At 59.1% G+C, this 52,281-nt stretch carries 53 protein-coding genes and 6 pseudogenes; 32 read left to right on the top strand and 27 right to left on the bottom strand.

Annotated elements, in window-relative coordinates; translation table 11 throughout:
- Nucleotides 1-509: 509 nt before the first annotated feature.
- On the bottom strand, nucleotides 510-707 hold the full coding sequence (locus HJB83_RS34830; protein WP_405049134.1) for a DUF4440 domain-containing protein: 198 nt from the start codon (nucleotides 705-707) through the stop codon (nucleotides 510-512).
- An 81-nt stretch (nucleotides 708-788) separates the two neighbouring features.
- Nucleotides 789-1,805 (bottom strand): sensor histidine kinase, encoded by a 1,017-nt coding sequence (locus HJB83_RS32085; protein ID WP_207586100.1) that lies wholly within the window; start codon nucleotides 1,803-1,805, stop codon nucleotides 789-791.
- Between the two features lie 194 nt (nucleotides 1,806-1,999).
- Between HJB83_RS32085 and HJB83_RS32080 the strand changes: the two genes are divergently transcribed.
- Complete coding sequence (locus HJB83_RS32080; RefSeq protein WP_207586101.1) at nucleotides 2,000-3,037, top strand: PAS domain-containing protein; 1,038 nt, start codon at nucleotides 2,000-2,002, stop codon at nucleotides 3,035-3,037.
- A gap of 131 nt (nucleotides 3,038-3,168) precedes the next feature.
- Here HJB83_RS32080 and HJB83_RS32075 read toward each other — a convergent pair whose 3' ends face one another.
- Both HJB83_RS32075 and HJB83_RS32070 read right to left on the bottom strand, forming a co-directional pair.
- The gene (locus tag HJB83_RS32075; RefSeq protein WP_207586102.1) at nucleotides 3,169-3,405 is read right to left on the bottom strand and encodes a hypothetical protein; all 237 of its coding nucleotides are present in this window, start codon (nucleotides 3,403-3,405) and stop codon (nucleotides 3,169-3,171) included.
- An 85-nt stretch (nucleotides 3,406-3,490) separates the two neighbouring features.
- Nucleotides 3,491-3,673, bottom strand: coding sequence for a DUF3606 domain-containing protein (locus HJB83_RS32070; protein ID WP_207586103.1), 183 nt, complete (start codon nucleotides 3,671-3,673; stop codon nucleotides 3,491-3,493).
- Between the two features lie 211 nt (nucleotides 3,674-3,884).
- On the opposite strand from HJB83_RS32070, the gene HJB83_RS32065 reads away from it, so the two are divergent.
- The 5 genes from HJB83_RS32065 (at nucleotide 3,885) to HJB83_RS32045 (ending at nucleotide 8,141) form a co-directional block, all read left to right on the top strand.
- Nucleotides 3,885-4,040 carry a hypothetical protein gene (locus HJB83_RS32065; RefSeq protein WP_207586104.1) on the top strand — a complete coding sequence of 52 codons (156 nt, stop codon included), beginning with the start codon at nucleotides 3,885-3,887 and terminating at the stop codon, nucleotides 4,038-4,040.
- A 128-nt stretch (nucleotides 4,041-4,168) separates the two neighbouring features.
- Nucleotides 4,169-5,077, top strand: a complete 909-nt coding sequence (locus HJB83_RS32060) for a Ku protein (RefSeq protein WP_221159802.1) — start codon at nucleotides 4,169-4,171, stop codon at nucleotides 5,075-5,077.
- A 12-nt stretch (nucleotides 5,078-5,089) separates the two neighbouring features.
- The gene (locus HJB83_RS32055) at nucleotides 5,090-5,899 is read left to right on the top strand and encodes a Ku protein (protein WP_221159801.1); all 810 of its coding nucleotides are present in this window, start codon (nucleotides 5,090-5,092) and stop codon (nucleotides 5,897-5,899) included.
- A 3-nt stretch (nucleotides 5,900-5,902) separates the two neighbouring features.
- The gene (locus tag HJB83_RS32050) at nucleotides 5,903-6,166 is read left to right on the top strand and encodes a hypothetical protein (protein WP_207586107.1); all 264 of its coding nucleotides are present in this window, start codon (nucleotides 5,903-5,905) and stop codon (nucleotides 6,164-6,166) included.
- Nucleotides 6,167-6,653: 487 nt separating this feature from the next.
- A complete protein-coding gene (locus HJB83_RS32045; protein WP_207586108.1) occupies nucleotides 6,654-8,141 on the top strand; it encodes a phospholipase D-like domain-containing protein in 1,488 nt (495 codons plus the stop codon).
- 155 nt (nucleotides 8,142-8,296) lie between these two features.
- Here HJB83_RS32045 and HJB83_RS32040 read toward each other — a convergent pair whose 3' ends face one another.
- Together HJB83_RS32040 and HJB83_RS32035 are read right to left on the bottom strand one after the other, a co-directional pair.
- Nucleotides 8,297-8,770 carry a hypothetical protein gene (locus tag HJB83_RS32040; RefSeq protein WP_409079484.1) on the bottom strand — a complete coding sequence of 158 codons (474 nt, stop codon included), beginning with the start codon at nucleotides 8,768-8,770 and terminating at the stop codon, nucleotides 8,297-8,299.
- A gap of 141 nt (nucleotides 8,771-8,911) precedes the next feature.
- Nucleotides 8,912-9,790, bottom strand: coding sequence for an NAD(P)H-binding protein (locus HJB83_RS32035; RefSeq protein ID WP_207586110.1), 879 nt, complete (start codon nucleotides 9,788-9,790; stop codon nucleotides 8,912-8,914).
- A 266-nt stretch (nucleotides 9,791-10,056) separates the two neighbouring features.
- Here HJB83_RS32035 and HJB83_RS34445 point away from each other — a divergent pair.
- From HJB83_RS34445 to HJB83_RS32020, 4 genes and pseudogenes are all read left to right on the top strand, one after another.
- Nucleotides 10,057-10,226, top strand: a pseudogene (locus HJB83_RS34445) (ATP-dependent DNA ligase); the annotation flags it as partial.
- A 172-nt stretch (nucleotides 10,227-10,398) separates the two neighbouring features.
- Nucleotides 10,399-10,875 carry an Hsp20 family protein gene (locus HJB83_RS32030; protein WP_221159800.1) on the top strand — a complete coding sequence of 159 codons (477 nt, stop codon included), beginning with the start codon at nucleotides 10,399-10,401 and terminating at the stop codon, nucleotides 10,873-10,875.
- Nucleotides 10,876-10,946: 71 nt separating this feature from the next.
- Nucleotides 10,947-11,246, top strand: a complete 300-nt coding sequence (locus HJB83_RS32025; RefSeq protein WP_207586112.1) for a DUF982 domain-containing protein — start codon at nucleotides 10,947-10,949, stop codon at nucleotides 11,244-11,246.
- A 9-nt stretch (nucleotides 11,247-11,255) separates the two neighbouring features.
- Nucleotides 11,256-11,534 carry a hypothetical protein gene (locus HJB83_RS32020; RefSeq protein WP_207586113.1) on the top strand — a complete coding sequence of 93 codons (279 nt, stop codon included), beginning with the start codon at nucleotides 11,256-11,258 and terminating at the stop codon, nucleotides 11,532-11,534.
- A gap of 124 nt (nucleotides 11,535-11,658) precedes the next feature.
- Here HJB83_RS32020 and HJB83_RS32015 read toward each other — a convergent pair.
- Nucleotides 11,659-12,431, bottom strand: a pseudogene (locus HJB83_RS32015) (SOS response-associated peptidase family protein).
- 300 nt (nucleotides 12,432-12,731) lie between these two features.
- Between HJB83_RS32015 and HJB83_RS32010 the strand changes: the two are divergent.
- The 3 genes from HJB83_RS32010 to HJB83_RS32000 are packed head-to-tail and all read left to right on the top strand — an operon-like array spanning nucleotide 12,732 to nucleotide 18,224.
- The gene (locus HJB83_RS32010) at nucleotides 12,732-13,490 is read left to right on the top strand and encodes an ImuA family protein (RefSeq protein ID WP_221117865.1); all 759 of its coding nucleotides are present in this window, start codon (nucleotides 12,732-12,734) and stop codon (nucleotides 13,488-13,490) included.
- A complete protein-coding gene (locus tag HJB83_RS32005; RefSeq protein ID WP_221117866.1) occupies nucleotides 13,405-14,922 on the top strand; it encodes a DNA polymerase Y family protein in 1,518 nt (505 codons plus the stop codon). The genes HJB83_RS32010 and HJB83_RS32005 overlap by 86 nt, the downstream gene beginning before the upstream one ends.
- Nucleotides 14,919-18,224: an error-prone DNA polymerase gene (locus HJB83_RS32000; protein ID WP_221159799.1), complete on the top strand. Its 3,306-nt coding sequence runs from the start codon at nucleotides 14,919-14,921 to the stop codon at nucleotides 18,222-18,224. The genes HJB83_RS32005 and HJB83_RS32000 overlap by 4 nt, the downstream gene beginning before the upstream one ends.
- A gap of 269 nt (nucleotides 18,225-18,493) precedes the next feature.
- On the opposite strand, the gene HJB83_RS31995 is transcribed toward HJB83_RS32000, so the two are convergent.
- The gene (locus HJB83_RS31995) at nucleotides 18,494-18,919 is read right to left on the bottom strand and encodes a pyridoxamine 5'-phosphate oxidase family protein (RefSeq protein WP_207586155.1); all 426 of its coding nucleotides are present in this window, start codon (nucleotides 18,917-18,919) and stop codon (nucleotides 18,494-18,496) included.
- Between the two features lie 309 nt (nucleotides 18,920-19,228).
- Here HJB83_RS31995 and HJB83_RS31990 point away from each other — a divergent pair, with 309 nt between their 5' ends.
- Nucleotides 19,229-19,900: a tyrosine-type recombinase/integrase gene (locus tag HJB83_RS31990; RefSeq protein ID WP_259671466.1), complete on the top strand. Its 672-nt coding sequence runs from the start codon at nucleotides 19,229-19,231 to the stop codon at nucleotides 19,898-19,900.
- Nucleotides 19,901-20,044: 144 nt separating this feature from the next.
- Here HJB83_RS31990 and HJB83_RS31985 read toward each other — a convergent pair whose 3' ends face one another.
- Entirely contained in the window at nucleotides 20,045-20,851 is an 807-nt protein-coding gene (locus HJB83_RS31985; protein ID WP_207586118.1) for a sulfite exporter TauE/SafE family protein, read from the bottom strand.
- A gap of 49 nt (nucleotides 20,852-20,900) precedes the next feature.
- Here HJB83_RS31985 and HJB83_RS31980 point away from each other — a divergent pair, with 49 nt between their 5' ends.
- Nucleotides 20,901-21,119, top strand: a complete 219-nt coding sequence (locus tag HJB83_RS31980; protein WP_221159798.1) for an HIT family protein — start codon at nucleotides 20,901-20,903, stop codon at nucleotides 21,117-21,119.
- A 254-nt stretch (nucleotides 21,120-21,373) separates the two neighbouring features.
- Here the strand turns inward: HJB83_RS31980 and HJB83_RS31975 are convergent, their stop codons facing one another.
- The 3 genes from HJB83_RS31975 to HJB83_RS31965 all read right to left on the bottom strand — a co-directional run bounded on the left by HJB83_RS31975 (nucleotide 21,374) and on the right by HJB83_RS31965 (nucleotide 24,431).
- Nucleotides 21,374-21,577: a cold-shock protein gene (locus HJB83_RS31975; RefSeq protein WP_207586120.1), complete on the bottom strand. Its 204-nt coding sequence runs from the start codon at nucleotides 21,575-21,577 to the stop codon at nucleotides 21,374-21,376.
- Between the two features lie 487 nt (nucleotides 21,578-22,064).
- Nucleotides 22,065-22,427 carry a hypothetical protein gene (locus tag HJB83_RS31970; RefSeq protein WP_221159807.1) on the bottom strand — a complete coding sequence of 121 codons (363 nt, stop codon included), beginning with the start codon at nucleotides 22,425-22,427 and terminating at the stop codon, nucleotides 22,065-22,067.
- Nucleotides 22,428-22,547: 120 nt separating this feature from the next.
- A complete protein-coding gene (locus HJB83_RS31965; RefSeq protein WP_221159797.1) occupies nucleotides 22,548-24,431 on the bottom strand; it encodes a HAMP domain-containing methyl-accepting chemotaxis protein in 1,884 nt (627 codons plus the stop codon).
- A gap of 210 nt (nucleotides 24,432-24,641) precedes the next feature.
- On the opposite strand from HJB83_RS31965, the gene HJB83_RS31960 reads away from it, so the two are divergent.
- The 4 genes from HJB83_RS31960 (at nucleotide 24,642) to HJB83_RS31945 (ending at nucleotide 29,856) form a co-directional block, all read left to right on the top strand.
- Complete coding sequence (locus tag HJB83_RS31960) at nucleotides 24,642-24,995, top strand: hypothetical protein (protein WP_311043808.1); 354 nt, start codon at nucleotides 24,642-24,644, stop codon at nucleotides 24,993-24,995.
- Between the two features lie 662 nt (nucleotides 24,996-25,657).
- Entirely contained in the window at nucleotides 25,658-26,623 is a 966-nt protein-coding gene (locus tag HJB83_RS31955; protein WP_221159796.1) for a FecR domain-containing protein, read from the top strand.
- Nucleotides 26,620-29,388 (top strand): EAL domain-containing protein, encoded by a 2,769-nt coding sequence (locus HJB83_RS31950; RefSeq protein WP_221159795.1) that lies wholly within the window; start codon nucleotides 26,620-26,622, stop codon nucleotides 29,386-29,388. Before HJB83_RS31955 ends, HJB83_RS31950 begins: the two co-directional genes overlap by 4 nt.
- A gap of 252 nt (nucleotides 29,389-29,640) precedes the next feature.
- Nucleotides 29,641-29,856, top strand: a complete 216-nt coding sequence (locus HJB83_RS31945) for a hypothetical protein (RefSeq protein WP_221159794.1) — start codon at nucleotides 29,641-29,643, stop codon at nucleotides 29,854-29,856.
- A 46-nt stretch (nucleotides 29,857-29,902) separates the two neighbouring features.
- Here the strand turns inward: HJB83_RS31945 and HJB83_RS31940 are convergent, their stop codons facing one another.
- Nucleotides 29,903-31,060 carry a glycosyltransferase family A protein gene (locus HJB83_RS31940; RefSeq protein ID WP_221159793.1) on the bottom strand — a complete coding sequence of 386 codons (1,158 nt, stop codon included), beginning with the start codon at nucleotides 31,058-31,060 and terminating at the stop codon, nucleotides 29,903-29,905.
- 753 nt (nucleotides 31,061-31,813) lie between these two features.
- Between HJB83_RS31940 and HJB83_RS31935 the strand changes: the two genes are divergently transcribed.
- The 4 genes from HJB83_RS31935 (at nucleotide 31,814) to HJB83_RS31920 (ending at nucleotide 33,714) form a co-directional block, all read left to right on the top strand.
- Nucleotides 31,814-32,083 (top strand): BON domain-containing protein, encoded by a 270-nt coding sequence (locus HJB83_RS31935; protein ID WP_221159792.1) that lies wholly within the window; start codon nucleotides 31,814-31,816, stop codon nucleotides 32,081-32,083.
- Nucleotides 32,084-32,226: 143 nt separating this feature from the next.
- The gene (locus tag HJB83_RS31930; protein WP_221117873.1) at nucleotides 32,227-32,622 is read left to right on the top strand and encodes a DUF1236 domain-containing protein; all 396 of its coding nucleotides are present in this window, start codon (nucleotides 32,227-32,229) and stop codon (nucleotides 32,620-32,622) included.
- A gap of 85 nt (nucleotides 32,623-32,707) precedes the next feature.
- Nucleotides 32,708-33,508, top strand: coding sequence for a DUF1236 domain-containing protein (locus tag HJB83_RS31925; protein WP_221159791.1), 801 nt, complete (start codon nucleotides 32,708-32,710; stop codon nucleotides 33,506-33,508).
- A 53-nt stretch (nucleotides 33,509-33,561) separates the two neighbouring features.
- The gene (locus HJB83_RS31920) at nucleotides 33,562-33,714 is read left to right on the top strand and encodes a hypothetical protein (protein WP_207586128.1); all 153 of its coding nucleotides are present in this window, start codon (nucleotides 33,562-33,564) and stop codon (nucleotides 33,712-33,714) included.
- Nucleotides 33,715-33,793: 79 nt separating this feature from the next.
- On the opposite strand, the pseudogene HJB83_RS34430 reads toward HJB83_RS31920, so the two are convergent.
- Nucleotides 33,794-33,997 (bottom strand): annotated as a pseudogene (locus tag HJB83_RS34430) (cold-shock protein).
- Nucleotides 33,998-34,279: 282 nt separating this feature from the next.
- Between HJB83_RS34430 and HJB83_RS31910 the strand changes: the two are divergent.
- On the top strand, nucleotides 34,280-35,356 hold the full coding sequence (locus HJB83_RS31910) for an acyltransferase (protein WP_221159790.1): 1,077 nt from the start codon (nucleotides 34,280-34,282) through the stop codon (nucleotides 35,354-35,356).
- 1,015 nt (nucleotides 35,357-36,371) lie between these two features.
- On the opposite strand, the gene HJB83_RS31905 is transcribed toward HJB83_RS31910, so the two are convergent.
- Together HJB83_RS31905 and HJB83_RS31900 are read right to left on the bottom strand one after the other, a co-directional pair.
- Nucleotides 36,372-36,509, bottom strand: coding sequence for a hypothetical protein (locus tag HJB83_RS31905; protein ID WP_221159789.1), 138 nt, complete (start codon nucleotides 36,507-36,509; stop codon nucleotides 36,372-36,374).
- Nucleotides 36,510-36,681: 172 nt separating this feature from the next.
- A pseudogene (locus tag HJB83_RS31900) lies at nucleotides 36,682-36,959 on the bottom strand (SDR family NAD(P)-dependent oxidoreductase); the annotation flags it as partial.
- A 495-nt stretch (nucleotides 36,960-37,454) separates the two neighbouring features.
- Here HJB83_RS31900 and HJB83_RS31895 point away from each other — a divergent pair.
- Nucleotides 37,455-37,649 (top strand): hypothetical protein, encoded by a 195-nt coding sequence (locus HJB83_RS31895; protein ID WP_003577126.1) that lies wholly within the window; start codon nucleotides 37,455-37,457, stop codon nucleotides 37,647-37,649.
- Between the two features lie 275 nt (nucleotides 37,650-37,924).
- On the opposite strand, the gene HJB83_RS31890 is transcribed toward HJB83_RS31895, so the two are convergent.
- Both HJB83_RS31890 and HJB83_RS31885 read right to left on the bottom strand, forming a co-directional pair.
- A complete protein-coding gene (locus tag HJB83_RS31890) occupies nucleotides 37,925-38,191 on the bottom strand; it encodes a DUF982 domain-containing protein (protein WP_221159788.1) in 267 nt (88 codons plus the stop codon).
- Nucleotides 38,192-38,828: 637 nt separating this feature from the next.
- A complete protein-coding gene (locus HJB83_RS31885) occupies nucleotides 38,829-39,095 on the bottom strand; it encodes a hypothetical protein (protein WP_221159787.1) in 267 nt (88 codons plus the stop codon).
- A gap of 159 nt (nucleotides 39,096-39,254) precedes the next feature.
- Here HJB83_RS31885 and HJB83_RS31880 point away from each other — a divergent pair, with 159 nt between their 5' ends.
- Nucleotides 39,255-40,001 carry a LysR family transcriptional regulator gene (locus HJB83_RS31880; protein ID WP_259671467.1) on the top strand — a complete coding sequence of 249 codons (747 nt, stop codon included), beginning with the start codon at nucleotides 39,255-39,257 and terminating at the stop codon, nucleotides 39,999-40,001.
- Between the two features lie 32 nt (nucleotides 40,002-40,033).
- Here the strand turns inward: HJB83_RS31880 and HJB83_RS31875 are convergent, their stop codons facing one another.
- The 5 genes and pseudogenes from HJB83_RS31875 to HJB83_RS31860 form a co-directional block, all read right to left on the bottom strand.
- Nucleotides 40,034-40,435 (bottom strand): nuclear transport factor 2 family protein, encoded by a 402-nt coding sequence (locus tag HJB83_RS31875; protein ID WP_221159785.1) that lies wholly within the window; start codon nucleotides 40,433-40,435, stop codon nucleotides 40,034-40,036.
- A 150-nt stretch (nucleotides 40,436-40,585) separates the two neighbouring features.
- Nucleotides 40,586-41,233 carry an NAD(P)-binding domain-containing protein gene (locus tag HJB83_RS31870; protein ID WP_311044503.1) on the bottom strand — a complete coding sequence of 216 codons (648 nt, stop codon included), beginning with the start codon at nucleotides 41,231-41,233 and terminating at the stop codon, nucleotides 40,586-40,588.
- Nucleotides 41,234-41,244: 11 nt separating this feature from the next.
- Nucleotides 41,245-42,045, bottom strand: coding sequence for an NAD-dependent epimerase/dehydratase family protein (locus tag HJB83_RS31865; RefSeq protein WP_221159783.1), 801 nt, complete (start codon nucleotides 42,043-42,045; stop codon nucleotides 41,245-41,247).
- A 40-nt stretch (nucleotides 42,046-42,085) separates the two neighbouring features.
- Nucleotides 42,086-42,193, bottom strand: a pseudogene (locus tag HJB83_RS34825) (NAD-dependent epimerase/dehydratase family protein); the annotation flags it as partial.
- A gap of 53 nt (nucleotides 42,194-42,246) precedes the next feature.
- Entirely contained in the window at nucleotides 42,247-42,813 is a 567-nt protein-coding gene (locus HJB83_RS31860) for an NAD(P)-binding domain-containing protein (RefSeq protein WP_221159782.1), read from the bottom strand.
- A gap of 252 nt (nucleotides 42,814-43,065) precedes the next feature.
- On the opposite strand from HJB83_RS31860, the gene HJB83_RS31855 reads away from it, so the two are divergent.
- The gene (locus HJB83_RS31855) at nucleotides 43,066-43,650 is read left to right on the top strand and encodes a TetR/AcrR family transcriptional regulator (RefSeq protein WP_221159781.1); all 585 of its coding nucleotides are present in this window, start codon (nucleotides 43,066-43,068) and stop codon (nucleotides 43,648-43,650) included.
- A gap of 23 nt (nucleotides 43,651-43,673) precedes the next feature.
- Nucleotides 43,674-44,825, top strand: coding sequence for an epoxide hydrolase family protein (locus tag HJB83_RS31850; protein ID WP_221159780.1), 1,152 nt, complete (start codon nucleotides 43,674-43,676; stop codon nucleotides 44,823-44,825).
- Nucleotides 44,826-44,909: 84 nt separating this feature from the next.
- Here HJB83_RS31850 and HJB83_RS31845 read toward each other — a convergent pair whose 3' ends face one another.
- Nucleotides 44,910-45,887 carry a LysR family transcriptional regulator gene (locus HJB83_RS31845; RefSeq protein ID WP_221159779.1) on the bottom strand — a complete coding sequence of 326 codons (978 nt, stop codon included), beginning with the start codon at nucleotides 45,885-45,887 and terminating at the stop codon, nucleotides 44,910-44,912.
- A 144-nt stretch (nucleotides 45,888-46,031) separates the two neighbouring features.
- Between HJB83_RS31845 and HJB83_RS31840 the strand changes: the two genes are divergently transcribed.
- From HJB83_RS31840 to HJB83_RS31825, 4 genes are all read left to right on the top strand, one after another.
- On the top strand, nucleotides 46,032-46,634 hold the full coding sequence (locus HJB83_RS31840; protein ID WP_221159778.1) for an NADPH-dependent F420 reductase: 603 nt from the start codon (nucleotides 46,032-46,034) through the stop codon (nucleotides 46,632-46,634).
- 3 nt (nucleotides 46,635-46,637) lie between these two features.
- Nucleotides 46,638-47,129, top strand: a complete 492-nt coding sequence (locus tag HJB83_RS31835) for an SRPBCC family protein (RefSeq protein ID WP_221159777.1) — start codon at nucleotides 46,638-46,640, stop codon at nucleotides 47,127-47,129.
- Nucleotides 47,130-47,201: 72 nt separating this feature from the next.
- On the top strand, nucleotides 47,202-47,996 hold the full coding sequence (locus tag HJB83_RS31830; protein ID WP_221159776.1) for an SDR family NAD(P)-dependent oxidoreductase: 795 nt from the start codon (nucleotides 47,202-47,204) through the stop codon (nucleotides 47,994-47,996).
- A gap of 78 nt (nucleotides 47,997-48,074) precedes the next feature.
- Entirely contained in the window at nucleotides 48,075-48,581 is a 507-nt protein-coding gene (locus tag HJB83_RS31825; protein ID WP_221159775.1) for an SRPBCC domain-containing protein, read from the top strand.
- A 1,091-nt stretch (nucleotides 48,582-49,672) separates the two neighbouring features.
- Here HJB83_RS31825 and HJB83_RS31820 read toward each other — a convergent pair.
- The 3 genes and pseudogenes from HJB83_RS31820 to HJB83_RS34820 all read right to left on the bottom strand — a co-directional run.
- Nucleotides 49,673-50,881, bottom strand: coding sequence for an MFS transporter (locus tag HJB83_RS31820; protein ID WP_221159774.1), 1,209 nt, complete (start codon nucleotides 50,879-50,881; stop codon nucleotides 49,673-49,675).
- 57 nt (nucleotides 50,882-50,938) lie between these two features.
- Entirely contained in the window at nucleotides 50,939-51,874 is a 936-nt protein-coding gene (locus HJB83_RS31815; protein ID WP_409079489.1) for a cupin domain-containing protein, read from the bottom strand.
- Nucleotides 51,875-51,886: 12 nt separating this feature from the next.
- Nucleotides 51,887-52,249 (bottom strand): annotated as a pseudogene (locus HJB83_RS34820) (KUP/HAK/KT family potassium transporter); the annotation flags it as partial.
- Between the last annotated feature and the right edge of the window lie 32 nt (nucleotides 52,250-52,281).

Below are 52,281 nucleotides of genomic sequence, written 5' to 3'. Positions count from 1 at the left end.
ATCGATTGGCTTCCAGCCACGGGAATAAATGGCGCAGCACACTGCGCGTATTATCGGCCGAGATGCGAATCCCCGCGCCGCGATCCCAGGAAGCCTTAGAGATGCTCTCGGAGGCCGTACACGAACGGTTCAGCTTCTACGACGTCGGGCCAGACTAGCAGGCCTCGCACAAACTGCCGGCCGCCGCACTCGAATTTTTCCCGCATTATGGAGCAAGCGGCACCGAAGAAACGCAGGCCCGATGGTTGCATGGAGCTGCACCGTTGGTAAATTCAGTTGGTATACCTATGAGGTGCCAGCATTGACCAGCGTGAAGCCTATCTCGAATGACGCTGTGCTTCTGACCTACGAGACAGAGCGCTCTTATCCAAATGGTTCAAAGCGGCGTGTGCTGCGAAGCTCCGTCTGGAAACACGACGGGCTCAAGTGGCAAATGTTTTTCCATCAAGGCACGATCAGGCCGTAGCTTGCCTTGACGTCTGTGTGGTGCAACTGATCGGAGATCGCCTTCATCGGTGACCGCCCTCTTGCACAAGAAGATCGATGATCGTTGTTCGGTCGTATACGCTGCCAGAAGCTCCAAACTCAACGAAACCTTCCGCGAGCAAAATCTCGACCGCCTCCCTGCAACCGCTTATCTCTTGGCGGTGAAGAGCTTCTTCAAGAGACTGGATTTCCTCAAGGCTAGGAGCGATACCAGGCGCCATGACCGGCCATCGGAGGCTTCGATGGTCGGCGTCATCGTTCTCGCGTGCGCGGAGCAGATATTTGCAAGGGTGGCGCCGCACCTACATTGGAGAGTCGGAGCAATTTTGATCTTGCAGGCTCTGGAGCGACGCGTCGAGGCTGAGGATCAGGCCTGTCGGGGCATAATCAACAGAGACTTTTCCGAACGCAGACAGGCTGGAATTGATGAGCCGGGAGCCGAAGCCCCTCCTTTTCGGCGCTTCCACCGTCGGACCGCCGCGCTCTCGCCAACGGAGGGTGAGGTGGTCGGCGCCCGCTTCCTGACGCAGAGACCACTCGATTTCGATCACTCCGGTATCAACCGACAGGGCCCCGTACTTCGTCGCGTTCGTGACAAGCTCGTGCAGCACGAGAGAGAACGCTAACACCGCCTGGGGGTTCAGCGTGACTGTGGGACCACTTGCTTTGAGACGGTCCGACCCAAGTCCGAGATTGACTGCGGTCGCCTCGACGATCGTGTCCATGGTCGCTGACAGCCAGTTCTTCTGCAGCAAAATGTCATGCGCGTGGGCATAGGCGTTGACGCGCGCCGATATCGACTGCTCCGCATCCTTCATGCTGCCGGCACTTCTGAATGACTGGCTGATAATTGCCTGAACGACGGCCAGCGTATTCTTGATGCGGTGCGAGAGCTCGTGCATGAGGACGTGCTGTCGCTGCTCATTTTCACGCTGCTCCGTTCGATCCCTGAGGATCTTTACGAATCCTTCGAGTTCGCCGTCATCCGACCTCAGCGTCATGAGCTGGCCTGATGCCCAGAATAACGAGCCGTCCTTTCGAACGTGCCAGCGTTCATCGTCTCCGTGGCCATCGATCAAAGCAGCGGTCATTTCCCGCTGGGGAACCCCAGTCTCGCGGTCTGCCTGTGTGAAAATTACGCCGACCGGCTGGCCAATGATTTCAGCCTCGTCCCATCCAAGGATCCTGCGCGCTCCCTCATTCCATGTGGTCACCCTGTGATCGAGATCCACGGAGATGATCGCATATTCGATGGCACTCTGGAGGATGGCTTCGAGGAAGCGTTCCCTGGCGCGACTGGAATTGGAAAAAGGGTTCATGACATGTTTCGCCTGATCCATCAGGTCATGAGCGGATGATCTTTCTCAACACTATACCCGACATCGCCGCATTACCATCGAAGCCGTGATGTTCGCGTAAGGAAGCCATCGATCTGAGCTGAAAAGATGATCAGCGTGGGAAACAAAGGAACACGCGTGACGTTATTTGTCGACGTCTGATAAAGCGTGGAAGCATGGCCAGCCATTTAACAAGAAAACTGCACGGAGATTTGCCTTCGGCATCGTCAAAAGCAGCCTTGGTTGATCGAAAAGACCTGGCAGCCATCGCGTTTGAACGAACAAGGATGCCGATGGTTGTCACCGACGCACGTAGGCCGGATCTGCCGATCGTGCTGGCAAACAAATCATTCCTCGAACTGACAGGTTACTCCGCGGAAGAGGTGTTGGGCCGCAATTGCCGTTTCCTTCAGGGTCCGGCGACATCTCCGATCGCTGTCGCCGAAATTCGAGCGGGCATCGCCGACGAGCGCGAGGCCAGCGTCGAAATCTTGAACTATAAGAAAAGCGGGGAGCCGTTCTGGAATCGCGTGCACCTGAGCCCTATCCATGGCGATGATGGAAGAATCCTGTATTTCTTTGGGTCGCAAATCGACATGACGGAGTACCGGCGGATTGAGGCGCTGGAAGCTTCCGAGCATCGCCTGCTCATGGAGGTCGATCACCGGTCGAAGAATGTCCTCGCCATTGTTGACAGTATCGTTCGCCTCAGCAACGCCGATGATCCAGCCCTTTATGCAGCAGCTATCCAGCACCGCGTGCAGGCGCTTGCCCGTGCCCATAATTTGTTGGCTGAACGACGATGGGCGAGTATTTCGGTCGAGGAACTCGTGCGGTTGCAGGTCACGCCATTTTCGGCAACCCGTGCCGTCTTTAGCGGACCTGATGTCAGGTTGCCGGCGCCGGTTGTCCAACCGGTCGCGCTCGTTCTCCACGAGCTCGCCGTCAATGCGGCTCGCCACGGTGCGCTTGCCGCGCCACAAGGCAGGCTCTCAATCAGCTGGATGCACGGACCGTCCGGCGCCGGCTTCAAGCTTCGCTGGCAGGAGGCGGGTGTTGCTACGGCGCCGACCTCTACCAAAAAAGGTTTTGGCACGGTGATTGTCGGCGCGATGGTTGAAAAACAGCTGAAAGGGCGTGTCGAGAAAACCTGGACGAATGATGGGCTTCTTATTGAGATCGAGGTACCTTCTGTCGGCTCAACTACCCGATAGCGCACGCCCTGGGCCGGATTTCTACGGGCTTGTTGAGGTCGCCCGCCATTTTGGGTTTCGGCCGTCACCAGGCAGTGGGACCGAGGGCGCTCGTGAATATCGGGCCATCCGGTTGCCACGGATCATAGGAATCAGTGCAAAGAGTCGGAAGATGGCGCGTTGATTCGAGTGGCGGCCAGCCCCACATAGGTCCCGATCAAGATCGTCGCCATCTCCTCTACCGATCGGCAGCCGCGGTCGTATAGCTCGATCGCCGCATCGCAGAGAAACGAGGACGCCTGATCGTCCCATTCGACCTCATAGTACCGATACCATTCCCGGACAGCTTTCGACATGATGCGATAGTCGTTTGGAGCGCCCCTTGTCATCGAAGACCTCATAAAGGCTCCTGCCTCGACGTGGCGAGGCAAGAGGTCGCCGGGTCGAGAGACCCTGAGAGCGTCAGCACACGGATCAGCGTCGGCCGATTTCGGCTTCGACTTTCTTTCGGGAGTTTCCGGCGCTCTTGACCGCCTTTTTGACGGTATCCTTGGAGACGCCTTCCTTCTCCGCTTCGTATTTCACCTCGTGATCCTGGCCGCCCGCTACGCGGGCGCGATCTTGTACGCGGCCTCGGGAAGTCTGTGTCTTTGCCATTGGGTTTCTCCTTGATGAAGGTTCGCAAAAAGAAACTCGCTACGATTCCAGTGGTTCCTCGGAAACAACAATGTCCGTCATGCTGCGCTGAAGCGACACTAAACCCGCTATGCATTATCGGACGAGCGGGATCAGGATGACGAGCGGTAACCTATGGACACTGAAGCATTGCGGGCGGGAATCACGCGGTAGTCTCGTTACTGGCGACGCCTTGACCGAGTTTCTCTGCACCGAAGAACTGCCAGGGATCGTGCCGCCGGATTGGATCGTGACCAGCTTCGGATGGAAGAAGAGGACGACGGTGTTGCCGTTCATTCCTCGCCGCTCGGTTGGACGCTCCGCGCAAAGCGCATGGCGTAACTTCTGATATGCTTTCAACCCGGAATCAATCTGTGAACGCAATTCTGTAAGTTATTGAAAAATGATTCGTTTCGAGTCGGAACGAATCATCCTGAGACGTCTTTGAGTCGCGACAAGGTGATTCGGAGAAACGTCATGGCAACAGGGCATCGCGCGCAGTGGAAGGGCTTCGTAAAATTCGGTGAGGTCTCCTTCGGAGTAGCGCTTTATACGGCGGCAAGCACGTCAGAGCGCATTACATTCAACACGATCAATAAGGCATCCGGGAACAGGGTGAACCGCATCTTCATCGACAGCGAGACAGAGGACCCGGTTCCGAAGGAGCAACAGACAAAAGGCTTCGAGGTCGAAACTGGCCAGTACATTATCATCGATCCAGAGGAAGTTGCCGCGACGATCCCTGAAAGCAACAAGACCCTCGAGATTGATGCCTTCATTCCCTGCTCAGATGTGGACGACGTCTATTTCGACAAGCCCTACTACCTGACCCCTGACAAGGTGGGTAGCGACGCCTTCGCAGCTCTGCGCGACGGCATGAAGAAGTCGAATGTCGTCGCCATAGCGCGCACGGTTCTCTTCCGGCGAATGCGGGCCGTGCTCATACGGCCGCATGGCAAAGGCCTTATCGCGACGACCATGAACTATGACTACGAGGTACGGGATTCGAAGAAGGCCTTTGAGGAAATCCCCAAGCTCAAGATCGAGGGGGAGATGCTCGATCTAGCCAAGCACATCATCGGCACCAAAAAGGGAACCTTCGACCCTGCGACCTTCGATGATCGCTATGAAGCCGCTCTTGCCGACCTGGTCAAGGCGAAGATCGAGGGCAAGGCGTTGCCGAAGCCGAAGAAGGTCGAAGTGTCGAAGCCGAACGATCTTCTCGCCGCCCTGCGCGAAAGCGCAGGGATGATGAAGGCCACAGCGGACAAGCCGAAGCGCACTGCCGCCAACGCCAATCAGGGCACTGGCCGGCAGCGCGCCACACGCGGACCAGCTTCGAAGACCGCTTCTGCTGGAACCACCCCGCGTCGCAAGGCTAGCTGAGGAGATTGACCCATGGCACCGCGTTATTATTGGAAAGGCTACCTGAAACTCTCGTTGGTCACGTGCCCCGTTGCGATGACCCCAGCGACCAGCGAGAGCGAGAAGGTTCGCTTCCACACCCTCAATCGCGATACAGGAAACCGGGTCGTCTCGCAGTACGTCGATTCTGTCACGGGCAAACCTGTGAAAGACGAGAACGAAGCCAAAGGCTACGCACGCGGCGAGAACGACTACGTGATCCTCACCGACGACGATCTGGACAGGGTGGCGCTCGACACTGTGAAAACCATCGACATCGAAAAGTTTGTCCCGGCCGACAGCATAGAGTGGGTCTACTTGGAGAAGCCTCATTATCTGATGCCTGACGACGCGGTCGGGAACGAGGCTTTTGCCGTGATCAGGGACGCGATGAAGGCCGACAAGGTCGTCGGTGTTTCGAAGCTCGTCATGGGCCGCCGCGAGCGTGCCGTCATCCTTGAGCCCCGCGACGAAGGCATTGTTCTGTGGTCGCTGCGGTTCGGCGACGAAGTACGTCCGGAGGAGAGTTACTTCGAGGACATCGAGGCCGAAGCCGATCCCGATCTCATTCCCCTTGTCCAGAAACTCATCAAGCAGAAGTCAGCCCGCTGGACGACGAATATGGTCAGCGACCCGATCCAGGCCAGCCTGCTGAAGCTGATCGAGGAAAAGAAGAAGCTGCTTAAACCCAAGAAGACCGCAAAGGGTAAAACAGCGACAGCGCCCGCATCGAACGTCGTCAATATCATGGACGCATTGAAAAAGAGCATCCAGGCGGACCTCAAAGGTCGGAAGGCGGGGTGAGTCATGCATCTGACAGACACCAAAGTGGCCCATCAACACACTGGCGGGCGGATCGACTTCGTCGGCGACGATGGCGACGCGGTCGCCGTCCACGTTGCCGACGGCGGGTATCTGGACGAAGGGACAGCGGTACAGCGCGCTCGGGCGATATTGGTGCAGTTGACGGAGTTTGGGACGCGCGGCGGCGGGAGGAGCCTGAATGCGTACGATGCCGCCAGCAACGGCAACTTCGACGACATCCAGCCACTGATCGGCACCCCTCATTAGCGCACGTGACATATCCCAGTCGCAGGCAATACGCAGCCTCGATGCCATTGAACGGTAGTCCGCCGTCGCCCGTTGCGGCCATCGCGCCTTTCTTTCGAGAGGTGGTTTTTGAAGTAGGGCCTCGCGAGGAAAAACGAACTGGTCCACGAAATCTGGCTCGATCGCGGGCCTGATGGCCTGATGGTCACAAGAGCACGCGAGCGAGCGTCTTTGTTCCAAGCGGTTTCGGGACACGCGTCCTGACACGACCGTACACGCGTCCGATTCATGCGGCCGGCCGGATCATTTCGAACGGGCATCGCACACAGACCGTTCCCCCGATGTTGCCCGTTGTTGAAGTCGCCAGCGTCCTGATCAACGGGAACTACGATCACGGGCTCCTCGTTACGCTTGAGAGAGGGAAATTGTGAGACATGTCATGGCATCCGCGTGTTAAGTGTCCTCTCTATGTCCGTGCTTGAAGCCTAACTCGAGTATTGGAGAACGAATGGCGCCGCAGCCGCTGCTAAACCCGCCCGAAAATTGCTGGCGGATCGAGCGTGCCGACGAGTTTGCTTTACTGATTGATGCGGACTGCTATTTTGCCGCAGCGCGTGCAGCAATGAAGGCCGCGAAGCGTTCCATCTTCTTGGTTGGCTGGGATTTCGACGCTCGTGTCACTCTCGGACACCCCGATGTCAGCGAAGAGGGGCCTCGCGCAGTCGGTGATTTTCTACTCTGGCTCGCGAGGCGAAATTCAGATCTTGAAATCCGACTGCTCCTTTGGAATCCTGCTTTTCTGGCGAATTGGGCCAAGTTTTCGAATGTTCCATACTTGCTGCGCTGGAAACTGCACCCGCGTATTTCAGTCAGGCTGGACGGCAACCACCCGGTAGGCAGCTCGCACCATCAGAAGATTCTGGTCGTCGATGACAGCCTCGCGTTTTGCGGCGGCATAGACGTCACCACGGATCGTTGGGACACGCGCGAGCACCTCGACAACGATCAGCGGCGCAAGCGGCCGAACGGAGTTCTCTATGGCCCGTGGCACGACGCGTCCAGCTACTGCATCGGCCCGGCCGCGCGTGCTCTGGGCGACCTTTGCCGGGAACGGTGGAAGCTCGCGGGCGGCGAAGAGCTGGAACCTGCCGAGTGGCATCAGGCATTTCCCCGGGTCGACGGGGCGATAGCCTTTGGGGCCGTCGATCTCGCGATCTCGCGAACCAGTCCTGAATATGAAGGTCGCCAGCGCGTGACAGAGGTTGAGAGGCTCTATGTCGATATGATCATGTCGGCGCGGGACGTCATTTATGCCGAAAGCCAATACTTCGCGTCCCGCATCGTTGCTCAGGCCATGGCGCGCAGGCTCGCGGAAATAGATTGCCCTGAAATTGTCCTGATCAATCCGGTTGAGGCGGATAACTGGCTTGGTTCGCTCGCAATGGACACCGCCCGTGCCAGGTTGCGGGAATCATTGCGGCGGCACGACCGGCGCAACCGATTTCGCATCTACCATCCCGTAACGGCGCAGGGCGCTCCCGTCTACGTCCATTCCAAGCTCATGATTGTCGACGACCAGGCGATGCGTGTCGGTTCGTCGAACTTCAATAACCGGTCCATGCGGTTCGACAATGAGTGCGACGTGGCGTTCGAGGCGCAGGGCTCGGATGCTCTTGCGCAACGGCTGCTGCACCTGAGAAACGACATGCTCGCCGAGCACCTTGGTACCGGAGTGGAAGAGTTCTCGGCAATCGTCGAGCGGAGTGGATCGCTGATCGGCGCAATTGAAGAAGTCAGAACGAGGCCGGGGCCCGGCGCGCAGCCCGCCTCGCGTACGTTGCTCCCATATCTCACGCCGGAGATTTCGGACCTTGCGGAATGGCTCGCAGATAACGAAATTCTGGACCCAGAAGGTCCGGACGCTGTGTTCGAACCGATCGAAAAACGAGGCCTTTTCCGCGGAAAGCTCAAAGTTCCGTCCCTGCGCCGCGGTTAGCCAGGCTGGTCAGTTATGAAGCAGTGGAGACAGACAGAACCATAAAGCCAACCGATCGCACCTGCCAGGGCGTTCTTACTTCGGCAGTAACGAGAAAAGAAAAAGGCCGCTCGCGGAAGCGGCCTTTGTCTTCCGAAACTTAAAGGCAGCTTCGATCAGCCAGCGGCCTTGATGCTCGTGTTGCAGAGGCTCCAATAGCCGCCGCCCTTCTGGATCCACTTCAGATCTCCGAGCGATCCAGCATCCTTGGCGGCGTGATAGGCGTCGACGCAGGTGTGAAGGCGGCCCTTGGCCGGCGTCTCACTAGAGTATTTCTTGTCGACCGCTTTCGGGAACTTGACGCTTTTCGGCGCCATGGTCGTCGGCTTCGCCGGCTCTTTGTCGGTTGTCTTAGCGACATCCGCCTCGTCGGCCTTATCGTCAGCGGCAGCGTCCGCTCCACAGAACTTGGCGCGGAAATCGTTCCACTTTACGTTGGCGGCAGAACCGTCGGCCTTCGCTGCCTGATATTTCGTGCTGCATTCCTTCATGGTCAAGGCGTGCGCCGGCGACGACAGAACGAACGCTGCAAGGAGCGAGCCCGCGGCGGGCAGAAGCACGATACTGCCCAAACCGTCGAAAAGTCCCATGACATTCCCCTTGGGTGCATTCGCCTTCTAGCATAGATGCTTATACCTACTGAATGAACTGGCGATGAACAGGTCACACCGGCTGACCCCGCTTGAGGCTTGGGTGTCGCTTGCTCGACCTTCGGCACTTCTGAGGTGACATTACTCAGGTGAAGAAAGCGGCCGCAACGCGTCGATCAGCTCCGTGGTGCCGCGGCGAACCTCGCCGGCGTTCGGTTCGATGTCGATCAAGCCACCCATGTTCTTGGCATCGTTGGCTTTAATCAGGAGGTCGGCTAGGGTCGCTGGCACGGTCCGCTCGAATACCTCCTTCCATTGCGAGCGAGGTACCGCCCTTGCGTGAATCAGCCGGCCCGATAATTGGCTCACCGCCGTCGCAACATCGCTGGCGCTATATCTGCGTGGTCCTTCAGCGTGGATAACCTCCAGGTTATTTCCACTGTCGGGACGCAGCAAGAGATCGGCAGCAATCACGCCCAGATCCTGGGCCGATATCGTTGGTTGCGTCATATCGACCGGATCTTGAAAGGTCATCAAGTCGCCGGAGGCAACCGCCCGTGGAATAACGCGACTCCAATTGTGCACATGTTCTGCCGATCTCAGGACAAGCAAGTGGCTATCGATCTGGGTAAGTCGCGTCTCGAGCTCACGGAAAACGCTGGGCATCCCTATGTCATCGGCGACATGCGCGCCATAGTCGGAAATGGCTAACACCCGCTTTGGGCGCGCCTGGTCGAGTGCCTTGGCAATACCTTGGATCGATCGGCGCATATCTCCGGCTGGATCGGGCGCCGTCGGCGACACCGGGACGATGAGTTGAACGGCGTCTACATCGTCGATCACTTGGGCGAGGGAGCCCGCATCCTGCAGATCGGCGAGAGCAATCTCGCACCCAATCTCACGCAGCCGCGCTGCTTTTGTCGCGTCCCGAAGGATCGCCCTGACAGGCTGGCCCGCCTTGCGCAAGGCCAATGAAGTTGAATAGCCGACTCTTCCGGCGGCCCCGACGATTGCAAACATGCGCCATTCCTTGGTTTTCGTTGTTCAAGATCTATGGAATCAGACGACACTATCGCACGGGATCAGCGAGGTCTTTGCACAGGGACCGGAGGAACGACCCGATGTTTTGCAACTCCGGGGATTGACGCGTCGAAGCTAAACAGGCGCTTTTGGATTTGTGATGAATACCTCACAGTGCAGAAGATCGAAACTTTTTTCTGTGGGGATGGGCGGCGCAGGCGTCGCCCATCCCCTGCGCGCCCGATGGGCGCTGCGAACCATCTGCTGAGACGCGGACGCGCGTCGTGCCGTTGAGGGCAAGAACTACGTCTTCGCCCCCGACGCTCATTGCCGAGATCGAGATCCGCGGCGGGACGACGACGGCAATTTGCGTCAGGCCTCCTACAAAGGCTTGCGCGAGGTCCAGAATAATGCCGCGGTTTATGCGCTCGATTGAGCCGCTAACGCAGAGCTAAGGACAAGGCAAAATTTTTTCTGCGAGCGCCCTTGAATCCGGAAATCTCAAAAACCAAATCGATTGCCGCCAGCCGCTGGTAACAGGGCTGGCCTTGCTGGGAGCGCCGCTTTCGGCGATCCCGTACCCATGTTGCTTCAAGGAGGATATGGCTATGGCAACATCTTACGACTACGCACCGCTGTTCCGCTCGAGCGTTGGCTTCGACCGGGTCTTCAATCTTCTCGAAAACGCTCAGCGCGCCCGCTCCATCAGCGACTGGCCGCCCTATGACATCGTCAAGACCGGCGATGACCACTACCGGATTTCGATCGCGGTGGCAGGCTTTGCCGAGGGCGATCTCGAAGTCACCTTCCAGTCCAACCTTCTGACCGTCACCGGCAAGAAGCAGGAAGCTTCCGCGGAAGGCTACCTGCATCGCGGCATCGCCGGCCGGCCGTTCGAGCATCGGTTCGAGCTCGCCGACCATGTCCGGGTGAATGGGGCGGACCTGAAGAACGGGCTGCTGTCGATCGAACTCGTTCGCGAAATCCCCGAGGCGCTCAAGCCGCGGAAGATCGACATCCAGAGCGAGCCTGTTCTCGCATCGCCGGCTGCTCCGGCACAGATCGAAGCGCAGAAGGCTGCGTGATCAAAATCCATCGAGGTGGGCGCCGCTGTGGCGGCGCCCGTTGGCGTTCCCGGGTTGGAAGGAGGAAAACGATGAAACCCGATATGTTCAAAGAGCCTGTAACGATCCTTGTCGGCCTCGGTTTTCCGGCACAGGTCCGCGGCGTGATGGACGCCTACCGGCATCTCTCCGAATGGCCGGCGTCGCTGAGGGATACCGCGCACTCAGTTGCGCTGAAGGCTTGCAGTGCTGCGTTGCGCGGCGAGATCGAAGCAGAAACCGCGCGCGGCCTGTTTGCAGCCTTTGCCGAAAAACACGATCTGCTGGCGCCGGCAACCGACGCAATAGCCGCGTCTCGATCGCGGCGCGATAGAGATCCACACGTGCGATGAGGGTGACCGATGATGGACAACATGTTGCAGCAGGTGGCCAGCAATGTGATGGCGATGGGGCCAGCGGTTCTGGTCCAGGGTCTGCAGTTTCGGCGGCCGATCGATGTGGTGAGGGCACCGGCACTTTCCGTTGATGACAAACGGACAATCCTCGCCGCCTGGGCATCGGATTATTATGCCGTCGATTCCAAACCGGCGCTGCGTCACCTTCCAGGCACGCCCGAACCAATTTCGATCGATGAGGTTCACGCGGGGCTGCGAGAACTCGACCGGCGATACGATCTCTGACGGGCCGCAGGCTCAAGCGGCCCGTTTCACCGGCTTGGCGAGCCGCTTGAAGGCGTGGTCCAGCGACCGCTGCCCGTCGCAATAATCCTGCCAGGCGCTCGTTTTCCCACTGTGCGCAAGACATTCAAAACAGTGTCGGCTGCGCGACAGGTTCCCCAGCTTTCGTGATGATGGTGGCTCCATAGGGTTCCCGCGAGGTCACGATGATCGCATCGTTTGGCAGCGGCCGGGCAAGCGCCTTAGCTTCGTCCCATGCCGCCCTCATCCAGACATCGGTCTCCTCTTTCGTCAGCAGCAGCACCGGCATGGCCTTGTCATGGATTGGCTTGACGATCGCGTTCGGGTCGGTCGTCAGAAAGCCGTAGAGATCATCCGTCGTCTGCCCGTCCTTGACCTTTCGCACGCTGGTCCATTGAGGAACATGGAGGCCCGCGAAAAACATGAGCGGCTTGCTCTCGTCGCGCGCAAACCAGGCATTCGGCGTGTTCCCGCCTTCCTGCTTGCTCGCCGGATCAGGCTCGGCAAAACTCGTGACGGGCACGAGGCAGCGGTTCTCGACCCCGAACCATCTCTCCAATGCGGGAAATTCAGCTTCCGGACATTCGTCGTCCCACTGTCGAGCTGCTCGCGGACAAGCCTTTCGAAATCCACCTCCTGGCCCTTGGCGCGAAGTTTTGCAGCTTTCTTCTCGGCCTCCTTTTCGAGGGCGAAGCGTGGCGACGGCAGGCCCCACCGCGCATGGACGAGCTGCTTGCGACCGTCGGCGGTGTTGCGCACGATCGGTCCTGTCTCGTTCGGGTTCATCTGGTAGGCTGGCATCAGGTTGATCAGGCTGTCGGCGTCCTGCGCCCACTTGGCAACCCAGTCCTTGTCTTCCATGCGGTACAGATTGCACATCGAGCTGCGACCGTTTCCGTTGAACACCGCTAGCATCGTAGCTGACAGATTTGCAGAATGCCAAGCCGTCGATGATCAGACTGTGGCCCCGGCAAAAATTTGTACGGGGCCGGGAAATCGACAAGGCGACCCATAGCCATGATTCGCCACGCGAATCTGCCGGCCTGCTAAAATTGGGGGATAAAATTCCTATTTCCGGTTGCTTGACTCTTGGAGCAGAGGGGAACAGATAGAGAACATCCGCATTTGAACGACATGACGTCGATACTCCAACACGACCTGAAAGGAGGTTCGTGAACGATGACTGCTGCCCGCGACAGGGTGATCTCCGATCTGCGCGACCGCATCGCCTCGTTTGAAAGGGGTGCTGCGAGAAAGGCCGGCTGCCTTGCCTTCGGGGTTTCCGAGATTGATGCAGTGCTGCCAGGCGGCGGCCTTGCTTACGGCGCCTTGCATGAGTTTGCGGGCGGCGGATCGGGAACAGTCGATGGGGCAGCGGCAGCGCTTTTCGTTGCCGGGATCGCGGCCCGGACAAAGGGTCAGATCCTTTGGTGTTTGACGCGTCCCGACCTGTTTTTCCCGGCGCTCGCGCAGGCAGGTCTTCATCCCGATCGTGTGGTCTTTGCCGAAGCCGACAAGGAAGAGGATGTCCTTGCGACCATGGAGGAGGGCCTTGGTTATGGCGGCTTGGGCGCCGTCGTCGGCGAGATCGTTCGCCTGCCGATGGTCGCCTCCAGACGGCTGCAGCTTGCGGCGGAAAAGACGGGCACGCTGGGTTTGGCTGTCCGCCGATGGCGGCGGCAGACGGAGGCTTCGGATTTCGGGCAACCGACGGCCTCGACGTCCAGGTGGCGGGTGAGTGTGCTGCCATCGGAGGAGCTGCCAGTTACGGGCGTCGGACGTCCGAGGTGGCTGCTTGAGCTGATGCGGGTGAAAGCGGGTGAGTGCGCAGAGTTTATCGTAGGAGCGTGCGATGCCACGGGTCGTATCCATTTATCTCCCGGATCTCGCGATCGAGAGGATCAGACGGACGGCTGGCGCCGGCGAGTTGTCGGCTGAGCGCCCACTTGTCGTCGTCGCGAAAAGCGGCTCGAAGCGTTGGATCACGGCTGCGGATCACAAGGCGCGCGAAGCCGGTATTCATGTCAATATGCCGGCCGCCAAGGCACAAGCGCTCGTCCAGGGCCTGCAGATGGTCGAGGCTGAAGTGAACGCCGACACCGCAGCTCTTGAACGGCTGGCGCTGTGGGCGCTGACGCAATATTCCCCTGTTGTCGCGGTTGATCCGCCGGACGGCATCGTCATGGACACCGAAGGCGCCGACCACTTGCAGGGCGGCGAAGACCTGATGTTGTCCGGTATCGTCAACCGTTTCCATGCCCGGGGTCTGACGGCGCGCGTTGCGATTGCCGACAACTGGGGTGCGGCCCATGCGCTCGCTCGGGTGAGCAAGCGCGCGACCGTGATCGTTCCGCGTGGCGAGACAGCACGTTTCGTCGAGCGATTGCCGATCGCCTCGCTCAGGCTACCTCCCGAGATCGTTGCCAGCCTGCGGACACTCGGGTTTCAGACGATCGGCGAGCTGTCGGCAACGCCGCGTGCACCGCTGACCCTTCGCTTCGGCCCAGAGATCGGCCGGCGCCTCGACCAGATCTATGGACGGTTGCCGGAACCGATCGAGCCAATCCGCTCGATGGACACCATCGAGATCAGCCGCGCCTTTGCCGAGCCGATCGGCGCGCCAGAGACCATCGCCAAATATGTCTCGCGCCTGGTCGTCCAGCTTTGCGAAGCGCTTCAAAAGAAGGGCCTTGGCGTTCGCCGCACGGATCTGATCGTCCACAAGGTCGACAATACGATGCAGGCGATCCGCACCGGTACCGCAAAACCCGCCCGCGACGTCGCCTGGCTGACGAAGCTGTTAAAGGATCGGATCGAGAAGATCGAACCGGGTTTCGGTATCGAGAAACTCTCGCTCGTCGCCGTCATGTCCGAACCGCTCATCGAAACACAGAGGGCGTCTTCGCTGATTGAGGAGGAGGTCGTCGATATCGCCCCGCTGATCGACGTGATCGGCAATCGCGGCCAGCGCGTCTATCGCGTGGCGCCAGTGGCCAGCGATGTGCCCGAACGCAGCGTCCAGCGTGTCAACGCCGTTGCTGAAGAAACTGGAACGTCATGGAGCTTGCATTGGCCGCGGCCGGTTCGGCTGCTCGTCCAGCCGGAGCTCGTCGAGGTAATCGCGCTCCTGCCGGATCATCCGCCGGTCTCGATCACCTGGCGCGGCAAGCGCCGGCGGGTGAAACGCGCCGACGGGCCGGAGCGGATTTTCGGCGAGTGGTGGACGCGGGGCGCGGAATTCGATGCGGTAAGGGACTACTTCGTCGTCGAGGATGACAGCGGCGAACGATTCTGGATTTTTCGCTCCGGTGACGGTGTCGATGCCGCGACCGGCTCGCACAAATGGTTCCTGCATGGGATCTTCGCATGAGCTACGCCGAGCTTCAGGTGACGACGCATTTCTCCTTCCTCCGGGGAGCATCCTCGGCCGACGAGCTGTTTGCCACGGCCAAGCTGCTGGGCATCCAGGCGCTTGGCATCGTCGATCGCAACTCGCTGGCCGGCATCGTCCGGGCACTGGAAGCATCGCGCGCCACTGGCCTCCGGCTGGTTGTCGGCTGTCGGCTCGATTTGGCTGATGGCATGTCGATCCTCGTCTACCCCACCGATCGTGCCGCCTATTCGCGCCTTACTCGATTGCTGACGCTTGGCAAGGGCAGGGGCGGCAAGGCCAAATGCATCCTGCATCTCGATGATGTGACGCTCTATGCGGAAGGCCTCATCGGCATTCTCGTTCCCGATCTGCCGGACGAGACCTGCGCCGTGCAGCTGAGGAAGATGGCCGAGATTTTCGAGGACCGAGCCTATCTCGCTCTATCGCTTCGCCGGCGGCCGAACGACCAGATGCGGCTGTACGAACTGTCGAACATGGCCAACCGCTTCAAGGTCAAGACGGTGGTGACCAATGATGTGCTCTTCCATGAGCCTTCGCGGCGGCAGCTGCAGGATGTCGTCACCTGCATCCGCACCAGGACCACGATCGACGATGTCGGCTTCGAGCGGGAACGCCATGCCGATCGCTACCTGAAGCCGCCGGAGGAAATGGAGAGGCTGTTTCCCCGCTATCGGCAAGCGTTGGCGCGGACGATGGAAATCGTCAATCGCTGCAGGTTCTCGCTCGAAGAACTGACCTATCAATATCCGGAGGAGGCGATCGTGCCGGGCAAGGATGCGCAGGCTTCGCTTGAGCATTACGTCTGGGAGTGCGTGCCGCAGCGCTATCCTGAAGGCCTGCCACCAAAGGTGTTGAAAGTCGTCCGGCATGAACTCGACCTCATCCGCACCATGAAATACGCCCCCTATTTTTTGACGGTGTTTTCGATCGTCCGGTTCGCCCGCTCGCAGGGTATTCTCTGCCAGGGGCGGGGCTCGGCTGCGAACTCTGCTGTCTGTTATATCCTCGGAATCACATCGATCGATCCCGAGACCAACGATCTTCTGTTCGAGCGCTTTGTTTCCCAGGAACGCGACGAGCCACCGGATATCGATGTCGACTTCGAACACGAACGGCGCGAAGAGGTGATTCAATGGATCTACAAGACCTATACGCATCAGAAGGCGGCGCTCTGTGCGACGGTGACAAAATATCGCGCCAAGGGCGCCATCCGCGATGTTGGCAAGGCGCTCGGGCTGCCGGAGGACATGATCAAGGCGCTATCATCGGGCATGTGGTCCTGGTCGGCCGAGATGGCGGACGAAAGGAACCTTCGAGAGCTCAACCTCAATCCGGATGATCGTCGGCTGGCGCTGACCTTGCAGCTTGCGCAGCAGCTGATGGGAGCGCCTCGCCACCTCGGCCAGCATCCGGGTGGCTTCGTGCTGACCCATGACAGGCTCGATGATCTCGTGCCGATCGAACCTGCGTCCATGGCCGATCGGCAGGTGATCGAATGGGACAAGGACGACGTCGAGGCGCTGAAATTCATGAAGGTCGATGTCCTGGCGCTCGGCATGCTCACTTGCATGTCAAAAGCGTTCAGGCTGATCGAAGAGCAGAAGGGCAGACCGATTGATCTTGCCGGCATCGAGCAGGAGGATCCCAAGACCTATGCGATGATCCGCAAGGCCGACACGCTGGGTACCTTCCAGATCGAGAGCCGGGCGCAGATGTCGATGCTGCCCCGGATGAAGCCCAAGACTTTTTATGACCTGGTGATCCAGGTGGCGATCGTCCGACCTGGTCCGATCCAGGGTGACATGGTGCATCCCTATCTGCGTCGGCGTGAGGGCAAGGAGAAGCCTGAATATCCAACACCCGAACTGGAGGCAGTTCTCGGCAAGACACTTGGCGTGCCGCTCTTCCAGGAGAGCGCCATGAAGGTGGCGATGGTCTGCGCCGGCTTTACCGGCGGCGAAGCCGATCAGTTGCGCAAGTCGATGGCGACATTCAAGGTCACCGGCGGCGTGTCGCGGTTCCAGGAGAAGCTGGTCTCGGGCATGATCCGGAACGGCTATTCGCCGGAGTTCGCCGAAAAGACATTCAAGCAGCTGGAAGGCTTCGGCTCCTACGGATTTCCGGAAAGCCATGCAGCGAGCTTTGCCCTCATCGCCTACGCCTCGAGCTATGTGAAATGCCATTTCCCGGACGTGTTCTGCGCTGCTCTGATCAACAGCCAGCCGATGGGTTTTTACGCTGTCGCCCAGATCGTCGGCGATGCCAGGAATCACGGCGTCGAAATCCGCCCGATCTGCATTAATCGGTCACGTTGGGATTGCACGCTGGAACAGATCGAAGGCAGCGATCGTCACGCCGTCCGGCTCGGCATGCGGCTGGTGCGAGGACTTGCAGCGGTCGATGCCGCCCGAATCATTGCCGCCCGCGCCGATCAGCCCTTCGACAGTGTCGACGACATGTGGCGGCGCTCCGGCGTACCGGCGGCTTCGCTGGTGGAACTGGCTGAGGGCGATGCCTTCTTGCCGTCACTGGGCCTGCAGCGCCGCGATGCGTTCTGGGCAATCAAGGCACTGCGTGACGAGCCGCTGCCATTATTTGCCGCGGCATCCGAGCGCGAGAGCAAGTCGATCGCGGAGCAGCGGGAACCGGATGTTGAACTGCGGCAGATGACGGATGGGCACAATGTCATCCAGGATTATAGCCACACGGGTCTTACTCTGCGCCAGCATCCGATCGCGTTCCTGCGCAAAGACCTTACGGCGCGCAGCATCGTCACCTGCGAGGAGGCGATGTCTGCCCGGGACGGTCGCTGGCTGATGACGGCCGGCCTCGTTCTCGTCCGGCAGAAACCCGGATCAGCAAAGGGCGTGATGTTTCTGACGATCGAAGACGAGACCGGCCCGGCGAACGTCGTCGTCTGGCCAAAACTGTTCGAGCGACGCCGGCGTGTGGTGCTGGGATCGAGCATGATGGCGATCAACGGACGCATCCAACGGGAAGGCGAGGTTGTGCACCTTGTCGCCCAGCAGCTCTTCGATCTCTCCGGCGACCTGTCGGCTTTGGCGGATCGTGATGAAGCATTCAAGCTTCCGACCGGTCGCGGCGATGAGTTCGCCCATGGCTCGCCGGGCAGTCCCGATGCCCGGGATCGGGCTGCCGTGAAGACGCGCGATATCTATGTTCCGTTATGCCGAATTCGGCATAAGGGGACTTATACCGAGCCCGAGACTATGCCGAGCCCATTCCCTAGATCCCGATTTCCGGTAATCCAGGATTGAAAGCTCGGCATAGTTTGAATGCGTTGGAAGACCGGGTTCGGCCCAAAGCGGCCGTCGGCCCAATGCCATCGTGCCAATTGGGCTGACCCCGCATCACTGCTCGCAAACATATAGGCCAAGTGGAAACAACTCTTCGTAACGCGGATGGTCCCTGATGCATTCAAGGCAACCCTCATGGCGAATGACATCAATCATATCGTCAGCAACACGCTGCATGTAGGCTTCGAGAATGTGCATCGCCGTGTCGAGACCCGAAGCCGTTGCGGCTGTCAGAATTGAATCTCGATCAGCTCGGGAGGCTCCTTGTTGAAATCGGAATATCGAATCCACCGCGGCGTTGCTTTGAACATCACTGCTCCTCTCTCGATGAACTCCCTTTCGGCCGGAACGCTGTTGAGATGGGCTTCCTGGTATTGTTCGATATCTGCGGCACGAACACTTGTTGCCTCACCCTCGTATTGAACCGTGATGTTGTCGTTCCATCCGACAACGAATGCGACGCCGGGACGCTCCGCGAGATTGTTGAACTTCCGTGTGTCTTTGAAAGTGTCGAACACGATCTCAAGATTGTCCCGCACCGAGAAGTCGACCGTAGCCGCCTCCGGCGTTCCGTTGCGGTGGCATGTCGCAATGACCGCCAAGGTGTGCTTCCTCAGGAATTCAAGGATCATGCGTTTCGTATGATCTTCGTCCATTGCCTCATCCCTCAGTGAGTTTTCTCGACTTTTGTGCAGTCCCATTCGACAGCCCGCCGGCCTCGGCGGCGTTTGGCCGCCAGCGCCGCGAGCTTGCGAGATATGCGTTCACCACCCGACCCAGCCATCGATGCGTCCGTTCTAATCTCGTGCCTTCCAGGACGATTAACACATTGCTCACCCTCGTTCGATGGTCATCGGCCAGCAGGGTCCTGCGCCGAACATCATGAAGACGGTCAAGGTTCTAAAGAACGCAAGATCGCCGACAGGACCGCTCTTGGCGCTTTCCTGCCTAATGAAAGCTCCTCGATGATTGGTGGGCTCGTTTTCGAAGCCTCTTTCCTGCTACAAATTCAGCGGGTCCTTGCCATCCCTGGGAAGATCGGGTCGAACCGAGAGGTGCAATTCCTCACCCGCAACGAGATCAAAGCGATCCTCGCGGCTCCTGATCTGCGAACTTGGGTTGGGCGGCGGGACTATGTCCTGATGCTGACGGCTGTACCGACAAGATGCGCCTTTCCGAACTCGTCGGGCTTGATCGAAGCGCCGTCACTATTGGAATGGGCGCACACATTCGGGAAAGGTCGCAAGGAGCGGACCACGCCGATCACCAAGATGCTCAATGCAAAACTCAAAGCGTGGTTGGACGAACCGCCCATGCGGAACTCGAATGCTCTTTTTCCGACCATTCACGGTGAGCGGATGAGCCCCGATGCGGTGCAGTACCTTCTGGCAAAATACGTCTTGGCGGCGTCCAAGGGCTGTCCGTCTTTACGATCAAAGCGGATATCACTTCATGTCCTTCGCCACAGCGCCGCAATGGAACTGCTGGATGCAGGCGTGGACAGCACGGTGATCTCGTTGTGGCTCGGCCAAAGGAGGCCGCTCTTGCCAAGATCGATCCGTACAATGATCTCTCGCATGGGCGCTTCCGGGCTGGCGACGAACTCTTGGCTTTCCTCGATAAACTCTGATCCTTAGGAATCATCGATCGCTAAAGCCGCGATATCATTCTGTCCGGAGACCCGTTTCCGGGGTGGATCGCCGAAGGTCGTGGCTGATCTTCAGGAACGCCACGACGCCGACGCCCATTGACGCGGCGAATGAACAGGGAATCTCTATCGGCTAGCTGTGCCGCCATACGTTAATTGCAGATATCAGCAAAATCACCGCTAGCGCTGGCAGAAGTACGGAATTCGGGACAAGGCCAAGAAGCAGCCCGCCGACAAAGGTCCCGATTATCGAGCCTGCTGCCATAATCAGCAGAAACGCTTTGTTACCGCCAAGGACCGAGAAGCTCTGATCGCGGCTGTACCGTGTGAAGCCGACAAGCATGGTGGGCAGACTGACTGCAAGAGAGAGGCTGCCAGCCAGTTTGATATCCGCACCGAACAACAACACCAGCGTCGGGATCAGCAGCTCGCCGCCTGCCACGCCAAGCAAGGCTGCGACAATACCGATGATGAAGCCCGCGATCACGCCACCAATAAGCTGAGCTACTCCAGTCACCAACGGCTGCCCGGCGGTCGCATCATGACCGAGAACCAGCACCACAGCGATGATGATCAGCATGGCTGCTATGACTTTGTAGAGCGTCTCCGACCTCAAACGTGTCGCCCATCCTGCGCCGAACCAGGCTCCGATCAGGCTTCCGGCAAGGAGGTTGGCGATAATCGCCCAGTGATCTGCAATTGTTCCAAAGGAGATAGTTCCAGCACGGAACGGCAGCGCTGTCGCCACGACGACGAGGCTCATGGCCTTGTTCAGGATGACGGCTTCCAGCGCCGCAAAGTTGAACAGGCTGATGAGGATCGGGAGACGGAATTCCGCGCCCCCCAGCCCAATCAGACCTCCAAGAGTGCCTATGATTGCCCCCGCGACAAACGCTGCGGGCTGATTTCGAGTAGTCGATGGATTGGCGGCGTCACTCATGACCGGTATGTATGCACAATAAATACGGGCTGGATAGAAGACGAACCTGATGAATGTAGCAAATTGCAGATGGTGTGTTGCCAACGGAGAAATGCTTTCGGAAGCAAAGCGCTACCGCGCGGAATTCCAGTCTGATGGTTTCACCATTGGCTGGAATGTCGGCTCAGCCGGTGGCCAGCATGTTTTTCATGCCCATCTGCACGTTATCTGCAGATATGAGGGCGAGCCGAACGCCGGGCGTGGATTGCGAAACCTTGCCCGCCAATAGCGAACGTTTTCAAAGCCAATTTCGACGAGTCAATCTCTCGCCGATTGATCGTAGGGCGGGGCGAAGTAGACAGCAGATCGAATGCGGATTTATGCCGAGCTTATAATCCCGGATTAGCGGAAATCTCGGGCTTTAGGGAAGTCGCTCGGCATAGTATCGGGCTCGGGATAAATTTCTGACCTTCACATTGACGCCCTCAAGGTAAAGAGCAGGAATTTTCATTGAGCTTCAGCCAGAATGCGGTCGCCCCAGGATCAGAGCACGGATACCTTCTCGGCCTTGGACTTTCCGGTCTTGCGGTCCTGACCGACTTCAAAGCTGACCTTGTCACCCTCCTTCAGCGAACCGCCACGCTGCAAAGCAGACACGTGAACGAACATGTCCGTTCCGCCATTGTCAGGCGTGATGAAGCCGAATCCCTTGTCGTCGTTGAAAAATTTGACTGTACCGGTAGGCATGAAACTTCCTCTTAGCTTCCATTCCAAGACTCGCGTGCGGAACCTATATCGCCAACCGCTTTCGATCAACACGCGAGCGATTCCCTATCATTGGGCTACGAAAACTCGGTTAGACTTCATCCATATTACAGGGCCGCGGTTCGTATCCTTTCAAGAGCTTAGATATGAAGGAAGTTGTCACTGTGGTGCAGTGTCATTTGAAGTTGAAGCGGACCTTCCAGACAGTGCGATCAGTTGCAATTGCTCTCATTGCCGGAGAAAAGGCTTCCTTTTGTCCTTCTTTCCCGCGTTGAGTTTCCAGCTGAAAGCGGACGAGAGCGCATTGGAAACCTACACCTTCAATACGCACAAGCTCGCTCACAGGTTCTGCAAAACCTGGGGGTGCAGCCCTTTGCAGAGGGGATTGGCCCCGACGGATCGGAGACGCGGGCTGTGAACCTCCGGTGTGTGGCAGCATGCGATCTCGGCGCTTTGCGTGTGCAGGAATTCAATGGCGCCGATCGGTGAACTGTCGACGTGCGGGCGGCGTCGCCCGAGTGACCTCGGCGGCTGCGGGCTGTGTCAATTGACTCAGTTCGATCGTTAGGAGGGGGAGGCGCTCACAGACAGGGATACGGAGCTTCTTCGCCTTGTCGGGGAGATTGCCCTGAATGCCGGTGCCCGGGAAGTGCATCACACCGATAGGCAGGATGTCCAGCATCTGATCGTTACGCTTGAACGGCGCGGCCTTGGCGTGTTTGGGCCAATCGAGCGAAATGACACCAACGACGCGTTCACAGTCTCCCCTAGGCCGCGCCAAGGTAATGAACCTAACAAACAAATGGCTTTCTTTTAGGGTGGGACGCAGCATCGCCGCGCCCCACCGATGAGTAAAGCTCACCAGGGTAGAACTCGCTCTCCAGACGTCGAAACGGTCTCATATTCTGCTCCCATCAAGAGCCCCGGTAGTTGGCCGGACGGGGTAGAGATGTCAACGTCGCTGCGAGGCAAGCCGGACGGTTGCGCCAGCGGCAGGTTGAGCCATTGCTTTCGCCGTCGAGCGAAGAATCGCGGACTGGTTTGAGACGGCGTCTTCGAGCCTGAACTGGCCAACGAGCTCGCGAAGTTTCTGGGCTTCCTGAGCGAGAGAGGTGGAAGCGGCCGTCGATTGTTCTACCATGGCCGCATTCTGTTGCGTTGTCTGATCCATTTGATTGACTGCAATGTTGACTTCGCTCAGGCCGACCGACTGCTCTTTGGCAGAGGTTGCGATCGCATCCATGTGCTGATTGATCTGCGTGATGAAGCTGCCGATGGTCGTGAGAGCTTGGCCGGTGTCGCGCACGAGCTTGACGCCGTTTTCCACCTCTTTCGAGGAGTTCAGGATCAAGCCCTTGATTTCCTTGGCAGCGCTTGCCGAGCGCTGGGCAAGTTCGCGCACTTCCTGGGCTACGACGGCAAAACCCTTGCCTGCTTCGCCGGCTCTCGCCGCTTCCACGCCCGCATTGAGCGCGAGAAGATTGGTCTGGAATGCGATTTCATCGATGACGCTGATGATGTTGGAAATCTGTCGCGACGAGGTCTCGATGCGTTCCATTGCCTCTTCGGCGTGGGAAACGACTTCCGCAGACATCGCAGCGCTTCGGTTCGCCTCCGTGGCCACCTTACGGGTCTCTTCGGTGCGCTTGCTCGAATTCGCCACGTTCGCGGTAATCTCTTCCAGTGCTGCGGCCGTCTCTTCAAGCGAGGCGGCCTGCTGTTCCGTACGCTTTGAAAGATCGCCTGCCCCGGAAGAGATTTCGCGAGTGCCATCATCGATGGTGGTGATGCTGCTGGAAATCGACTTCAACGCTCCACCAAGTTGGGTGACAGATTGGTTGAAGTCGTGGCGCAGGGCCTCGAAATCGGGAGCGAACGCCTCATCGAGCTGAAAGGCAAGATCGCCTGCAGCAAGCCGCCTCAAGCCGGCAGCGAGACCCAATGTGGCGACGCGTAAACGCTCGGCGGCATCGGATTCTGCTTGTTGCTGGGCGGCGATGCGATCAGCCTCCGCTTGCTTCCGGTTTTCCTCCGCTTCCACCTCCATTCGCTTGTTTGCTATAGCGGCCTGGCGAAAGATCTCCACCGCGCTCGCCATGGAACCGATTTCGTCTGCACGACCGGCGAACGGAATGTTGGAACCGGTGTCGCCCTCGGCCAGTCGCCTCATCGAGGCTGTGATCTGGGTCACGGGATTGGCGACGCCTGTCAGCACAAAGGCAATCGCGCCCACGACGAGCAGGCCTGCGAGACCAATCGCGGCAAAGAGGTAGAACTTCACCGACGCGTAGGTCGTCTTGCTCGCGTCGGCAGCCTGTTTGCTGCCGATAACATTCAATTCAACCAGGGACGCCGTCAGTTCTTTCAGCTTATCCGAGTAGGTCCGCATCTCTCCGCCGAGATATTGCCCGGCTTCACCTATCTTGTTTGCGCGGGATAGGGCGAGAAGCTGCGGCCTGCCGGCGATGTAACTCTCGAAGTTTGCTCTTATTCCGGCGATCAACTGGCGCTCGCCGTCCGATGACGCCAATGGAAGATAAGCATCTATCGAGTTGCGAACCGTATCCTCCGCGACGGTGATGGCCTCTTCGCGCGATTTCTTGTCAGCTTCCGTCTGTGCGATGACGTGATCGCGGTAAGCGAGGCGCAGGTTTGCCATGTTGAGATTGATCACCCGGGAAGCCTGTACGCTCGGCAACCATTTCGTCGCGATTTCTTCGGTGGACCCGTTCGTCTTGCTTAGACCATCGATCGCAAGATATGCGACAATGCCGAAAAGCAGCGCTATGCTGCCAAATATCAGGAGCAGGCTGGATTTTATACTCGGACGATGCATTGAAGGCCCCCCAATTTCCGACGCACAGCCGGATCGCCAACAAGTATGTATCCAAACGAATTAATAAATCACGCAAACGTAATGCAACGTTTACCGGGACAGGTGGGGTCGCTGCATCCCGTGGCTTCTCACGGCACACGAAGCGCGAGATAAATGGCGCCGTCGCCAGTGTGCTGCTGCGGATCTGAGCCGCAGTTCGGAGAATGTGGCGTGTTAGGTGCGCTAACTGCTTTGACCGGGTCTGCGTTGGCGGCCCAGCCGGCCAAGATGGTCGAGACGAAAATGGGCAAGGTCCTGGCCACCGAAAAAGGCGTGGTGCTCTACACCTTCGACAAAGATACAAAGGGCCAATCCAACTGCGATCGCGATTGCCTGAAGAAGTGGCCGGCGTTCCACGCTGGAGCCAAGGCCAAGGCGGAAGGCGAATGGTCTTTGGTTAAAGCTGCGGATGGCAAAGAAATGTGGGCCTATGAGGGTAAGCCGCTTTACACCTTTGTCGAGGATAAGAAAGCCGGCGAAGCCAACGGCGATGGCGTTGGAGGAGTGTGGCACGTGGCCAAATAGGTCACCGGCGACGGTTCGAATGGGCGGTCGTCGGATCGCCCTGAACTCAAGGCCAACTTCTGGAATGGCCTATCTGTCTCTGTGTGCCTTCGCCGACAAACCCGGCCTGCCCGTTCGATAACCGCTGGCGAGGGACAACGTCGTCAGGGCCCTGCATATCGATACCCTGACAGTCGAAGCCACGAATTTCCACTAGATGGTCCGTCGCCTCGCTCTGCAAACGCGAGCCGCGGCTCGGCGGATGTCACTAAAACGCGTGACGCCCAATTTAGCTCATGGATCGAGCGTCCTTCTTACAGCTTATGCGGTGTAACGCATTGTTTTGGATCACGAAGGGGAATATTCCTCGCGGTGGGCACCGGTTTCCTCGATCGCCGCCAAGCTGGGCTGCACGACGCAAACGCTCAGTGAATGGGTAAGGAGTTGGAAATGCACATGGTTCCCGGCCTGGACTTCCAAGCGGCGGAGCCACCGCGTTGACAACGCGAGCGCCATAATTTGATTGGTGTCGTTGCCCACCCCTCGTTGGCCTGGCGGATCTGCGATTCCTCCGGCCGAGCGTCCGGGCATTCATCATACAATTCCTAGAATCATCACCCAGTTTTATAATCATTCTTAATTGGAACATGCTTCACTTGTCCCAAGGACGAGGGATAGCATTCATGTCGACAATATTTCGAATTCTGACCGCAGCACTGATCTGGCTGCCGACAGCCGTCTTTGCTGCTGCCGACGAGTGGCGGGTCGTCAAGGCGACGGATCAGGTGAAGTATACCGTCGACAGGACGAATTGGCTGGACTTGCGCGCCGGCGAGGTGGTCCCCAACCGGGCATGGGTTTCGACTGGTCCGCGGGGGCGAGTTCAGCTTTCCAGAGGGGTGGAGAGCGTCACCTTCCAGCCAAACACGGTTGCCGCCATCACCACCAACGAATCCGCTGTCATGAAGACGCAGATCTACCAGCAGGTCGGTGCGCTGGACCTTGAAATCGAGAAGCGAAGCCAGCCGCATACAACAGTACAGACGCCCTATCTCGCGGCGGTAGTCAAGGGAACGATCTTTCACGTGACCGTCGGTAAGGCGAAAGCTTCCGTCTCCGTCGATCGCGGCCTAGTCCAGGTCACCTCCTTCGCCAGCGGCCAGCGGTCGAATGTGGCGCCGGGTCAGAGCGCGACTGTCGACAAGAAGGCCGGCATGACGGTGGCGGGCCGGCTATCAAAGCCCGAAATCACCTCGGTCGCGCCGTCGGTCGCCCAGATTCCCGCCGTCGGCACCACGAAACTCGCCGGCGCCACCCCCGACGCCACGAGCAGTTCTTCGGCAACGAGCGGAAACACCAGTTCCAGCGCCAGCGACGTTGACGACAGCGGCAATGGCAATGGCAGCAGCAATTCCAGTAGCAGCAGTGGCAACGGCCACTCCGGTGGCAACGGAAACGGCAACAGCGGCGGCAATGGCAATTCCGGAGGAAACGGCAGCAACGGCAATTCCGGTGACAGCGGTAACAATGGGAATGGCAGCGGCAATTCCGGCGGCAATGGCAATGGAAACAGCGGCAAGGGCGACAACAACGGCGGTGGCAATGGTAACGGCAACTCCGGCGGAAACGGTAAAGGCAAGGACAAGTGAGAGATAGGAAGGCGGCTGGGGACTATCTCTCCAAGGGCATCGGCACGATCACGGTTCGGCTTCTGCTGATCGCCGCAATGCTGGCGCTGCCGGTGGCGGGATCCAGCGTCGGCATCATCCAGGGCATCAACAACAGCCTTTTTGCCAAGCGCTTCCAATGGGCGCCTCGCACCGCCACCGGCAACGTCGTCTTCGTTGCGATCGACAAGCACTCCCTCGACGCCGTTGGGACATGGCCCTGGCCGCGGAGCATCTACGCGAAACTGCTCGACAAGCTGGTCGCCTCAGGCGTTAAGGACGTCTTCCTCGACGTCGATTTCAGCGCATTCTCCAGCACTGAGGAGGACGAGCTTCTTGCAGCGGCGCTGGCGAGATCCGGAGGAGGGGTTCTTTTGCCGGTGTTCCGGCAGCAGGAGATGGCGTCATCGTCTGAGACCGCGGTGACGAGACCAATCCCGCAGCTCCTTCAGAATGCCTGGCCTGCATTCGCCAATGTCGCGATGGATGCAGACGGGATCGTCCGCCGTTTCGATCTGGGAAGCCAGCTCGATGGCAACCCCATCCAATCCGCCGCAGCAGCCCTTGGCAGGATCGACGGCAGTTCCGGTTCTCTGCTGATCGACTACTCGATACGACCCGACACCGTTCCGACATTCTCCTTGTCGGACGTGCTGAACGGGACCGTCCCGGCCGAGGCAATCAGAGACCGCTCGGTCGTGGTGGGAGCATCGGCAGCCGAGCTGAAAGACATTTTCGCCGTTCCCGTCTACGGCGCAATCGCCGGCCCGCTCATTCACGTGCTCGCGTCGGAGACGTTGCTCCAGAACCGTTCCCTCAGAATGGTCGATGAGATTCCGCTGGAACTCTTGTTTGCTGCCTTGCTGATCGTCGGCGTCGTCTGCAGCCGTTCAACCAGCCTAGTCACGATGATGGCGGTCGCACTGACCATCGTTGCCGTCGGCGAGATCGGCGCATTCCTGCTGCAGTGGCGGTACGCGATCCTGGTCGGAACGGCGGTGCCGTGGTTGACGCTGCTGCTTGCGTGGATGCTCGCTCTGAACGAACGAGTCGATCTCGGGCGCATGCTTGTCGCCATCGCCAATACCGAGGCTCGAAACACCCGACGGCTGATGAGAAGGATCATCGCCGACAGTTCGGACGGTGTCGTTGCATTCGACAGCAATCTAAGGATCGTCGAGGCGAGCGAATCCGCAAAGGCGGTGCTGCGAGCCGAGATCGGCGCCTCGCTTCTCGGCAGCACGGGGACCGCGGTTATCGACATCGTGCGCAGGCTGGTCTCGGAGCACGAGGCCGAACCGGGCAAGGTGCACACTGCCCTTGTCGATTTCGCCGCGCAGGCTGGGTATTACGAGGCCTCCGTCACGATTTCGCCAATTGAACAGCCGGATGCGCATCTAGCCACGGCGCGATCGCGATTTGCCGGTTGCCTCATCATACGGGACATCACCGCCCGATATGATTATGAAGAGCGGTTGAAGACGCTCTCCGAGCGGGACGAGCTCACCGGGCTGCTCAATCGTCGGGAGTTCGCGTATCGACTAGCAAGCCTTGAGGGTGGGAGCTGCGTCTCGGTGCTGAATATCGAACGTTTCTCCTACCTTTGCGCCACGCTTGGATGCGACGTCGGCGACGAGGTCCTGAAAGCCGTGGCAGTGCGGCTTGGGAATGCATTCGCCGGTGATTTGCTGGCAAGGTTGGACCGCGACCATTTTGGCATCGCCACCGCCGCGACAGATGCGCTTCCCATCGAAGATTTTGCCGATGGTCTTTTGGCTCTGTTCGAGGAGCCTGTACAACTCACCGGCGCGGCCTTGCCGATCTCGGTCTACCTCGGAATATCTCGCTCAGGCGACACGGCGGCCCCTAGCGCCCTGCTGAACGCCGCCGAATCCGCTCTGGATGCCGCAAAGGCCGCGCCAGGCAGGCGGTGGTCTTCTTTCGATCCGTCTGTCGCCGTTCGCCAGGCCCGGTCGCGCCGGCTGGAGCGGGACATGCGCGACGCTCTCCGGGACCGGCAGTTCTTCCTGCTGTTCCAGCCGCAGATTGAGTTGGCGAGCGGGCGCCTTTTAGGTGCGGAAGCCCTGATCCGATGGAACCATCCCGAGTTCGGTTTGATATCGCCGGCCGAATTCATCCCGATCGCCGAATCCTCCGGCTTGATCTGCGAGATCGGCCGCTGGACGCTGTTCGAAGCTTGTACCGAGGCGGCCGCGTGGCCTGGTGACCTCGGTGTTGCCGTCAACGTCTCGGCGCTTCAGTTCGAGCGATCCGACATCGAGGCCGATGTAAGGCAAGCCTTGTCCGGCAGCGGACTTCCCTCTTCCCGCCTGTGCCTCGAACTGACGGAATCCGCGTTCCTCGATCAAGGGGGGGGCGCTATCGCAAAGATGCGAGCGCTTCGCGAAACCGGAGTGGTCATTGCCTTGGACGACTTCGGGACCGGCTACTCATCGATGAGCTACCTTGCCGATCTTCCTCTCGACAAGCTCAAGATCGACCAGTCTTTTGTCCGGCGCATGGACGGAAATCCGACCGTATTGGAAATCGTCCGAGCGATCATTTCGCTGGCGCACGGCTTGAACCTGCAGGTTGTTGGCGAAGGAGTCGAAAATGAACTGGAGGCCGACGTGCTACATCGGCTCGGATGCGAGACAGGGCAGGGCTATCTCTTCGGGAGGCCAGACCAGTCGACCCGGATGCTTTCCGAGTGGAAAGTCCCGAAACCTCTGGCCGCCGATGCTTGACGATTCGGATCTACACTGAAGTGGCGCCTACCCTCGCGAGAGTGCGTCAAGGCAAAATGCAGGTTGCAATCTCGAAGCATGTTACATGTGGCTTCGAGTTGAACCGTCAATCGTCGCAAGAGCGAAGCGTGGTTCGCACGTTGGAAGGGGATTGATTCCTCAGTGTGAAGCTATAGGCAGCAGCGGTTTCCCTTCATCCTGGGTTCAGGCTCGATGTTAGAAACTCAGGCATCTTCGTGGGAGATGTCCACCATGACCAAAGCTGATTTCGCTGCAACCGATGCACCATTGCAGAACGAAGATATTGTGATCTGTAAAAGAGTCTTCGATCATATCTGCGCCACCGGGCAAATAACGGACGGCGATGCCTGCGACGAACTCGCAACCCAGATAATCTATTTCTATCAACTTGGCGTCAGGAACGAAGATAGCTTGGAAAAGCTGCTCGCGAGGGTTGTCGAGAACTGAGGCGGGATGAAACATGGCGGGCCGCTTTCCAAGCCGCTATCCCCTGTCATTCCACCTTCGTCCGTCTCAGTGACGTTCGCTGGGGGCTAAGAGTTGAACTCAGCATCGCATCCACAGCCGTCAGACGCATTACATGACGGCGTAGCCGCGGCGGCTCCTTTGGGCATTCGAGAAGCGAAGGAGCAAATTGATCATCGAATTTCGACCTATTCATTCGCGGCGGGTCTTCACCGTTTGCGGTGCTCGTCCCAAGACGAAGACAGTGCCGTATTCCGCGCAGCCCCTTCTGAACTACAAGCCGAACCACGAAATACGGGTCTTTTGGCAGTATGGACCAAATGGATACAAGCGACAAATATGTTGCCCGAGCTTGTCGAAATTCCCAAAACGCATACTTTTGAGTGGCGTCGAGTGCTCCCCGGACCGCGTATTGCGGGAGATTCGGATTTGCGGCCAGCGAACGCCTAATCACTTCCAAAGCACTTTTGCCCATTCGAGAGTGATTGGAAGACATGCTGCCGGGATGCTTTCGGTATCCCACCAGTCGTTCGGGAACGACTTCGATGCAGTAGCGCGTGGCCAGCCTGAGCTCGAAATCGAGGTCTTCGCAGCCTCCAAGACCGGCGGCTGAATATGAGCTATCAAACCCACCGATTTCAAGCGCGACATTCCGCCGGACGAGAAGCGCACTCCCATTGCCTATATACTTAAAATTCAGATGTCGGGCATAGATATATCCCCTTGCAACTTCGGAACTTCCAGGCTGGATAACCTCGTCGTCTTCGTTGATGAGGCAATGCTGCACATAGACCGCAGCCCACCGCGAGGACAACCGGTTGAGAGCGTTCACCTGCTTTTCGATTTTTGTCCGGTGCCAGAGATCATCGGCGTCAAGGAATGCCACAAATCGGCCTGATGATGCCTCGATCCCAGTATTCCTTGCAGCCGCGACACCACGGTTAGGTGTGGAGAGGAGACGGATCCGCGAGTCCGACATCGCTTTCTGCTCGACGAGTTTTGCCGTGTCGTCCGTGGAACCGTCATTGACGACGATAATCTCCAGGGCGGTGTAGGTCTGGCGCAGAGCGGATCGAAGCGTCCGCTCAATATAGGTGGAAGCGTTGAAAGCCGGGATGACCACTGAGACCAAAGGCTGCTCAGAATTAAAGGTCCCTCGTCGATCCTCCTCTGAAGATGAAAGCATTGCAGATCTCTCGCCACGCCAACGACAAAGATACTTTCGTACAGATGAAGGACTGCCTTGTTGAGTTCTGCCGTTCTCCCACATTCAATTCGGAGCGGGAAATCCCAGCCACCGACAATGTTGGAAGATCGCCTTCAACGTGCCTACACTCTAACATTGTTATGCGGGCGAAAACGGACTTTGGTCTGACGTAGACCCCTCTACTTTCGGAGAAGAAGAGGCCGCAGGCGGCCTCATCCGGCTACGCTGGATCTTCTCATGTCATTGCATTTGGAAGTCATTTGAACCGAAGCGCGAACGCCTACGACTCTTTAACCGCTGCCCACAGCCAGGCACTTTGTTGCTTCGCGAAAACTGCCTTGAATAGCATCCAGGCCCGTTCCCTTGCCATCGTCTGTCGGCCAGGCGAGGACAAGGGCTTTGGCAACCTCGCCAAGTGATCGAGCCTGTACTTTTCCTGACCGTTCATCACAAGCATCAGAGGGGCGAAATCGTTCCCGGATAGCCGCCCTTTATTCCCAAGACGCGACGCCCCGCCATGGATCGACAATTCTTCACCAGGGAGGTTCTGACTGGAGATCAGGGTGACCGAACCTCCCCGGTGTCCTTTTAACAAGGATCAGAAGAATCTAAGCCGGATCGCGCAGAGAGGAAGACGGACTTAGGTCGGACTGGCGCCCCAGAACCCGCTTCTCATATTAGGTGAGGTAACATGAAGGTCCGTGGAGGGGCAGGACAGGACAGGAGGACGGTATGAGGTTCGGTTCCTATAACACCAACCAAGAGCGCTGCTCGCAAGGCCACAGTTCAGCATCGACGATTGCAACAATCGAAGCGGCGCTTTCCGCTGATCCGGATATCGACAGCATTGCCATCGAGATCAGGATGCTCGGCCCTGTCGTCCTGCTCGAGGGCTACATTACAAACACCGCGGACCGCGAGAAAGCCATCTCGCTTGCAGCGATGATCGTCGGCGAAGAAAACGTCCAGGATCGGATGCTGAGCCGCTTTCCTACGCAGTAGGCAGAGGTATCCAGGCGGGCTCGGACCAAGGTCTGACAAAGCCCCGGCATGAGGTCTTAAGTCTGGAACACATCCTCCTTTTGACGGTTTGCTTTTCCAGCGGAACCAACCGCTACAGCCAACCGCTTCAAGGAGGAAAACAGATGAATATCAAATCAGTAGCTATTGCCGCTGGTGTCCTGTTGGCGTCGACGTCTGCCTTTGCGCAGTCGTCGACGGTCACAGGTGCGGCGGGTGGTGCTGCAACGGGTGCGATCGTCGGCGGCCCGGTCGGTGCAGCTGTCGGCGGCATCGTCGGCGGCGTGGCAGGCAGCGTCATCGATCCGCCGCCGCAGAAGGTGGTGACCTATGTTCAACAGGCTCCCGCCCCGACCGAACGCGTCGTGGTGAAGGAGAAGGTCGTCGTCGGACAGCCGCTGCCGGAGACGGTGGTCGTGACGCCGATTCCCGACGACCCGAAATATGCATACGCCATCGTCAACGACCAGCGCGTGATCGTCGAACCTTCCTCTCGGAAGGTCATCCAGGTCATTCAGTGACCGCCAGGCGGCTTCAGCCGCCCTTTCACACGCATTGCACCGCATGAGAATGCGGGCGGGCATCGTCTACTCTCGGAGGTCAACTATGAAAAGCAATCATCTCACCATGCTGGTGGCTGCGCTGTCACTCAGTGTATCGCCACTTGTAACATTGCCGGCGGCAGCTCAGCAGGACACCAAGAACAGCGGCCAGGCCCAGTCCGGCTCTCAGTCTGGCACGGACGCCGGCTCGCAGTCGGGCTCCGCCAAGACCGGTACCGACTGCACCCCCGACGTTTCCGGCGCCTGCCCAGGCAAGGGCCAGTCATCTCAGCAGAAATCCGGTCAGGGCTCTGACATGAAAAAGAGCGCTGAGCAGCCTTCGACCGATGGCTCGACGAGCGGAAGTGCGTCCGGCAAGACTTCGACAGAAACCAAACCTACCTCGAAAGACGCCAGTGGTGGCGCCACGACAGAACAGAAGCCCGCCGCCAAGTCCGGCACCACGGATAGTAGCGGTTCGGCCACCGCAGGCACGAAGAGCACCACGCAAAATGCCAAGCCCGCCGAAGGCACAAGTGGCGGCTCCACCACCGGTGATACGTCGATGCAGTCGACCGATCAGAACGCGACGACAAACAAAACCAACGTCAACATCTCGGTCGAGCAGCAGACCGAAATTCGAACGGTGGTGAAGGAAGTCCATGTCGCGCCCGTGAAGGAAGTCGACTTCACGGTCTCCGTCGGAACGAAAATCCCGAAGAAGATCCGACTGGAAAGGCTGCCGACGCGCATCGTCAAGATCGTTCCGCAGTATGAAGGCTACCGGTTCTTCATCCTTGCGGATGGCCGGATCGTCATCGTCGATCCCGATGCTCTGACGATTGTCTACATCATCGAGGCCTAACACGGTTTTTCCCGGCGGTGTCTTATGCGCCGCCGGGCCGCAGGAGCAATTAAATGATCTACCATGAAGATAAGCCGTCCGGCGCCGCGTTTCCCATCATCGTTATCCTGATCGCCATGGTCGCGATTGTCGGCAGCCTGGTCCTGTCATCAGGCCACCAGGCATCGGCTCGGGTCTGGGTTCCTGGTACTTCGGCTGGCCCCTGATCCGGCGGTGTCCAAAGGCGTACTTCCGATCCGACTAACAGCACCTATGATGAGAGCATGTTCATCGCAGATAGCGGCGTCAGATCGCCTTGACGCTCTCCGCCTTAGACTTCCTGATCCTGCCATCCTGGCCAAGCTCGTACGATACCTTCTGGCCGTCGCGCCGTAGCGTCGACCCTTAGATCGCAGTTGCATTCACGAATACGTCTTGGCCACCGTCATCCGGCGTGATGAAGCCGATCCCTTTGTCTTGATTGAGAAACCCAACCGTCCCATTCACCACAGCATTCTCCGAAGTCACGTTAAAAGAGCATGATTCATAGTGGTGCCTCAGTCCGCAGCGCTTTGTCATACTTCGAGCGACCTCCTGTCGATCGGCTGTCCGAGCAAATTTCATATCGCTCTCATCGAGCTTAACCTAGGGAATACCGAGCGCTTGAGACACAGCGTGAGGATGGTCGTTCGGGAGATTGTCGCGGCTTAGCCGCGTTTTCACACCGGCTCGTGACAACGCTCGAAACTCACCTTAATGGTTTGTTAAGCTTTAGAGGCGCGGGAGGTTCGCATGCATGGGAGCGAGATCAAGAAGGCATTTTACCCGAACTTCAACATGATCAGGCTCGTGGCAGCCTCCACGGTGATCTTCTCGCATGCCTTCCTTATCTCGGAGAAGACCTCGGCGAACGAGCCCTTTGAGCGTTTGCTCGGAGAGGGTAATATCCTCGGCCTCTTCGGCGTCTATGTTTTTTTCATCAGCAGCGGCTTCCTCGTCACGCAGAGCGCCCAGTTCGGCAGCGCGGGTGGTTTTCTCTGGCGGCGGGCGCTGAGAATATACCCGGCGTTTATCGTCTGTACGCTGCTCAGCGTCTATGTCTTGGGTGCCTTGTTCAGCCCGTTGGGCGTCAGTGGTTACTTGCTCAAGTCGCTTCATATGAAGACGACCCTTCATTCGTTGCTCAACCCGAACTTTGGCATGACCCTGCCGCATGTGCAGTTTTATGACCCCGCCATCTCTTGGCTTGCCACCTCCGTCAACGGCTCTCTTTGGACGATCGGGCAGGAAATCTTCTGCTACCTCATCGTCGCCGGATTAATGGTAATCGGGCTTCTGCGAGCCCCGATCATGGCACTTGCCCTCGCCGTGGGCGTGACTTGGGAGCTTTTCTTCGATCATCCGTGGCCAAACATACGGTTCCTGACGGATTTCACTTTTATCGCTCCCTACTTCTTCTGCGGTTCGCTTCTCTGGTTCGCGATGGAAAAGCGGCAGCCCAATATTGTCCTGGCATTGATCTTCGTGGCGCTCGGTATGCTCTGCCTCGTCTTCTGGCCCGGCTATCTTTACGGCCGCATGTTGTTCGCCTATCCGCTTGTCTACATCGCGACCTCGCCGGTGATACGCCTGCCGACTCTCGAACGATTGGGCGACGCCTCCTACGGAACTTATCTCTATGGCTGGCCAGTGGAGCAGATGATGAACCACGCCCTCGGCCAGTACAGCACGTGGTGGGCGGTCTTTGCGCTTTCCCTGCCGACTGCGTGGTTGCTTGGCTGGCTTTCGTGGCATCTCCTGGAAAAGCGTGCGCTGCGGTTGAAGCGGATCGCGCTCCTCCAGCGACAGCCCGTCAGTGAGAAAAGCTGACTTCGACCCACACATCGCAGCGAGGGCCTTGATTTCATTCCAACGCAGAGATCGCGTGCCGAGGATTACCAGCGGTGGCTGTCCCAGATCGAGATCCACGGGACTTGATGAAGCCTTTCAATGCACAGGTGATGGCGATGTGGCCGATTGCGCGGCGCGTAAAAACCGTCAGAAACCCTGGACCTGGGGTCATTGATCAGATTGATCCAACGCCGAACGGGTTCGGCAATTAGATCAGTAACTTAAAGTTAATTGACTAGCTTCAGAACTATGTCATTCTTTTTGCATATCGCGTCCCCTCGGTCGCGAAAACCCCTGATGCAAAATGCCCCGCAAAACTCCGCGGGGCATTTTGCTTGTCTGATCACAGAAGCAGGAACGTTCGGTATCCACGTGAGAGTCCTAAGCTCGCATCCTCAAAGTTCAGTGGCGCACTGGGCCGCCGCAGCAGTTTGCCGGTTTTCTTTGATCAATAAGTTGGCCTCCGGGAACAAGGGGCCGCTCGGATCGTAAGGATGGCGGGTCGTGCCGGGATTGTGGACCAACCGACAGCCATGCACATGAGTACCCTGTGCGGCCCACCCCCGACTAATCCCGCCCGACGCTGATCGGGGTTGCAAAGGGTGGGCCAAGTGCGGGTGATGAGGACCTTCGGCTTTAGCTTTGAGATTGGCTTATGAAGCGCCAGGATCCGTTTCTGGTATCGATGATCTCGCGAGTGACCTGTCCAGCAGGCAACCCCTCCGAAACCGGGCAATTGAGGAAAGAGGAAAAAGACGAGACCGCGCGAGGGGCGGACAATGTTGAGAGGCTTGCGAGCGCAGGCCTCTATCGCGCGGTCCCACGAACTAACGATAGAAAATCTGTCTGGTTCCTGTACGCTTTCGGACAGACTACGTGCCGCATCTGGATATGGTAGGCATGTCAAGCAAACGGCGCCTATGATGGACGCTGATGGGATTCAGGCCAATAGGAGGCGTCGTCGTCGACACACGCTTGTGGGCTCAAGCCTTCTTTATGTGGGGACAGCCAGTAAGCCCGCGCAACGCTGCGCGCATTCCGTCGGTTCCCTGCCGAACGGCAAGCCCTTCTCGGCGGCGAGTTCCCAAATCCGCTCGGTGAAAAGAACGGCGAATTCGTCTTCGGCCAGCATGCGCGGTATGCTCCTCCGGAGCAACATCACCTAGCTCGTCCTCGCGCGTCGAACGCGCTGATATTATTAAAAGTCCCGCGTCTGAGGAAGTTTGTCGCTCAGATTTGCAACCGCACCAAGGTCTCCTCGTCCTTCACCCCATGTTGGAATGACTGGCTGACCGGGCTGAAGCCTCGAAGAAATCGATCCGCTGGAAGATGCCGGCGTTGTTGATCAGGATGTGTACGTGGGGAAGCCTGCCTATGAGAGCATCACATCCCGCGACGGCACCGGCGCTGCACTTGGCCCTTCGTCCTTCATGCGTGCAGCAGCCTTCGCGGTTTTCTCTTCCGAGCGACCGTTGATCACTACATCCGCGCCAGCTGTTGCGAGCTGGCTGGCGATTGCATAGCCGATGCCTTCGGTGGACCCGGTAATCAGGGCGGTCTTGCCTGTGAGATCGATCTGCATGTTTTGCTCCTGTCGAGGTTGCGATACAGGAAAGTAGGACTGTGTAGGGGTATCGCGACGCTTCGGCGCTCGGAAGGCGCTCGCTCAGTGGTTATGTCTTGCGCGGTTCGTGTGCGTAAAGCTTCGAAGGGCGTTCGATAAGGGATCGGACGAACGTACATCATTTGTTACTTCGCAGCTGCGGTAATTGTCATACGATTCAATACGCTAAATAATCACAAAAATCAGTTGCTTGCTCGAAATTTCTCGACTACCTTTTTACAGAAGAGTTCCGAAATAACCGGCCCTCGCTGATGATACTCGGCGGTCGTTTGACCTCGCTTGAGAGAGGATGATGACGTTGTTTGTCCGAGTTCGTTTCTTCGCAACGGTGCAGCGAGTGCGTGATCTCGTCTCGATCCGATACCGACCTACGACGGCAACCTGACGCCTCGTAAACCCTTTGTTCCACTTTTCTAAGATGGTGCTCCCGTGTGCCGCGCCCGAAGGTTTGTTATGCAAAAGCAAGCTGTCGTATTCAATGGTCAGGAAGTCGGGATCGCGGTCCCTGTCGAAAACCGCCTCAAATTCATCGCTGTCCGCTTCAATGTCATCGACTTGGACAACAGGCTCTTCGACACGGTTACCGAAATCCGGCGCGCCATCACAGAGCATCTCGCGTCCAGCGGTCGTGCGATCACCTCGCACTGATGCCGCCGAAAGCAGGTACCGTTCGACTCCATTTCAGCGGGTTGCCCCGCTTTGCGGTTCAAATTGGGGTGAGGAGGGTTCCCTGGACGCTTCGATCAAGCTCGCCTGGGAGTGTTTCATGCCTTTAATTCCGCTTGCCGTATCGGTGAGGGTCAAAGTCCCTGCGATACATGTCAAGACAGTGCCTCCGAGCCAAATCTCGTTACCGGCCTGCTCCGCGTAATCACGGCATGCATGACTCGACTCGCAGCCCACCCGCTTGCTTTCACTCGTTGTCATCGCTGAACGAGAGTAAGAGCAGCGATGCCGGCTTCATCGGCCGCACGTAGAAATGCGTCCCAAAATTGCTCCGGAGCGATCTGACCGCTGATCGCATCGACGCAAGCCTTCACCGCGGTCACATATTCTTCACCGTCATCGGAAGGCCAGTCCTTGAGCAGCATATATGCGGCGTCGCCGAGGGTGCGGACGATCCTGTGAGCTGGCTGACCGCGCAGAGCCAGCCCAACGGGTGTGAAAGCAACCGTTGCGTCCCAGTCCATTCTCGTCGACCTCAGGGCCGGGATCGCAATCCCAGAGGCGTAATATACGCTTGTATTCCAAATTCGTAGTTGACGATTGGTTACCCGGCGTGACCGGCCGTGAAGGGATGCCGCTGGAAAGGAGGCGGCGCTGAATTCTTATCGTTCGAGACGATCGGAATTTCGGTGGATTGCGGACGTGTTCGCGCTATGATGGATCGGTTGGTCTCTGGGACCAGCTTGGGAGACGATGACGCTCTCTACCTCTGTCTGCGGGGGTATGAATTGGGCCTGCTTTCGGATTTGGCGATTGATCTTGATGACCTCGAATTCCTCCAGGCGATCATCGTCGATGCATGCAATGAGCTGAAGATTTCTCCAGATCATCAGGGCTTCGTCGCTCGGGTCGTAGACTTGCACTCCCAGGGCCACTCCGGGAGGAAATCCTCCGAAGTCTTAGGCTGGAGTTCGCGAGGCCCCATGGCCATGGGCAGAAACATACCCCCCTTCAACCCTGAGGACAGTGGCCACATGGGTCTCGACGCTAGCCTGCTCACATGCATAACGAGGACCTCGTGGAGCAGGCAACAGCGCTAATCAGACCCTACCAGACCACAAGCGGTCGTTTGTTTGGCGACGATAGCGCAGTAGGATATCGTTACTCACGAACTTTGAGACTGTCTCCGTATTTTAGGGCAAGCTGCCTGCAATCTTCGCAATCAAGCTCAATGCCGTCCAGTGTGACTGTCGCAGCCGCCGTGCTGCAAACAGACTGATCCAACCTGGCGACATGAAGAATGGCGTTGCCAAGCAGCATATCACATGGAGCATGCTCTATTTCAGGGCCGCCGACGCTGTGCGTGACAATACCCCGCACCGTAGCCAGCCATTTGCGCTTTCGGATGATAATTCTGTCCTCGACCATGAGCGAGCCTCTAACGGAAACTCGGTCATTTCACCTCGAACTGACCGTGTCAGTGCTAGGAAAACCCGTTTAAGAAATCCTTGTTCCCCGGGGAAAACCACTCTCGATCAGGGTCGGCGGAAGAACTTGGTTTGGGTGCAGCAGCGTCTCGGCACGCAGATGTTCGAGAAGCTGCCTTCAGGCTACCGGATAACGGTTGCCGGGGAGGAGGTGCGGGAATTCGCCGAGGAGATGGAGGCTTCGTCACACCAGCTCGAAACGCGCGTTCTCGGACGCGATCAGAGCGTGCGCGGGCTTTTGCGGGTGACGCTTCCCTCGCCCCTTTCAGGATACCTGCTCATGCCGGACTTCGCCGAGTTCGCCCGTCTTCATCCCGACATCGAGATGGACGTCTCGTCGTCGGGTGAGCTGGCGAACCTGACCAACCGGGAGGCCGACGTGGCGATCCGCGTCGTCTACGACCGCAACCCCCTCAATCTCCATGGCCTGAAGGGAGCGGAGCTGTTCGGAGGCTTCTACATATCCTTCGACCGACTGGCTGCATGGCGAACGGACGGCGCAGAACCCAGGTGGATCGCCATCAGCGGCCATGGCGTACCAGCATGGACCAGCGAGGGACAGGCCATGACGACGGGCACTCCGTTCAGAACCACGAACTTCGAGGCGCAGGTCGCGGCGGTGCGGGCCGGGATCGGCATCACGGCGCTGCCCTGTTTCGTAGGAGACGCTGATCCCCTCCTGGCAAGGGTGCCGGACACCGATCTGCACCTGTATGGAACGGTCTGGCTTCTCACTCAGGGAGAAGCTCGCAAGACCAAGCGCGTGCGGCTTTTCACGGATTTCGTATCTCGAAGGCTCGCTGCGCACGCGCCGCATCTCGCGGGGCTGCCGATCTCGGGCGAATAGCACCTGTCGGTTTTGGCCAACGCGTGAGCCGGTCACGAACGGGCAGAGGCGCGCGCCAGCTCCTGGGTGTCGACATATTCCCGGATTTTGGTCAGTTTGCCCTCCCGAAGGGTAATGGCAAAGACGAAGGCGTCCTCAAAGGTCCTGTTCGTGGCTTTGACTGTTCCCGTAGCGGAACCAATCACCATGACCCGCTCCCCGTGCGCTAAGAATTCCGGTGGCTCCGGGAACGAAGTTTCCATCTCCGCGGAAGCCGTCTGAAGCAGGTGTAGCAATCCAGGATGCCCGCGGTGCGTTCCGGCCAGCGGCCAGTCCTTGCCTGGAATGATCCACTCGATGTCTTCGGCAGACAGCGCCAGCAGCCTTCGCTGATCGCCATTGCCCATTGCGGCAAAGAAGTCCTTCACAATCTGGACGTTGTCTTGAATGCTCATTGGTTTCCTCCGTTCTGGTGTTAAGGACGCGTGGAGACTGGCGGCCACTCACGCTCAAGTCGGATTGCTGCTGCGTCAGGGAAGCTGCGCGGTAACCGTCAGCCCGCCGCAAGGTCTCAAACTGCGTGACCTGACGGCGGGGTCGGCGGTTCAGCGGATATCGACGCTCATGGCGAAGTCCCAGGTGCCGGCACCGTTCTTGGCCAGGCCGATCATCATCAGGCCGAGTGCCTCGAGTGTCTGGGCCATCTTCAGTCCGCCGACATCGAATGGCCGCAACCCGATGCTCTCGATGAAAGTTGACACCCGCGCTTTGACCTGCGGATCGTCGGCCGCAAAGAAGGCATCGATACGCGCGTCCTTCGCAAGGACGTGACCGAAGATCGTGTTGAACGCCTTCACGAGATGTGCATCGGCTGGCAGGCTTTTGGCGGTCTCCTCTGCGCCCGAACTGCCATGTGGAGTTACGAGGCCCGATAGATCGGAGTTGACGGGATTAGCGACGTCGATGATCACCTTGCCAGTGAGTGTCTCTCCGAAATCGGCCACCGCCGACGCCGCCCCGCTGTACGGCACGGCGAGTATGACGATGTCCCCCGCAGGAGCGGATCCGTAGCTCCCTGTGGTCGCTCCGGCTGCCAGGCGGTCGGCAAGCGCCTTCGCTTTGGCCGGGTCACGGCTGATAACCTCGACAACGTGTCCTGCCTTGGCAATACGGTCACCAATCGCGGCGGCCATGGTTCCAGAGCCGATGATACTGATAGTGCTCATGGGTAGTCTCCTAAATCGTTGAGTTATGTCCGTGATGTCTATGCGGAGTCATTCGCCGGGAAGTAGTGGCCGTTACCCAAGTCTTCGAGCAGACCGGGTTGAGTGAGTTTCCAACCCAAAGCCTGACTCGTGATGGCGTTCGATGCTGGAACGTCCAGCGTCACCAGGTTCTCAAGGAACCCGAAGAAACCCGGCAGCATCAACACATCTGCGGGAATGCTCACCGCGGTGAAGCCCAGACGGCTGCCGATGGCTTCTGCGATCTCGCGGAAGCGGATGCCCTCACTCTCGATTCCGTGCCAGGCCTTTCCGGCTTCACCCTTCTCCAGGGCCAGACGGAACAGGGAGGCGAGGTCCCGTGCGTGGACGGCGGGCCAGCGATTGCCGCCATCGCCGGGATAGCCGATGACACCCTTTTCCTTGGCGAGACCGATCAGCAGCGGAATGAAGCCCGCATTGTCAGTCGTGCTGTGCATCACAGGTGGAATCCGTACGACCGACGACCGTACTCCCCGCTCCGCGAGGCCGATCACGGTCGTCTCCACGATGTTTCGAACCCGCAAGGTCCCTTTATGGGCATCGCCTCCTGGAATAGCGGGATCGGCCTCAGTGGCTGGCCTGCCCAGGCCCTCCCAACCGGGCGAGCCGATGCTTCCCGAGACGACCAGCGGCTTTCCCGTCCCCTCCATGGCCTCACCGTAAGCGAGCATGATCGAGACCTCTGCGGCTGCCACGGCGTCGAGCCCGCCGGAAGGCAGCAGGTCTTGCCTGTGCGCTACGTGGATAACCCCGTCGGCCTCCGCGGCGGCCGTTGAGACCGTCGAGGTCGGAAATATCACCGCGACGGACCTTCGCGCCGAGCGCGGAAATCGATGAAGCGGCTGCGTCCGAGCGGGCCAGTCCGGTGACTTCGTGTCCGGCGGCAATGAGGTCTGAGATAATGTACGGACCGGAATGGCCGGTCCCGCCAGTGACGAATACGTGCATGGTACTGTTCCTTTCGAGTGATGTGGTCCGAGGGGTTGTGGGTGTCGGCGCGCTCAACGTGGAAGGCTGACACCGAGTGAGAAGTTGCCGTGTTTGACGGAGTGAGCCATGAGGCCCAGCCACAGCATGCAGGCATGCTCCAGCGTCCTGGCCATGGTCAGCGGCCCGGTGTCCATCGGGCGCAGTCCGAGGCTCTCGATGAAGGCCGAAACGCTTGCCTTCGCTTGCGCGTCGTCCCCTGCGATGAACACGTCCAGTGGATGGCCCCGCGCCGGGCCGACTGCAAGGACGCTGGAGTTCTGGGTGTTGAAGGCCTTGATGATAGCTGCGTCTGAGGGGGCGACCTTGGCGATCTCGCCCGCTCCGAAACTGTCCGCAGGGATGAGAAAGCCAGAAAGATCGGACTTGATGGGGTTGGTGATGTCGATGAGTGTCTTGCCCGCCAGCTTTTCGCCGTACTGCTTCACCACATCGAGCACTGCCGAGTAGGGAACCGCAAGGATGACGAAATCCCCGGATGGGGCTTCGCCGAACTCTACTGCCGTCGCACCCGCGCCGCTCTCTACTGCCGTCGCACCCGCGCCGATCTCAAGAGCAAGCGCGCGCCTTGGCGGAGTCACGGCTGGTCACTTCGACCGAGTGTCCCGCCCTGGCAGCAAGGCCTCCTATCGATGCGGCCATGCCGCCCGCGCCTATGATGCTGATTATTCCCATGTCCGTGTTCCTTGCACCTCCCACGATTTGGTTGCGCGTCGCACGCGTCGTGGGGTTGCCATTGTCTCGAAGGCGATGTATCTAATGGATCAGCGATCCATGTATTCGGATCGGTGATCCACATATACGGCTCACCGATCCATTTAGCAAGGTGAACTATGCGAGCAGATGCAAAAAAGAATTACAGCCGCATTCTCGAGGTCGCGCGCCAGGTGCTCATCGAGGAAGGCTCCGACGCGTCGATGCGTGATATCGCCCGTCGATCAGAGGTTGGATTGGCCACTCTGCTCCGTCATTTCCCGACACGGGAAAGCCTGTTCGAAGCCTTGCTGAGTACGAACCTGGACTCTCTCACCCAGAAAGCGGTCGAGCTGGAATCGTCGCATCCCGCCGACGAAGCTCTCAGGACATGGATTCGGGAATGGGTCGAATTCGCCCAGAGCTATAGGGGGGTCGTGACCATGATGGCAGCAGCCCACACGGACCCGGCCTCAGCGCTTTACGCATCATGCGCGGCGGTACATTCCACGAGCGCGCGACTGCTGTCGAATGCCCAGGCTGAAGGCACGGCACGCCCGGACATGAACGGGGACGACCTATTCGCCCTGATGACGGCTTTGGGCTGGGCGGTCGACCAGCCATCGTTCGCGCCGAGGGCGGATCATCTCGTTCACCTCATCACGAGCACTGTCTTCGCGAGCCGGGTGAATTTCCAAATCTCGAACGGCGTACGATCGCAGTAGACCCGCATCACCGGAGATGAACCGTGTGCCCTTTCAAGATCGAGATACCTGAAGAACAAGTTGAAGACCTCAAGCGTCGGCTCCAGCATTCCAGAATTCCAGGCACTATCTTTCAGGTCGGTTCTGAGGACGGTATAGGCCTGCCGTTCATGCGAAGGCTGCTGGACTACTGGCGTGAGGAGTTTGACTGGCGTTTGCAGGAAGCGCGTCTCAATCAGTTGCCCCATTTCAAGGCCGACATCCAGGGCTATTCCGTTCACTTCCTTCACAAGTTCGGTGTCGGCCCTGCCCCTGTTCCGCTTGTTCTGACACATGGCTGGCCAGGTTCGTTCCTCGAATTCGAGACGCTTGTTGAACACCTGACCGACCCGGCGAGCCATGGTGGTGATCCTAGCGACGCATTTGACGTCGTGGTTCCTTCGCTTCCCGGGTTCGGGTTTTCTTCCGCCCCGGAAAGTCCTGGGACGAACAGCCGCCGCATCGCCGAACTCTGGCACGATCTCATGCAGACGCTGGGCTACGAGCGCTACTTTGCACAAGGCGGCGACATTGGCGCAGGCGTCTCGACATGGCTTGGCGTGCTCCATCCTCGAAATGTCGGGGGTGTTCACCTGAACTACGTGTCGGCCGGATTCCGTCCGCCACTAGGCCCCGGGACTTGCCCCTTGAACCTCGAAGAGGCAGAGTTCCACGAACGGGCTGCCGCCTTCGCCGCTGAAGAGGGTGGATACTCGCTTCTTCAGGCAACAAAGCCACAGACGCTGTCCTACGCACTTTCGGATAGCCCGATCGGACTCGCCGCGTGGATCCTGGAGAAATTCGAAAGCTGGACGGATAACGACGGAATCCTCGAAGAGCTGGTTTCATTTGATCGGCTGCTGACGAACATCTGCCTCTACTGGTTCGGCAACAGCATCGACGCGTCTTTGCGCCTCTACAAGGAGAACCGGGACTCGCCTCTCGCACTGGAAGGGCTAATCCCGTGCGACGTGCCCTTCGCGATCGCGCATTTTCCAAAGGAACTGCCCATTCCTCCCCGATCTTGGATCGAGCGCGCTCTCAAGGTGGAGCGATGGACGGAAATGCCGCGGGGCGGGCATTTTGCCGCCCTGGAGCAACCGCAGGCGCTCGCCGAAGATATAAGAGCGTCGTTCCGGCCTTGGCGTGGCCCGTGACGAACTGGAAGGTCATCAAAGCGTGTTTCCAGCATGCGATGCTACCGGAGGCACCGTGATCCGACAGGAGTGCGCATCAAATGCTCAGGCCTCAGGTCTGCTCAGGCGCGGCGCATTCAAAGACTGCTTCACTCGGCCAGACCTTCCTGATCCTATGATGTCTGCACCGTGCCATAGCGCCTTCACCCGGTCGACGAACCATTTGCCAGCCGGTCCGGGAGGCTGTGCAGGCTGGTGGAACGCCGACATCGTCAGCATGTAGCCTGAGGGTGGCATGTCGTCGACATCGAGGACGGAAAGGTTACCTGCCGAAAGATCTCTTTCGATCATGTGCAGCGGCATGCCGCCCCATCCGACGCCGTCCTTGAGGAAGGCGTGCTTGGTGGACAGGTCCGCCAGCCGCCAGGTCGCAGGCGATGCGACCGCGAAGTCTCGTCCCGATGTGAGGTCGGACCGATCCGTCAGGACGAGCTGGATATGGTTCGTCAGTTCCTGGCGGGGAATACGGCCTTGAAACAGAGCAAGGGGATGCTGCGGCGAGGCCACCGCGATCAGCGGCAGTTCACCCAGACGCTCGCTGACGAGGGACGGAAACGGCTGAGGCAGCGGCGGCAGAATGCCGAGGCTGCAGCGGCCGTCCAGAACTGGCTGATAGGCCGCACCCAGACCTTCGACGAACAGCCGCAACGGCGTCAGTGGGAACTGGTTCGCGAACTCCTTTGCGACCGCGCTGACGACCGAGGTCGGAAAGAAGACGTCGATGACCACTGAAAGCTCCGTTTCGACGCCCGAGGTCATCGACCGTGCCCTCGCCTTCAGCGTGTCCACCCCGGCGACGATGTTTCGGGCGTCGGCGAGCAGCAGCACGCCCTGCGGTGTGAGAGCCGGGTATCGCCCTGATCGATCGAAAAGTGCGACGCCGATCTGATCCTCCAGCGCACCGACCCATCCGCTGACAGCAGACTGGGCGCGGTTGAGCTTTCTGGCCGCGGCAGAAAAACTGCCCTCATCCACTGCGGCGATGAACGACCGCAACTGGTCCAGCGAAACACCTTCGATCATTACGAACGCTCCATCTCAAAAACAGATATATTCCATCGCAATATATCAACTTATCAGATGTAGCGCCAAGCCCTATGTTATGAGGACTGAACGTTGTCGGAACTTCTCCCGGCATCTCAAAACGAATTCGTCCAGGAGAAAATTATGACCTACGCGATTATTGGAAGTGGCAGTGTCGGCAGAGCTGTCGCGAGCCAGTTCGACCGAAACGGCGTTACCGTCGGCGTCGCAAACTCCCGGGGACGGGATGAGGCGGCGGCGGCACTCGCTGGATTGGGTGTTGCGGTTCTTCCGCTTGGTCTCAAGGAAGCATTGGCCGCCGACGTCGTGATACTCGCCGTCCCCTTCCGCGCGCACGTCGACGTCGCCAAGGCCGCTGCGGACTGGGAAGGCAAGATCGTCATCGATGTCACCAATGCATACGGCGTGCCGCTGTCCGACCTCGGCAACGAGCCTTCGTCTGCCGTGGTGGCGAAGTCGATGCCTGGTGCGCGTCTTGTCAAAGCGTTCAATCATTTGCCCGCCCATCTTCTCGGACAGGATCCGCGGACGGCCCTGGGCCGCCGAGTCATCTTTCTGTCGGGCGACGACGACCAGGCGGTTTCGGCAGTTTCCGACATCGTGAGCAGGCTCGGCTTCGCTCCTGTGAACCTCGGAAGGATTGCGGAAGGCGGACGACTCGTTCAGGCGCAGGACAGGAGCTGGGCCCCGCTCATCTTCCAGGACCTCTTCAAGGCGGAGGGCTGAGCCGTGTACGATCACGTCATCTGGCCGGAACGCTATGATCCGAAGATCTCAGCAATCTACGCGCTCAACGACATCGACGTGAAGGCACCTGCCGAGGTAGTGTGGAAGCTGCTGATCGACGCCAGGAATTGGTATCGTTACTTCCCCGCCGAAGATCAGGTCGAAATCCTCTCTGGAGAGCAGGGTCTGGCAATGGGTACCCGCTACAGCCGCGTGACCGTCGGCCACCCGATGAGCCTAATCGTGACGGAGTGCGTTGAAAACCGGAGGCTCGCCTGGGCGACCACCGTCGATAGCGACACGACAGGGTCCACCGCCTACCATGGCTGGGTCATCACGCCTACGCAGGACGGCTGCCACGTCCTGACCGAAGAGACCCAGCAGGGCGAGTGGTTCCTCGACATGCTCGGGCGTCGCCACCCGGGCGGTCTCTACCGCTACCACCAGGACTGGGTCGAACGTCTGGCCGGCGCCGCGCAAGCGGCCATCGCCTGATATCAATCCAGGAAACATACGGGATAGGTCCATCGCGATCACATCCGGATCAATCTGAAAGGAAATGACATCATGAAGATAGAACTGAAAGGCCGCAGGGCCATCGTCACCGGGTCCACCGCTGGGATAGGATTCGCGATCGCGGAAGGACTTGCACGGGCAGGCGCGTCGGTCGTGATCAACGGTCGTGGAGAAGAACGCGTCACCGCTGCGCTGAAGGAGCTCCGGCTCCGTCTCCCGGAAGCAGAATTCACAGGCGTCGCCGCCGACCTGTCGACGTCCGAAGGATCGACCATTCTGGCGGGCCGGATCGCAGACGCCGACATCCTCGTGAACAATCTCGGCACCGCTCACATCAACGGCTTCTTCGACCAGTCGGATGCCGAATGGCTTGACCTGTTCCAGCTCAACGTGATGAGCGGCGTCCGAGCCGCCCGTCACTACATGCCAGGGATGGTCGAACGCGGCTGGGGCCGCGTGGTGTTCATCAGCAGCGAATCCGCCCTCAACATCCCGAAGGAGATGATCGACTACGGGATGACGAAGACGGCTCAGCTCTCCGTGTCTCGAGGCCTCGCCGAACTCGTCGGTGGAACCGGAGTGACCGTCAACTCGGTCCTGCCTGGTCCGACCCGCTCCGAGATCCTGGGCAACTGGATGGCCGCGACGGCGAGCGAGCAAGGGATCACGCAGGACGAGGCCGAGCAGAATTTCCTGAAGACGATGCGGCCCACGACTCTCATCAACAGGTTCACCACGACCGAAGAAGTCGCGAACATGGTCGTCTACGTCTGTTCGGAACAGGCTTCCGGAACAAGCGGCGCATCGCTGCGCGTCGACGGCGGCGTGGTTCGGTCGATCGTCTGATTCAACCTGTGAGCCCTCCTATCGGCCATGACCATACGGCCCACAGGAGCATGAATGCTCAAAACCTGAGGATATGGAATGTTCGAGGTCATCAACTGGCCGGCGGATATGGCCCCCAGCCGCTCTCCGATCCACTTCACCAACGAGATTGAGGTGGCAGTGTCGCCCGCCACAATCTGGTCTCTGCTGACCGATCCGCTATCCTGGCCGACCTACTATCCGGGAGTCTCTCACGTCGACCTCCTCGACGGACACGCGACCCTGCAGCTTGGCAGCCGCTTCGAGACCAATCTAGCGGGCCAGGACGTCGCGGCATCGGTCGTCGAGTTCGAGCCGATGGTACGCATCGCGTGGGCTGGCGGTCCAAAGGCATCGCCGTCCTCCAGAGCCCACCACGCGTGGATCATCGCGCCGACCGAGGGAGGATGCCATCTCTGGACCGAAGAAACCATGCAGGGGCCGCTTTGGATCGAACTTGCAAAGGAGGCACCTGACATCTTTTGGCGAACGCACGAGAAGCTGCTTTGCGACCTAGCGGACGTCGCCGTTAGGCGCGAAGCTTCGGCGCGGCGTCACGAAGGCTAGGAGGCTCCGGCGCCGTAGACGGCGTTGCCGCCGCCCGACGGCAGCGTGGTGGCCACGCTCGGTGAATGGGCAGGGACATAAGGGAGACGTCGGTCGTTTTGCATCGTACCCTTCGCCTCTCGGGTGCCAATCGCACTGGTCCGGTCCAGCCAGAACAGAGGGAGGGCGAGCCGTTGCATCGGAAACGACACTCCCGAGAGTCCGCGCCCTCCTAAGGAATAGCTCCGACCGGGATCACTGAATGGATCATTAATGGATTTGGGCCTCGGACAACGGCACAGCTCGTCGCACTCTCCACTGCCAGTCACGTCGCAAATAATAATACTAATTGGCCAGGCGAGGGGGAACAATCATGGCCGCTTGCCGTTTGACCGGGATGACCTCGCAACAAGATAAAAAACCGGCGCTGCTGTACCTTCCGAAGGAGACAAAGAGGGCCGTGGCGAGGCACCTGGAGTCGATTCCAGCATTCGCTGTTCCTTCGGAGACCGGCTCCGCATTTGAACACCTACTCAACAGGCTTGATGTCGCCCATGAAGGTAGCAACAACTCTGCTCGGGCCGACTAAGTCCGGCAAATGCGTACCGTTTACATCGTCCCTGTCCCAAGATCCCACGTGGCATCGACGGAGGTTATGCAACGGCCCCATTATGCGTTGGCTCAGGGATTTTGAACGGTTCGGTGCTTTGGACATTTTCGCGGTGCCATCCGTGTTGCAGAGGCCCGCACCGTCGGTTAGTCCATAATAGCGGCGTATGCCAAAAGAGTTTCAAACAAACCAGCGGCTTAGCTAAACATGGTTAAGTTGTCGACTGTTCTGATCCCATCAACTGCCCCAGATTCCGAATGATGGTGTATCGCGGGTCTAAATGCCATCAAGGCGGATCAAGTCCGCAATCACGCCGAGACCGCGTTTCATCTCACTGATTTTCGAACGCCGCCCGAAGCTCGTCAGCCGCAAACCGGCGGCCAACGTAGGCGATCCCGTCACTTTTTGTCGGGCCTCCAAGGATCGGACATTCGGCGCCCAGTTGCCGCGGAGCGCTGATTGACAGATCACAGAAGTCCCCCAGCATCTTCGGAAGCAAAGATCAGCTGCGAGGCTGCAGCAGCGCCAAGGCGACCGTCGACGCAGCGAGGACAGCGGTAAGGGTCAAGGGCCCGACAGCGCCATAGTGGTCGACGATATAGCCGCCGGAAACCGCGCCGATACTGATGGCCACCTGAAAAGAGACGACCATCAGGCTGCCTGCCGCCTCCAGCGCGTCCGGCGCCCCGCGCGAAAGATTGGTCGGCAAAACCACTGGCGCCATGCCAAAGGCGAAGCCCCAAAGTGCAACGAGCGTAAACGCGATGCCAGTATGGGCGCCTCCAAGCACCAGAACGAGCGCCGCAAACGCCATGAGCGCGGCGGTGACAGCGAGTGCTAGGCCGATACTGGCGTCGGCCATTCGGCCACCGGCAACGTTGCCCATCACAGAGGCGATGCCAAACCCAAGCAGCGCCAGGGCGATCGATCTGGTGTCAAGAAGGGTCACTTGCTCGAGGAAGGGACGCACATAAACCGAGCCGGCGAAATGCCCTGTCATCAGCAAAAGGATGGCAAGCATTCCAAGTTGGATGCCGCGCCGCCGTGTCAGCCGGAAAACGTCGGCGAGACTGTTGCTTGTGCTTGCAGGCAGTGTTGGCAGGCTGAGCACCTGCAGCAGCATGGCGATCGCGGCAAGCCCGGCGGTCATCGCCATGGCGCTGCGCCATCCCAACCAGTCGCTGATCAAAGCGCCCATCGATGGTGCCGCTATGGTGGCGAGCGAGACGCCGAGGGTGACGATCGCCATGCCCCGACCTGTCGCATTGGCGCCGACCAGCCTCGCCACGACGGCGACCGAAAGCGCCCAGAAACCGCTAAGCGCGATGCCCAGCCCGGCCCGGCCCAACAACAACACCCAAAAATCGGATGCCAACGCTGCAAGGATATTGGAGCCGATCGCCAACGCACTGAGACCAACCAGCACCGCCTTTCGGTTCAGTTTGCCGATGAGAACATTGCTCAACAGGGCCGTCACGGCCCCGACGGAAGCGGTAGCGGTGACGACCTGTCCGGCTGTTCCCTCAGTGATGCCGAGATCGCGCGCCATTGGAGTCAGAAGGCCCGCCGGCAAGAACTCAGCCGATACGAGCGCAAAGCTGGTGGCCGCCATCGAAAGAACGGCAAACCAGGTCGCCGCGGGCCATGCGGATTGCTCGGTGGTCTCGAGCTCAATTGTTGCACTCTCGATCTGTGATGTTGTGTCCGTCATCGAAACATCTCCTATGTTGGAGATTTCATAGACGATCTTTTTGGGACGATATGTGTCTTAAAATCCGAAATTCATGTCTGTTCGTCCGGAATTTGTGCGACGCACAATGCCTGGCGAGACGCGCGTGACGCGCTTGAAAGCGCGTGCGAAGGATGCCTCAGACTCATAGCCTAACCGGGAAGCAACTTCGGCAACCGACATGCCGCTTTGCCCCAACAACTCGCGGGCAAGCTGCATACGCAGACGGGCGAGATAATGTGCCGCGCCTTCCCCTAAAATAGCGCTGAAGCGCTCGGCGAAGATCGAGCGCGACTGGCCTGCCACGCCGGCGAGGCTTTCGAGGGTCCAGTTTTGGCCCGGGTCTCGGTGCATGGCCGCCAAGACACGACCGATGTGGGGATCGCGGATGGCGGCGAGCCAACCGGTGGTCGAGCCTCCGCTGCAGTTGACCCAGCAGCGGATAAGCCGGGCTGCCAGCAAGTCCGCCATGCGCGACAGGACGGTCGCGCTCCCCATTTGCGGCTGCGTCGCCTCTGCCGACATCGCCGCCAGCAGCGGGCCGACGATCGGGTCATTGCCGGCCACATCGCAGCCCTTGATGATGGGTGGCATGAGCGCGATCAAGGGGTTCAGTGCGTGGGCGCCCAAGGCCATGGAGCCGCAGAAGAGGGTGCTGGGCGCACCCGTTCCTTCCCGCACCACTTCGCAGACGTTGCTCCCCAACTTCGTTATCTGACAGCTTTCAAGCGAGTCGCCCTCAACGTCTGGCGCGCTGGCCAATCGATGCGCGATGCCTTGCGGCAGCAGCACCAGATCGCCATCATTCAACTCCTGCCAGCCTTCGGCTTCGGTATGGATCCAGCATGGACCCTGGCTGACAAAGTGAAAGCGAAGCAGCGGTTGTTGCGGAAAGGCGATGCTCCAGGGATGTCTGAGTTCGCAGCGTCCATTCGCGGTCACGACGCTCAGTATGACGTTCTGCTCGTGAAGCACCTTGTAATGCTTAAGGCTATGCAGAAGCGCAGTCGGTGCCCCTTCGACGTCGCTGGTGAGGAAGATCGCCGTGCCCGGAACCGTCGGCGGTTTCTTTTGCGCAAGCTTGTTGATGATCGCTGCCAGCGGAATTTCGTCCATCTTCGTGCGGGCTGCGAGCAAGCGACGACCGGACATCCAGGTCTGCATGATGAGACCCATCGTGCAGGCGACCGCGACCGGCACCCAGCCGCCGTCGGGAAACTTGGCGACGTTGGCGGCGAAGAAGCCGGCGTCGATGAGGAAGAGCGGCGCCACGGCCGCCGCGGCGCTTACCGGTTTCCAGTTCCAAACGCGTAGCATGACGACGAAGAGAAGCACCGAAGTGATCAACATCTCTCCAGTCACGGCGATGCCGTAGGCGGCGG

The sequence above is a fragment of the Rhizobium sp. NZLR11 genome, from assembly GCF_019685115.1.
Classification (GTDB): Bacteria; Pseudomonadota; Alphaproteobacteria; order Rhizobiales; family Rhizobiaceae; genus Rhizobium.
This window is presented reverse-complemented; position numbering and strand designations above follow the sequence as displayed.

Bases quoted from the DNA above. Each gene is read 5' to 3' on its own strand.
- HJB83_RS34830 (WP_405049134.1), bottom strand. From the start codon at position 707: ATGGCGCCTGGTATCGCTCCTAGCCTTGAGGAAATCCAGTCTCTTGAA.
- HJB83_RS31945 (WP_221159794.1), top strand. From the start codon at position 29,641: ATGACCAAAGCTGATTTCGCTGCAACCGATGCACCATTGCAGAACGAA.
- HJB83_RS31875 (WP_221159785.1), bottom strand. From the start codon at position 40,435: ATGAGCATTCAAGACAACGTCCAGATTGTGAAGGACTTCTTTGCCGCA.
- HJB83_RS32035 (WP_207586110.1), bottom strand. From the start codon at position 9,790: ATGTTTGCAATCGTCGGGGCCGCCGGAAGAGTCGGCTATTCAACTTCA.
- HJB83_RS31825 (WP_221159775.1), top strand. From the start codon at position 48,075: ATGTTCGAGGTCATCAACTGGCCGGCGGATATGGCCCCCAGCCGCTCT.
- HJB83_RS31995 (WP_207586155.1), bottom strand. From the start codon at position 18,919: ATGGACGAAGATCATACGAAACGCATGATCCTTGAATTCCTGAGGAAG.
- HJB83_RS32085 (WP_207586100.1), bottom strand. From the start codon at position 1,805: ATGAACCCTTTTTCCAATTCCAGTCGCGCCAGGGAACGCTTCCTCGAA.
- HJB83_RS31885 (WP_221159787.1), bottom strand. From the start codon at position 39,095: ATGGTCGAGGACAGAATTATCATCCGAAAGCGCAAATGGCTGGCTACG.
- HJB83_RS32060 (WP_221159802.1), top strand. From the start codon at position 4,169: ATGGCAACAGGGCATCGCGCGCAGTGGAAGGGCTTCGTAAAATTCGGT.
- HJB83_RS31905 (WP_221159789.1), bottom strand. From the start codon at position 36,509: ATGCTGGCCGAAGACGAATTCGCCGTTCTTTTCACCGAGCGGATTTGG.
- HJB83_RS31845 (WP_221159779.1), bottom strand. From the start codon at position 45,887: ATGATCGAAGGTGTTTCGCTGGACCAGTTGCGGTCGTTCATCGCCGCA.
- HJB83_RS31830 (WP_221159776.1), top strand. From the start codon at position 47,202: ATGAAGATAGAACTGAAAGGCCGCAGGGCCATCGTCACCGGGTCCACC.
- HJB83_RS31840 (WP_221159778.1), top strand. From the start codon at position 46,032: ATGACCTACGCGATTATTGGAAGTGGCAGTGTCGGCAGAGCTGTCGCG.
- HJB83_RS31935 (WP_221159792.1), top strand. From the start codon at position 31,814: ATGAGGTTCGGTTCCTATAACACCAACCAAGAGCGCTGCTCGCAAGGC.
- HJB83_RS31955 (WP_221159796.1), top strand. From the start codon at position 25,658: ATGTCGACAATATTTCGAATTCTGACCGCAGCACTGATCTGGCTGCCG.
- HJB83_RS31855 (WP_221159781.1), top strand. From the start codon at position 43,066: ATGCGAGCAGATGCAAAAAAGAATTACAGCCGCATTCTCGAGGTCGCG.
- HJB83_RS31980 (WP_221159798.1), top strand. From the start codon at position 20,901: ATGAATGTAGCAAATTGCAGATGGTGTGTTGCCAACGGAGAAATGCTT.
- HJB83_RS32025 (WP_207586112.1), top strand. From the start codon at position 10,947: ATGAAACCCGATATGTTCAAAGAGCCTGTAACGATCCTTGTCGGCCTC.
- HJB83_RS32045 (WP_207586108.1), top strand. From the start codon at position 6,654: ATGGCGCCGCAGCCGCTGCTAAACCCGCCCGAAAATTGCTGGCGGATC.
- HJB83_RS32040 (WP_409079484.1), bottom strand. From the start codon at position 8,770: ATGGGACTTTTCGACGGTTTGGGCAGTATCGTGCTTCTGCCCGCCGCG.
- HJB83_RS32010 (WP_221117865.1), top strand. From the start codon at position 12,732: ATGACTGCTGCCCGCGACAGGGTGATCTCCGATCTGCGCGACCGCATC.
- HJB83_RS31920 (WP_207586128.1), top strand. From the start codon at position 33,562: ATGATCTACCATGAAGATAAGCCGTCCGGCGCCGCGTTTCCCATCATC.
- HJB83_RS31985 (WP_207586118.1), bottom strand. From the start codon at position 20,851: ATGAGTGACGCCGCCAATCCATCGACTACTCGAAATCAGCCCGCAGCG.
- HJB83_RS31930 (WP_221117873.1), top strand. From the start codon at position 32,227: ATGAATATCAAATCAGTAGCTATTGCCGCTGGTGTCCTGTTGGCGTCG.
- HJB83_RS31990 (WP_259671466.1), top strand. From the start codon at position 19,229: ATGATTGGTGGGCTCGTTTTCGAAGCCTCTTTCCTGCTACAAATTCAG.
- HJB83_RS32030 (WP_221159800.1), top strand. From the start codon at position 10,399: ATGGCAACATCTTACGACTACGCACCGCTGTTCCGCTCGAGCGTTGGC.
- HJB83_RS32050 (WP_207586107.1), top strand. From the start codon at position 5,903: ATGCATCTGACAGACACCAAAGTGGCCCATCAACACACTGGCGGGCGG.
- HJB83_RS31965 (WP_221159797.1), bottom strand. From the start codon at position 24,431: ATGCATCGTCCGAGTATAAAATCCAGCCTGCTCCTGATATTTGGCAGC.
- HJB83_RS31970 (WP_221159807.1), bottom strand. From the start codon at position 22,427: ATGCTGCGTCCCACCCTAAAAGAAAGCCATTTGTTTGTTAGGTTCATT.
- HJB83_RS31890 (WP_221159788.1), bottom strand. From the start codon at position 38,191: ATGGACTGGGACGCAACGGTTGCTTTCACACCCGTTGGGCTGGCTCTG.
- HJB83_RS31820 (WP_221159774.1), bottom strand. From the start codon at position 50,881: ATGACGGACACAACATCACAGATCGAGAGTGCAACAATTGAGCTCGAG.
- HJB83_RS31975 (WP_207586120.1), bottom strand. From the start codon at position 21,577: ATGCCTACCGGTACAGTCAAATTTTTCAACGACGACAAGGGATTCGGC.
- HJB83_RS32075 (WP_207586102.1), bottom strand. From the start codon at position 3,405: ATGACAAGGGGCGCTCCAAACGACTATCGCATCATGTCGAAAGCTGTC.
- HJB83_RS31880 (WP_259671467.1), top strand. From the start codon at position 39,255: ATGTTCGAGAAGCTGCCTTCAGGCTACCGGATAACGGTTGCCGGGGAG.
- HJB83_RS32080 (WP_207586101.1), top strand. From the start codon at position 2,000: ATGGCCAGCCATTTAACAAGAAAACTGCACGGAGATTTGCCTTCGGCA.
- HJB83_RS31910 (WP_221159790.1), top strand. From the start codon at position 34,280: ATGCATGGGAGCGAGATCAAGAAGGCATTTTACCCGAACTTCAACATG.
- HJB83_RS32020 (WP_207586113.1), top strand. From the start codon at position 11,256: ATGATGGACAACATGTTGCAGCAGGTGGCCAGCAATGTGATGGCGATG.
- HJB83_RS32000 (WP_221159799.1), top strand. From the start codon at position 14,919: ATGAGCTACGCCGAGCTTCAGGTGACGACGCATTTCTCCTTCCTCCGG.
- HJB83_RS31925 (WP_221159791.1), top strand. From the start codon at position 32,708: ATGAAAAGCAATCATCTCACCATGCTGGTGGCTGCGCTGTCACTCAGT.
- HJB83_RS32005 (WP_221117866.1), top strand. From the start codon at position 13,405: ATGCCACGGGTCGTATCCATTTATCTCCCGGATCTCGCGATCGAGAGG.
- HJB83_RS31895 (WP_003577126.1), top strand. From the start codon at position 37,455: ATGCAAAAGCAAGCTGTCGTATTCAATGGTCAGGAAGTCGGGATCGCG.
- HJB83_RS31940 (WP_221159793.1), bottom strand. From the start codon at position 31,060: ATGCTTTCATCTTCAGAGGAGGATCGACGAGGGACCTTTAATTCTGAG.
- HJB83_RS32070 (WP_207586103.1), bottom strand. From the start codon at position 3,673: ATGGCAAAGACACAGACTTCCCGAGGCCGCGTACAAGATCGCGCCCGC.
- HJB83_RS32055 (WP_221159801.1), top strand. From the start codon at position 5,090: ATGGCACCGCGTTATTATTGGAAAGGCTACCTGAAACTCTCGTTGGTC.